The organism is Nocardia sp. CY15, from assembly GCF_009829295.1.
In the GTDB taxonomy this organism is placed as follows: Bacteria; Actinomycetota; Actinomycetes; order Mycobacteriales; family Mycobacteriaceae; genus Nocardia; species Nocardia sputi.
This window is the reverse complement of the sequence record NZ_VUOT01000001.1, coordinates 285,251-340,691: the sequence shown is the minus strand read 5'-3', so window position 1 is coordinate 340,691 and position 55,441 is coordinate 285,251. Positions and strand designations below refer to the sequence as shown.

Annotated in this window: 59 protein-coding genes and 2 tRNA genes (2 of these 61 cut by a window edge); 45 read left to right on the top strand and 16 right to left on the bottom strand. The window is 68.9% G+C overall.

The features are described 5' to 3' along the window. Positions 1-1,539: the 3' portion of a ribonuclease J gene (locus GVY39_RS01665; RefSeq protein WP_159919684.1), read on the top strand. The gene continues 462 nt to the left of window position 1, outside the view; the window shows 1,539 of its 2,001 coding nt (coding positions 463-2,001); the start codon falls outside the window, past its left edge; it ends in the stop codon at positions 1,537-1,539. A gap of 61 nt (positions 1,540-1,600) precedes the next feature. Here the strand turns inward: GVY39_RS01665 and GVY39_RS01660 are convergent, their stop codons facing one another. Together GVY39_RS01660 and GVY39_RS01655 are read right to left on the bottom strand one after the other, a co-directional pair. Beyond that, positions 1,601-2,158 (bottom strand): hypothetical protein, encoded by a 558-nt coding sequence (locus GVY39_RS01660; protein ID WP_159919682.1) that lies wholly within the window; start codon positions 2,156-2,158, stop codon positions 1,601-1,603. A gap of 29 nt (positions 2,159-2,187) precedes the next feature. Further along, positions 2,188-2,568, bottom strand: coding sequence for a DUF4189 domain-containing protein (locus tag GVY39_RS01655; RefSeq protein ID WP_159919680.1), 381 nt, complete (start codon positions 2,566-2,568; stop codon positions 2,188-2,190). A gap of 424 nt (positions 2,569-2,992) precedes the next feature. On the opposite strand from GVY39_RS01655, the gene GVY39_RS01650 reads away from it, so the two are divergent. After that, positions 2,993-3,616, top strand: coding sequence for a TIGR03085 family metal-binding protein (locus tag GVY39_RS01650; RefSeq protein ID WP_159919678.1), 624 nt, complete (start codon positions 2,993-2,995; stop codon positions 3,614-3,616). A gap of 248 nt (positions 3,617-3,864) precedes the next feature. Then, a complete protein-coding gene (locus GVY39_RS01645; protein WP_159919676.1) occupies positions 3,865-6,456 on the top strand; it encodes a DNA translocase FtsK in 2,592 nt (863 codons plus the stop codon). Between the two features lie 6 nt (positions 6,457-6,462). Here GVY39_RS01645 and GVY39_RS01640 read toward each other — a convergent pair. Next, positions 6,463-6,539 (bottom strand) — tRNA-Leu (locus GVY39_RS01640). Between the two features lie 28 nt (positions 6,540-6,567). Next, a tRNA-OTHER gene (locus GVY39_RS01635) sits at positions 6,568-6,640 on the bottom strand. A 528-nt stretch (positions 6,641-7,168) separates the two neighbouring features. On the opposite strand from GVY39_RS01635, the gene GVY39_RS01630 reads away from it, so the two are divergent. Then, positions 7,169-8,149 (top strand): TerC family protein, encoded by a 981-nt coding sequence (locus GVY39_RS01630; protein ID WP_159919674.1) that lies wholly within the window; start codon positions 7,169-7,171, stop codon positions 8,147-8,149. On the opposite strand, the gene GVY39_RS01625 is transcribed toward GVY39_RS01630, so the two are convergent. Together GVY39_RS01625 and GVY39_RS01620 are read right to left on the bottom strand one after the other, a co-directional pair. Next, positions 8,146-8,442, bottom strand: a complete 297-nt coding sequence (locus GVY39_RS01625) for a YciI family protein (protein WP_159919672.1) — start codon at positions 8,440-8,442, stop codon at positions 8,146-8,148. The genes GVY39_RS01630 and GVY39_RS01625 overlap by 4 nt on opposite strands. A gap of 26 nt (positions 8,443-8,468) precedes the next feature. Then, a complete protein-coding gene (locus GVY39_RS01620) occupies positions 8,469-9,035 on the bottom strand; it encodes an amino-acid N-acetyltransferase (RefSeq protein ID WP_223512957.1) in 567 nt (188 codons plus the stop codon). Between the two features lie 142 nt (positions 9,036-9,177). Here GVY39_RS01620 and pgsA point away from each other — a divergent pair, with 142 nt between their 5' ends. From pgsA to GVY39_RS01595, 5 genes are all read left to right on the top strand, one after another. Continuing rightward, positions 9,178-9,831 carry a CDP-diacylglycerol--glycerol-3-phosphate 3-phosphatidyltransferase gene (gene pgsA, locus GVY39_RS01615; RefSeq protein WP_159919670.1) on the top strand — a complete coding sequence of 218 codons (654 nt, stop codon included), beginning with the start codon at positions 9,178-9,180 and terminating at the stop codon, positions 9,829-9,831. Further along, positions 9,828-10,355: a CinA family protein gene (locus GVY39_RS01610; protein WP_159919668.1), complete on the top strand. Its 528-nt coding sequence runs from the start codon at positions 9,828-9,830 to the stop codon at positions 10,353-10,355. Before pgsA ends, GVY39_RS01610 begins: the two co-directional genes overlap by 4 nt. Before the next feature lie 110 nt (positions 10,356-10,465). Then, the gene (locus GVY39_RS01605) at positions 10,466-10,930 is read left to right on the top strand and encodes a helix-turn-helix domain-containing protein (protein WP_159919666.1); all 465 of its coding nucleotides are present in this window, start codon (positions 10,466-10,468) and stop codon (positions 10,928-10,930) included. 199 nt (positions 10,931-11,129) lie between these two features. Then, complete coding sequence (gene pspA, locus GVY39_RS01600) at positions 11,130-11,951, top strand: phage shock protein PspA (protein WP_159919664.1); 822 nt, start codon at positions 11,130-11,132, stop codon at positions 11,949-11,951. Between the two features lie 149 nt (positions 11,952-12,100). Next, positions 12,101-12,991: a hypothetical protein gene (locus tag GVY39_RS01595; RefSeq protein ID WP_236565241.1), complete on the top strand. Its 891-nt coding sequence runs from the start codon at positions 12,101-12,103 to the stop codon at positions 12,989-12,991. 11 nt (positions 12,992-13,002) lie between these two features. On the opposite strand, the gene GVY39_RS01590 is transcribed toward GVY39_RS01595, so the two are convergent. Next, entirely contained in the window at positions 13,003-13,203 is a 201-nt protein-coding gene (locus GVY39_RS01590; protein WP_159919662.1) for a hypothetical protein, read from the bottom strand. A 249-nt stretch (positions 13,204-13,452) separates the two neighbouring features. Here GVY39_RS01590 and GVY39_RS01585 point away from each other — a divergent pair, with 249 nt between their 5' ends. The 8 genes from GVY39_RS01585 (at position 13,453) to GVY39_RS01555 (ending at position 20,036) form a co-directional block, all read left to right on the top strand. Further along, a complete protein-coding gene (locus GVY39_RS01585) occupies positions 13,453-14,970 on the top strand; it encodes a bifunctional phosphatase PAP2/diacylglycerol kinase family protein (protein WP_159919660.1) in 1,518 nt (505 codons plus the stop codon). Positions 14,971-15,130: 160 nt separating this feature from the next. Then, entirely contained in the window at positions 15,131-15,298 is a 168-nt protein-coding gene (locus GVY39_RS01580; protein ID WP_159919658.1) for a hypothetical protein, read from the top strand. An 81-nt stretch (positions 15,299-15,379) separates the two neighbouring features. After that, positions 15,380-16,009 (top strand): PRC-barrel domain-containing protein, encoded by a 630-nt coding sequence (locus GVY39_RS01575; RefSeq protein WP_159919656.1) that lies wholly within the window; start codon positions 15,380-15,382, stop codon positions 16,007-16,009. A 359-nt stretch (positions 16,010-16,368) separates the two neighbouring features. Beyond that, the gene (locus GVY39_RS33820) at positions 16,369-16,542 is read left to right on the top strand and encodes a hypothetical protein (protein WP_195070507.1); all 174 of its coding nucleotides are present in this window, start codon (positions 16,369-16,371) and stop codon (positions 16,540-16,542) included. A 61-nt stretch (positions 16,543-16,603) separates the two neighbouring features. Continuing rightward, a complete protein-coding gene (locus tag GVY39_RS01570; RefSeq protein ID WP_159919654.1) occupies positions 16,604-17,314 on the top strand; it encodes a PIG-L deacetylase family protein in 711 nt (236 codons plus the stop codon). 67 nt (positions 17,315-17,381) lie between these two features. After that, positions 17,382-18,539, top strand: a complete 1,158-nt coding sequence (locus GVY39_RS01565; RefSeq protein WP_159919652.1) for a glycosyltransferase — start codon at positions 17,382-17,384, stop codon at positions 18,537-18,539. Between the two features lie 61 nt (positions 18,540-18,600). Further along, complete coding sequence (locus GVY39_RS01560) at positions 18,601-18,795, top strand: DUF3046 domain-containing protein (RefSeq protein WP_159919650.1); 195 nt, start codon at positions 18,601-18,603, stop codon at positions 18,793-18,795. Next, on the top strand, positions 18,792-20,036 hold the full coding sequence (locus GVY39_RS01555; RefSeq protein ID WP_236565240.1) for an APH(3') family aminoglycoside O-phosphotransferase: 1,245 nt from the start codon (positions 18,792-18,794) through the stop codon (positions 20,034-20,036). The genes GVY39_RS01560 and GVY39_RS01555 overlap by 4 nt, the downstream gene beginning before the upstream one ends. A 2-nt stretch (positions 20,037-20,038) precedes the next feature. Here the strand turns inward: GVY39_RS01555 and GVY39_RS01550 are convergent, their stop codons facing one another. Next, positions 20,039-20,554 (bottom strand): CGNR zinc finger domain-containing protein, encoded by a 516-nt coding sequence (locus GVY39_RS01550; protein WP_159919649.1) that lies wholly within the window; start codon positions 20,552-20,554, stop codon positions 20,039-20,041. Between the two features lie 155 nt (positions 20,555-20,709). Here GVY39_RS01550 and GVY39_RS01545 point away from each other — a divergent pair, with 155 nt between their 5' ends. The 5 genes from GVY39_RS01545 to recX all read left to right on the top strand — a co-directional run bounded on the left by GVY39_RS01545 (position 20,710) and on the right by recX (position 24,799). Next, a complete protein-coding gene (locus tag GVY39_RS01545; protein WP_159919647.1) occupies positions 20,710-21,171 on the top strand; it encodes a VOC family protein in 462 nt (153 codons plus the stop codon). 33 nt (positions 21,172-21,204) lie between these two features. Continuing rightward, positions 21,205-22,089: a pyridoxamine 5'-phosphate oxidase family protein gene (locus tag GVY39_RS01540; RefSeq protein ID WP_159919645.1), complete on the top strand. Its 885-nt coding sequence runs from the start codon at positions 21,205-21,207 to the stop codon at positions 22,087-22,089. 27 nt (positions 22,090-22,116) lie between these two features. Next, complete coding sequence (locus tag GVY39_RS01535; RefSeq protein WP_159919643.1) at positions 22,117-22,566, top strand: nuclear transport factor 2 family protein; 450 nt, start codon at positions 22,117-22,119, stop codon at positions 22,564-22,566. 333 nt (positions 22,567-22,899) lie between these two features. Next, positions 22,900-23,943, top strand: coding sequence for a recombinase RecA (recA, locus tag GVY39_RS01530; RefSeq protein ID WP_159919641.1), 1,044 nt, complete (start codon positions 22,900-22,902; stop codon positions 23,941-23,943). A 340-nt stretch (positions 23,944-24,283) separates the two neighbouring features. Beyond that, positions 24,284-24,799 (top strand): recombination regulator RecX, encoded by a 516-nt coding sequence (gene recX / locus GVY39_RS01525; RefSeq protein WP_223512981.1) that lies wholly within the window; start codon positions 24,284-24,286, stop codon positions 24,797-24,799. 804 nt (positions 24,800-25,603) lie between these two features. On the opposite strand, the gene GVY39_RS01520 is transcribed toward recX, so the two are convergent. The 4 genes from GVY39_RS01520 to GVY39_RS01505 form a co-directional block, all read right to left on the bottom strand. Next, positions 25,604-26,506 (bottom strand): amino acid ABC transporter permease, encoded by a 903-nt coding sequence (locus GVY39_RS01520; RefSeq protein ID WP_159919637.1) that lies wholly within the window; start codon positions 26,504-26,506, stop codon positions 25,604-25,606. Between the two features lie 19 nt (positions 26,507-26,525). After that, positions 26,526-27,206 (bottom strand): amino acid ABC transporter permease, encoded by a 681-nt coding sequence (locus GVY39_RS01515; protein WP_159919635.1) that lies wholly within the window; start codon positions 27,204-27,206, stop codon positions 26,526-26,528. Positions 27,207-27,307: 101 nt separating this feature from the next. Beyond that, the gene (locus GVY39_RS01510) at positions 27,308-28,144 is read right to left on the bottom strand and encodes a glutamate ABC transporter substrate-binding protein (RefSeq protein WP_159919633.1); all 837 of its coding nucleotides are present in this window, start codon (positions 28,142-28,144) and stop codon (positions 27,308-27,310) included. A gap of 49 nt (positions 28,145-28,193) precedes the next feature. Next, positions 28,194-28,922 (bottom strand): amino acid ABC transporter ATP-binding protein, encoded by a 729-nt coding sequence (locus tag GVY39_RS01505; RefSeq protein ID WP_159920267.1) that lies wholly within the window; start codon positions 28,920-28,922, stop codon positions 28,194-28,196. A 259-nt stretch (positions 28,923-29,181) separates the two neighbouring features. Here GVY39_RS01505 and miaB point away from each other — a divergent pair, with 259 nt between their 5' ends. Both miaB and GVY39_RS01495 read left to right on the top strand, forming a co-directional pair. Then, positions 29,182-30,729: a tRNA (N6-isopentenyl adenosine(37)-C2)-methylthiotransferase MiaB gene (gene miaB, locus GVY39_RS01500; protein ID WP_223512984.1), complete on the top strand. Its 1,548-nt coding sequence runs from the start codon at positions 29,182-29,184 to the stop codon at positions 30,727-30,729. Then, entirely contained in the window at positions 30,726-31,457 is a 732-nt protein-coding gene (locus tag GVY39_RS01495) for a hypothetical protein (protein WP_370523749.1), read from the top strand. Before miaB ends, GVY39_RS01495 begins: the two co-directional genes overlap by 4 nt. A gap of 78 nt (positions 31,458-31,535) precedes the next feature. On the opposite strand, the gene GVY39_RS01490 is transcribed toward GVY39_RS01495, so the two are convergent. Continuing rightward, the gene (locus tag GVY39_RS01490) at positions 31,536-32,912 is read right to left on the bottom strand and encodes a DUF349 domain-containing protein (RefSeq protein WP_159919631.1); all 1,377 of its coding nucleotides are present in this window, start codon (positions 32,910-32,912) and stop codon (positions 31,536-31,538) included. Positions 32,913-33,085: 173 nt separating this feature from the next. Here GVY39_RS01490 and GVY39_RS01485 point away from each other — a divergent pair, with 173 nt between their 5' ends. From GVY39_RS01485 to GVY39_RS01460, 6 genes are all read left to right on the top strand, one after another. Beyond that, positions 33,086-33,916: a hypothetical protein gene (locus GVY39_RS01485; RefSeq protein WP_223512994.1), complete on the top strand. Its 831-nt coding sequence runs from the start codon at positions 33,086-33,088 to the stop codon at positions 33,914-33,916. Continuing rightward, positions 33,913-34,845, top strand: a complete 933-nt coding sequence (gene miaA / locus GVY39_RS01480; RefSeq protein ID WP_159919628.1) for a tRNA (adenosine(37)-N6)-dimethylallyltransferase MiaA — start codon at positions 33,913-33,915, stop codon at positions 34,843-34,845. Before GVY39_RS01485 ends, miaA begins: the two co-directional genes overlap by 4 nt. After that, positions 34,842-35,678 carry an RNA methyltransferase gene (locus GVY39_RS01475; protein ID WP_159919626.1) on the top strand — a complete coding sequence of 279 codons (837 nt, stop codon included), beginning with the start codon at positions 34,842-34,844 and terminating at the stop codon, positions 35,676-35,678. The genes miaA and GVY39_RS01475 overlap by 4 nt, the downstream gene beginning before the upstream one ends. A gap of 33 nt (positions 35,679-35,711) precedes the next feature. Next, the gene (gene dapF / locus GVY39_RS01470) at positions 35,712-36,593 is read left to right on the top strand and encodes a diaminopimelate epimerase (RefSeq protein WP_159920263.1); all 882 of its coding nucleotides are present in this window, start codon (positions 35,712-35,714) and stop codon (positions 36,591-36,593) included. 191 nt (positions 36,594-36,784) lie between these two features. Further along, entirely contained in the window at positions 36,785-38,221 is a 1,437-nt protein-coding gene (hflX, locus tag GVY39_RS01465; protein ID WP_159920262.1) for a GTPase HflX, read from the top strand. A gap of 422 nt (positions 38,222-38,643) precedes the next feature. After that, positions 38,644-39,540, top strand: coding sequence for a lysophospholipid acyltransferase family protein (locus tag GVY39_RS01460; protein WP_159919624.1), 897 nt, complete (start codon positions 38,644-38,646; stop codon positions 39,538-39,540). Positions 39,541-39,882: 342 nt separating this feature from the next. Here the strand turns inward: GVY39_RS01460 and GVY39_RS01455 are convergent, their stop codons facing one another. After that, a complete protein-coding gene (locus tag GVY39_RS01455) occupies positions 39,883-40,104 on the bottom strand; it encodes a hypothetical protein (RefSeq protein WP_159989272.1) in 222 nt (73 codons plus the stop codon). Positions 40,105-40,181: 77 nt separating this feature from the next. Between GVY39_RS01455 and GVY39_RS01450 the strand changes: the two genes are divergently transcribed. Together GVY39_RS01450 and GVY39_RS01445 are read left to right on the top strand one after the other, a co-directional pair. After that, a complete protein-coding gene (locus GVY39_RS01450) occupies positions 40,182-41,327 on the top strand; it encodes an acyl-CoA dehydrogenase family protein (protein ID WP_159919622.1) in 1,146 nt (381 codons plus the stop codon). Between the two features lie 76 nt (positions 41,328-41,403). Continuing rightward, a complete protein-coding gene (locus GVY39_RS01445) occupies positions 41,404-42,306 on the top strand; it encodes an alpha/beta hydrolase fold domain-containing protein (protein ID WP_159919620.1) in 903 nt (300 codons plus the stop codon). Positions 42,307-42,316: 10 nt separating this feature from the next. On the opposite strand, the gene GVY39_RS01440 is transcribed toward GVY39_RS01445, so the two are convergent. Beyond that, positions 42,317-43,807 carry a cell wall metabolism sensor histidine kinase WalK gene (locus tag GVY39_RS01440; protein WP_236565239.1) on the bottom strand — a complete coding sequence of 497 codons (1,491 nt, stop codon included), beginning with the start codon at positions 43,805-43,807 and terminating at the stop codon, positions 42,317-42,319. Beyond that, the gene (locus tag GVY39_RS01435) at positions 43,800-44,477 is read right to left on the bottom strand and encodes a response regulator transcription factor (RefSeq protein ID WP_159919618.1); all 678 of its coding nucleotides are present in this window, start codon (positions 44,475-44,477) and stop codon (positions 43,800-43,802) included. Before GVY39_RS01435 ends, GVY39_RS01440 begins: the two co-directional genes overlap by 8 nt. 116 nt (positions 44,478-44,593) lie before the next feature. Between GVY39_RS01435 and GVY39_RS01430 the strand changes: the two genes are divergently transcribed. From GVY39_RS01430 to GVY39_RS01370, 13 genes are all read left to right on the top strand, one after another. Continuing rightward, positions 44,594-44,968: a PepSY domain-containing protein gene (locus GVY39_RS01430; protein WP_159919616.1), complete on the top strand. Its 375-nt coding sequence runs from the start codon at positions 44,594-44,596 to the stop codon at positions 44,966-44,968. Positions 44,969-45,204: 236 nt separating this feature from the next. Continuing rightward, entirely contained in the window at positions 45,205-45,579 is a 375-nt protein-coding gene (locus GVY39_RS01425; protein ID WP_159919614.1) for a hydrogenase maturation nickel metallochaperone HypA, read from the top strand. Further along, entirely contained in the window at positions 45,537-46,403 is an 867-nt protein-coding gene (gene hypB, locus GVY39_RS01420; protein ID WP_159919612.1) for a hydrogenase nickel incorporation protein HypB, read from the top strand. Before GVY39_RS01425 ends, hypB begins: the two co-directional genes overlap by 43 nt. A gap of 95 nt (positions 46,404-46,498) precedes the next feature. Continuing rightward, a complete protein-coding gene (locus GVY39_RS01415; RefSeq protein WP_159919610.1) occupies positions 46,499-47,554 on the top strand; it encodes a hydrogenase expression protein HypE in 1,056 nt (351 codons plus the stop codon). A 10-nt stretch (positions 47,555-47,564) separates the two neighbouring features. After that, positions 47,565-49,361, top strand: coding sequence for a nickel-dependent hydrogenase large subunit (locus tag GVY39_RS01410; RefSeq protein WP_159919608.1), 1,797 nt, complete (start codon positions 47,565-47,567; stop codon positions 49,359-49,361). A 32-nt stretch (positions 49,362-49,393) separates the two neighbouring features. Further along, a complete protein-coding gene (locus GVY39_RS01405) occupies positions 49,394-50,308 on the top strand; it encodes a NifU family protein (RefSeq protein ID WP_159920260.1) in 915 nt (304 codons plus the stop codon). Then, positions 50,305-50,940 (top strand): DUF5947 family protein, encoded by a 636-nt coding sequence (locus GVY39_RS01400; RefSeq protein WP_159919606.1) that lies wholly within the window; start codon positions 50,305-50,307, stop codon positions 50,938-50,940. Before GVY39_RS01405 ends, GVY39_RS01400 begins: the two co-directional genes overlap by 4 nt. 5 nt (positions 50,941-50,945) lie before the next feature. Further along, complete coding sequence (locus GVY39_RS01395) at positions 50,946-51,578, top strand: DUF6084 family protein (RefSeq protein ID WP_195070581.1); 633 nt, start codon at positions 50,946-50,948, stop codon at positions 51,576-51,578. Next, positions 51,575-52,891 (top strand): hypothetical protein, encoded by a 1,317-nt coding sequence (locus GVY39_RS01390; RefSeq protein WP_159919604.1) that lies wholly within the window; start codon positions 51,575-51,577, stop codon positions 52,889-52,891. Before GVY39_RS01395 ends, GVY39_RS01390 begins: the two co-directional genes overlap by 4 nt. A 155-nt stretch (positions 52,892-53,046) precedes the next feature. Continuing rightward, positions 53,047-53,364, top strand: a complete 318-nt coding sequence (locus tag GVY39_RS01385; RefSeq protein WP_159919602.1) for a hypothetical protein — start codon at positions 53,047-53,049, stop codon at positions 53,362-53,364. Positions 53,365-53,377: 13 nt separating this feature from the next. Beyond that, positions 53,378-53,863, top strand: coding sequence for a hydrogenase maturation protease (locus GVY39_RS01380; RefSeq protein WP_159919600.1), 486 nt, complete (start codon positions 53,378-53,380; stop codon positions 53,861-53,863). A gap of 3 nt (positions 53,864-53,866) precedes the next feature. Further along, positions 53,867-54,109: a HypC/HybG/HupF family hydrogenase formation chaperone gene (locus GVY39_RS01375; RefSeq protein ID WP_159919598.1), complete on the top strand. Its 243-nt coding sequence runs from the start codon at positions 53,867-53,869 to the stop codon at positions 54,107-54,109. Next, a protein-coding gene (locus GVY39_RS01370) for a carbamoyltransferase HypF (protein ID WP_159919596.1) crosses the window boundary here: on the top strand, positions 54,106-55,441 show its 5' portion. Its footprint extends 1,046 nt past the window's final position; only the first 1,336 of its 2,382 coding nucleotides appear in the window; its start codon is at positions 54,106-54,108; its stop codon lies beyond the right edge, outside the window. Before GVY39_RS01375 ends, GVY39_RS01370 begins: the two co-directional genes overlap by 4 nt.

The following is a 55,441-nucleotide window of genomic DNA, read 5'->3' as shown; positions in this document are numbered from 1 at the left end:
CTGTTCCCGGAGGACCAGCAGCCCGGTGTCGACCTGATCCTGCCGGACTTCCGTCCCATCGAGGACCGGATGGACGACGTCGTCGCCGTCGTGCTGACCCACGGCCACGAGGACCACATCGGCGCGGTGCCCTTCCTGCTGCGGCTGCGGCCCGACATCCCGGTCGTCGGCTCGAAGTTCACCCTCGCGCTGGTGGCCGCGAAGTGCCGGGAACACCGCCTGCACCCGAAGCTGGTCGAGGTGATCGAGGGGCAGCACACCACGCACGGCCCGTTCGGCTGCGAGTACTTCGCGGTCAACCACTCCATCCCCGACGCGCTCGCCGTCGCCATCCGCACGCCCGCGGGCGTCGCCTTGCACACCGGTGACATCAAGCTCGACCAGCTTCCGCTGGACGGGCGGCTCACCGACCTGGCCGGATTCTCGCGGCTCGGCGACGAGGGCGTCGACCTGTTCCTGGTGGATTCCACCAACGCCGAGGTTCCCGGCTTCGTCACGCCGGAGCGCGAGATCGGCGGGGTGCTGGACTCGGTCATCGGCAAGGCGAGCGGACGGGTCATCGTCGCGTCCTTCGCCAGTCACGTGCACCGCATCCAGCAGGTCGTCGACGTGGCCCAGAAGTACGGGCGGCGGATCTGTTTCGTCGGCCGCTCGATGGTCCGTAATATGCAGATCGCCCAGGATCTGGGCTATCTCACCGTGCCGGAGGGCGTGGTCGTCGACCTCGATGTCGCCGCGACCCTGCCCAGCCACCGCCTGGTGCTGATCTCCACGGGTTCGCAGGGCGAGCCGCTGTCCGCGCTGTCGCGGATGGCGCGCGGCGACCACCGGCAGATCAACATCCGCCCGGACGACCTGGTGGTGCTGGCTTCCTCGCTCATCCCCGGCAACGAGAACTCGGTGTACGCGGTCGTCAACGGCCTGGCTCGGCTCGGCGCCACGGTGATCACCCAGCAGAACGCCAAGGTGCACGTCTCCGGGCACGCCTCGGCGGGCGAGCTGCTGTACCTGTACAACGCGGTGCGGCCGACCAACGCGATGCCGGTGCACGGCGAGTGGCGCCATCTGCGCGCGAACGCCGCACTGGCGGTGGCGACGGGCGTGCCGCAGGAGCGGGTGGTGCTCGCCGAGGACGGAGTGGTGGTCGACTTGGTCGACGGCATCGCCTCGGTCGTCGGCCGGGTGCCGGTCGGCCATGTGTACGTCGACGGGCTGTCGGTGGGCGACGTCGGGGAGTCCACACTGTCGGACCGGCTGGTTCTCGGCGAGGGCGGTTTCATCGCGATCACCGTCGCCATCGACGAGACCACCGGCAAGGCGGTGAGCACCCCTGAGCTCAGCGGACGCGGCTTCTCCGACGATCCGACCGCACTGCTCGACGCGTCGGAGCTGGTGGAAGCCGAACTGCTGCGGCTGGCGGGCGAAGGTGTCACCGACACCCACCGGATCGCGCAGGGCGTGCGCCGCGTGGTCGGTCGATGGGTGGCCGAGAAGTATCGCCGTCGCCCGATGATCGTGCCGACCGTCATCGGCGTCTGACCTCCGGAACGACGAAAGCGCCGGACAGCTCAGCTGTCCGGCGCTTTTCACGCGGGCGCGGTCACTCCTGGCAGGCCGCGGACTCGATCTTCGCGCTCTTGACGATGTTGCAGGCGAAGGTGTGGTCGACCTTCCACTGGCCGCCCTCGGAGACGAACTGGATGAACGCGTCGTCCACCGGGGTGCCGTCGATGGTGACCTTGGCGTCGGCCTTGAGCTTGCCGTCCTTCGGGTCGCCCACGTTGGTGACCTCGACGGCGACCTTCTGCTTCTTCGCGGCGTCGACGAGGTTGGCGACGAGGTAGGGATCCTGCTCGGCGGCCTGGATCCAGCTGATCTTCTCCTCGTTGGGCACGTTCGGGTCGAAAGCCTTCTGCAACCGCTCGTTCAGCTGCTGCACGGAGGGCTTGGCCAGTGCGGGCGAGGACGGGGTGGTCGGTGCGGAACCGGCCTCCTTGTCACCCTTGTCCGAGCCGCCCTCCAACTCACCAGCGGCGTGGGTGGGATTGGCGCTGGTGCTCTGGGACGAGGAGTCGTCGCCCGAGGCGCAGGCGCTCAGCGAGCAGGCCACTGCGGTGAGGACGACGGCCACGGTGGTCCGGAAAGTGCGGTGCTTCACGATGTTTCCTTCGTCTGTAATTCCGGGCATCAGCCGTGGTTGGACGTGCAGTTCCAGTGCACGATGTAGGCGTCGGAATCGTTGCGCCGCAGCGCTTGGCTCTGCGCGGCGCGCCGCGACGACGCGTACCCCCAGCTCCAGGTGCCGGTGCCACTGGAGTACGCCACGGCGCCGCAGCCGTTGCGGAACCAGACCACCGACTGGCAGTCGGCGGCGCTGCAGGAGCTCACGGCGCGCTGCTGCGCGGCGGCCGAGGTCGGGTAGTCGTAGGAGTACCCGATCAGACCGGTGGAGGTGGACAGCGCGATCGCGCCGTAATTGTTGGTGTAGGCGTGCGCGGTGGGCGCGCTGACAGCCAGCGCGGAACCGACCGCCGCGAGCGCGGCTACACCGGTAGCAAACTTCTTCACGGAGGATTTGCCCCTTCTTGTCATGAGGTCCACGACCCGATGGACCGAGTGACAAGGTACAGAGCCCACCCTCATTGCGCTAGCCGGAGATTTCCCGGTGTGAGGAGTCCCGACCGCCGTGGTATGGATACGCGCCTGCCGGGGGCATCGGCGTAGAGCCCAGTGTGGTGCACGGTCACACCGCCCGCAACTCGGATACCGGACTTTCTCCGCTCGTGTGCGCGGTTGGTGTGCGCGGTGAAACTTGGTGTGCGGCAACGTCATCGCACTCCAGGCGCGGCGAAATCGCGGTGCGGCGCAACGGCGGCATCGAAAACGACGTCGCGCTGTCGTGAACGGTTCTCCGGGTGGCGTCGTGGTCGCGGTGGCCGCGGGCAGTCGCGTCATCCGGCAGTGCGGCCGGGTGGTCGGTATTTTCGGGGGTGTGACTATGGCACAGCGAGAACGCAGGGGACTCGTCGAGGCGATGGAGGCCGTGGGGCCGGACGCGCGGACGCTCTGCGGCGCGTGGACGGTGCGGGATCTGGCCGCGCATGTGGTGGTTCGCGAACGGCGGCTCGATGCCGCGCCGGGCATCATGTTGAAGCCGTTCGCCGGGTATCTCGACCGGGTGCAGGCGAAGGCGGCGAGCAAGCCGTTTCCCGAGTTGCTGGACCAGATCCGCACCGGTCCGCCGTGGTGGTCGCCGTTGCGGCCGGTCGATGCGGTAGTCAACCTGTCCGAGATGTTCGTCCACCACGAGGACGTGCGCCGCGCCGAACCGGGTTGGCAGCCGCGCGATCTGCCCGCCGCCGATGAGGATCGACTGTGGTCGATGCTGCGCAAGACGGCCAAGATGGCCTACCGCAAGGCGCCGGTCACGGTCGAGCTCGTGACGCCCGACGGCAGGCGCACGGTGGCGCGATCCGCCTCCGGCGACGTCGTCACGCTGACCGGCAAGCCCTCGGAACTGGTGCTGCATGCCTTCGGTCGGGATGAAGTCCGGTTGGAGACCACCGGATCGCCCGAAGCCGTACGGGCGGTGCTCGAGACGGACCGATCGGTCTGATTCGTGCGACGTGTCGCGGGTTCGTCCGGATCCTCGGCCGTGAGTTCCCCGCCGGACCGGAGACGAGCCCGGGACTTCGGCCGTGGATCCGCCACGGAGCCGTGCTGTCCGCGACCGCTCATCCGGCGAACCGCCAGGGCTTTTCACGGTGCTGAACGTCCCCGCGACGGCGCCCGAGGCGCACGGAGGCGGAACGCAACCAGTGTTGCGGATGGTCCGGATGGGGCGATTGCGGCTAGCCTGGGGCCATGGCAGGTAAGTCCCGCAGCACCACGACGAGTCGGGCGCGGGCGGGATCGGCGCGGGGGAGGACCACCACGGCACGCTCTCGCGCGGCCACGCCCCGCGCGGCGACCCCTCGAACGACCGCGGCGCCCCGCAGGCGCCCCGCCCCGGCCCGGCGTCCGGTGCGCCGCACCTCGAACACGGCGCCACTGGCCGTCATCGGACGCGGCATCAGCAGCGGCTGGACCATGCTGGCCCGGGGGCTGGGTGCGACCACACGCACGCTGAGCCGGGCCGGGGAGATCGAACACGGCCATCGGCGCGACGGTGCCGCGCTGGCCCTGATCGCGGTGAGCGCCGTGATCGCGGCGGCGGTGTGGTTGTCGGCCGGCGGGCCGGTGGGCCACTGGGTCGAGGACGTGATCCGCGCGATCTCCGGATCGGCCTCGGCCGGATTGCCGTTCGTCGCCTCGGGCATCGCCGTCGTCCTGATGCGCACGGAACCGCGCCCCGAGATCCGGCCGCGACTGGTGCTCGGCGGCCTGCTGATCGGTCTGCCGATTCTCGGTCTGTGGCACATCGCGGCCGGCGCTCCCACCGACGCGCACGGACGTTCCCGCGCGGCGGGTTTCGTCGGCTTCGTGACCGGCGGGCCGCTGACCAACGGCCTCACCGCCTGGCTGTCTGTCCCGATCCTGTTGTTGGCCATCGTCTTCGGCGGGTTGCTGGTGACCGGAACCACCGTGCGCGAGGTGCCCGCCAAGCTGCGTCGATACTTCGGCACCGAGAACGGTGGCGACGAATACGGCGAATTCGACGGCGACTACCGGGACTACGATCCGGCCGGTTTCGACGCCGACGGCTTCCCGGTGCGCCGCGGCGCCAAGCGGCGCGGTCGCACGCCCGCGGAGAACTACCCGCCCGACGAGTTCGGCGACCCCGACGCCGTCACCGAGGCGATCGGCGAACCCCCGCTGCGGGACGCCAAGCCGATCGCGGTGGAGGAGCCCGCGCCGAAACCGAAACCGAAGAAGCAGCGTCCCGCCGCGGTCGTGGAGGATCAGACGCCACCGCCGCCGAAGCAACTGGAGTTCGTCACCGACCGCGAAGTCGAAGGCGACTACACCCTGCCACCGCTGTCGTTGCTGACCGACGGGGATCCGCCCAAGAAACGCAGTGCCGCCAACGAATCGATGATCGAGGCGATCACCGAGGTGCTGGTGCAGTTCAAGATCGACGCCGCGGTGACCGGTTTCGTCCGCGGCCCGACGGTCACGCGCTACGAGGTCGAACTCGGGCCGGGGGTGAAAGTCGAGAAGATCACCGCACTGGCGCGCAACATCGCCTACGCCGTGGCGACGGAGAACGTCCGGCTGCTCGCGCCGATCCCCGGCAAGTCCGCCGTCGGCATCGAGGTGCCGAACGCCGACCGCGAGCTGGTCCGGCTGGCCGACGTGCTCAAGGCGCCCAGCACCCGCAACGACCACCATCCGCTGGTGATCGGCCTGGGCAAGAACATCGAGGGCGAGTTCGTCTCGGCGAATCTGGCCAAGATGCCGCACCTGCTGGTGGCGGGCTCGACCGGTTCGGGTAAGTCGAGCTTCGTCAACTCGATGCTGGTGTCGCTGTTGCAGCGGGCGACGCCGGACGAGGTCCGGATGATCCTGATCGACCCGAAAATGGTGGAATTGACCCCCTACGAGGGCATTCCGCACCTGATCACACCCATCATCACCCAACCGAAGAAGGCGGCGGCCGCGCTGGCCTGGCTGGTCGAGGAGATGGAGCAGCGCTATCAGGACATGCAGGCCAACAAGGTGCGCCACATCGACGACTTCAACAAGAAGGTGAAGTCGGGAGCGATCACCGCCCCGCTGGGCAGCGAACGGGTGTACCGGCCCTACCCGTACATCCTGGCCATCGTCGACGAGTTGGCCGATCTCATGATGACCGCTCCGCGGGACGTGGAAGACGCCATCGTCCGCATCACCCAGAAGGCCCGCGCGGCAGGCATCCATCTGGTGCTGGCCACCCAGCGGCCGTCGGTGGACGTGGTGACCGGTTTGATCAAGACGAATGTCCCCTCCCGGCTGGCCTTCGCCACCTCGTCGCTGACCGATTCCCGGGTCATCCTCGACCAGCCCGGCGCGGAGAAGCTGATCGGCATGGGCGACGGGTTGTTCCTGCCGATGGGCGCGGGCAAGCCGACTCGGCTGCAAGGCGCGTTCATCAGCGACGAGGAGATCCACGGCGTCGTCGATTTCGCCAAGAACCAGGCCGAGCCGGAATACCAAGAGGGCGTCACCGCCGCGAAGGCCGGGGAGAAGAAGGACGTCGACCCCGATATCGGCGATGATCTCGACGTTTTCCTGCAAGCGGTGGAACTGGTGGTCACCTCGCAGTTCGGGTCCACCTCCATGCTGCAGCGCAAGCTGCGCGTCGGCTTCGCCAAAGCGGGACGGCTGATGGATCTCATGGAGACCCGCGGCGTCGTCGGCCCGAGTGAGGGCTCCAAGGCGCGCGACGTGCTCGTGAAACCCGATGAGCTGGAAGGGCTGCTGTGGTCGATCCGCGGCGGCGGCGATGAGGGTGACTCGGCCGGGCCGCAGGAGTGATCGGGCTGGTTCCCTCGGCGAGATTCGAACTCGCATCTCCCGGAATCTAGGTCCGGCGCCTCTACCTGTTGGGCTACGAGGGAGCGGTCGCGGTGCGACCTGGAGACTCGGCACGGACGGAGGGAGTCGAACCCCGGCCAACGGTTTTGCCAGACCGCCGCTCTACCGACTGAGCTACGTCCGTCTGCACGACAAAAGGGTCACCCCTCGGCGATTCGCCGCGGAGTGACCCTTGGTGCACGGGTCTGCGAAAGACACGTTCAGGGGCGGCTCCGCGCGCTCATCCGCCAATGGGAGACGGACGAGACCGATAGCACAACGCGGGCTCGCGAGGGCCGGGCATCACTCGGCGACATCAGCCGCCGTGTCGTCCCGGTCATCGGTGTCGCCTTCCTGTGGTCCGATCTTCGCCGGTTCAAAAACTAACACCGGACTCCGGCGTTGGGAACCGCTTTTCGGTCGACGACGACCCTACCTCCTTCAGTACTTCCGCGCCCGCAAGGCGTCGCTCGGGAGCCGGTGGGTCAGGCGAACTCGCCGCGCATCCGTCCCGTTTCGCGCCGCTTGGCGCTCACGGTGGGCGACTGTGGCCCGAAACGTCGACTGAACGGATGTGGAATTATGGGCGGCAATCACCCCGCTACTGAAGAGCAACGGACATTTCCGGCATTATGGACATCATGATGATCTTCGCTTCCGATCGGCACGCCGCATGCACGTAACCGCACTCGAATGGACGATCACCATCGTCGTGATCCTCGGACTGTTCGTCTTCGACTTCTTCGCACACGTCCGCACCCCGCACGAGCCGACGTTCCGGGAGTCCGGCTTCTGGTCCGCGGTCTACATCGGGCTGGCGCTGCTCTTCGGCGGCGTCGTCGCCTGGCAGTGGGGCTCGACCTACGCGGGGGAGTACTACGCGGGCTTCGTCACCGAGAAGGCGCTCTCGGTGGACAACCTGTTCGTCTTCCTGATCATCATGTCCACCTTCGCGGTGCCGCGGATCTACCAGCAGAAGGTGCTGCTGATCGGCATCGTGCTCGCTTTGGTGATGCGGGGTGCGTTCATCGCCGTCGGCGCGGCCGCGATCAGTGCCTTCAGCTGGGTGTTCTACCTGTTCGGGCTCTTTCTCATCTACACAGCGGTCAAGCTGATGCGCGAGAGCGGCCACGAAGTCGAAGTCGAGGAGAAACGCGACAGCCGGATCGTCGCGCTGGCCAAGCGCGTGCTGCCGACCACCGACGAATACGACGGCGACAAGCTGGTGACCAAGATCGACGGGCGCCGTGCGGTGACGCCGCTGTTGCTGGCCTTGCTGGCGATCGGGTTCGCCGACCTGCTCTTCGCGCTGGACTCCATCCCGGCCATCTACGGCCTCACCGAGCAGCCGTACCTGGTCTTCACTGCCAACGCCTTCGCGCTCATGGGCCTGCGCCAGCTGTACTTCCTGATCGGCGGGCTGCTCGACCGGCTGGTCTACCTGTCCTACGGGCTGGCGGCGATTCTCGCGTTCATCGGCGTGAAGCTGGTGCTGCACGCCTTGCACGAGAACACGCTGCCGTTCGTCAACGGCGGCGAGCACGTCGCGGTCCCGGAGATCTCCACGCCGGTGTCGCTGGGCGTCATCCTGGCGATTCTGGTCGTCGCGACGGTCGCCAGCCTGCTGCGCACGCGCGCCCGAGCGGACCGTTAGCCGCTGGAGGAGGACGCGAAGGCGCCGAAAACCGGGGCCCATTCGACGGCGCGCACGTCGTCGATGAGACTCTCCCGGGCGAACGGATCCCGCGCGAGCAGGTCCTTCAGGCGGCCCGCGTCCTCCGCGCAGAAGATCAGCAGCGCTCCGGAGCCGTCCGGGTACGGACCGCTGCTGAGCAGGACGCCGGACTCGAGCAGACCGGCCAGCCAGGCCCGGTGCTCAGGACGGTAGACGTCCCGGTCTGCGGCCGTGGCTTCGGAGTAGACGTAGTGGACGGCGAAGATCGGCACGGGTATCGCTTCCTGTGGGGACGGACTCAAAGCGTCAGCAGCATCCGAGTATTGCCGAGGGTGTTGGGCTTCACATAGCTCAGATCGAGGAACTCGGCCACGCCGGTGTCGTAGGAGCGGCACATCTCGGCGTACACCTCCGCGGTGACCGGCGTGCCGTCGATCTCGACGAACCCGTGCCTGCCGAAGAACTCCACCTCGAAGGTCAGCACGAACAGCCGCTGCAACTCGAGTTCACGGGCCACCGTGATCAGCCGCTGCACGATGAGCTTGCCCACACCGGTGCCCTTGACGTCGGGGTGCACCGCGACCGTGCGCACCTCGCCGAGGTCGGCCCACAGCACGTGCAGCGCGCCGCAGCCGACGACGCGCCCGTCCAGTTCGGCGACCCAGAACTCCTGCACCGCCTCGTAGAGGGTGACCAGGTTCTTTTCCAGCAGGATCCGGCCTGCGTAGACGTCGATGAGGTGCTTGATCTCGGGCACGTCGGAGGTGCGCGCGCGTCGGACCACCGGGACGGAGTTCCGCGCGGCCGAAGCCGCGCCCGGGTACGCGTCGCTTGTCGAACCACCTAGTGGTCCCCGAGAGGTCATGGGGTGCACAGTAGTCGGCCCGGCTACCGATAGTCTGAACGTGTGCCGCAGATCCGCTCGTTCAGCTCACCGCGTCGCGCCGGTCGGCGCGGCGGGATGACGAGGCGGTCGTGACGCAGCCGGCCGCAGGTGAGGCGGAGGCATGAGCGTGCAACCCGACGAGACGGACCGCCCCTGGAGCGCGCCCGCCCCGGTCCGGCCGGGTTTCGCCCAGGCCGAGACTGAAGCGCCGCTGCTGAACATCGCGAATGTGCTCACCATGCTGCGCATCGCGATCGTGCCGCTGTTCGTCGTCGCCTTGTTCGTCGGCGACGGTCACGAGACCGGCTGGCGGATCACCGCCGCCGCGCTGTTCGGTGTGGCCGCGATCACCGACCGATTCGACGGGCAACTGGCTCGCAAATACGGCCTGGTGACCGATTTCGGCAAACTGGCCGACCCCATCGCGGACAAGGCGCTGATCGGGTCGGCGGTGATCGGGCTGTCGGTGCTCGGTGATCTGGCCTGGTGGATCACGGTGGTGATCTGCGGCCGCGAGATCGGCGTGACGCTGCTGCGGCTGCTGGTGGTGCGGCGCGGCGTGATTCCCGCCGGGCGCGGCGGCAAGCTCAAGACGCTGGTCCAATCGCTGGCGATCGCCATGCTGCTGCTGCCGCTGTCGGGTTGGGTCGGCGAGATCGGTATGGCCCTGATGTACCTGGCGGTGCTGCTGACCGTGGTGACCGGGCTGGACTACGTCGGCCAGGCGGCCAGGGTGTGGTTCGCGGGCGGACCGGGGCGGGCGCGCGGCCTATGAGTGATCCACTGGTCGCCGCCGTACCCGCCACCGATCTCGTCCGTGCGCTGGTGACCGTGCGGCAGACCGTGGCCACCGCTGAATCGCTGACCGCCGGACTCCTCGCCGCGACCATCGCCGGGGTTCCCGGCGCCAGCGCCGTGCTGCGCGGCGGTCTGGTGGTGTACGCCACCGATCTCAAGCACAGCCTCGCCGGCGTCGACGCGGCGGTGCTCGCCGCCGAAGGCCCGGTGGCCGCCGGCACCGCCGAACAACTGGCCGTCGGCGCCCGCACACGATGCGGCGCGGACTGGGGTGTGGGGCTGACCGGCGTGGCAGGCCCCGATTCGCAGGACGGTCATCCGGTCGGCACGGTCTTCCTCGGGCTGGCCGGCCCCGGGCATTCCGAGGTGATGCGGTTGAAACTCCCCGGCGACCGGTGGACGATCAGAATTGGTGCGACGCACACGGCGGTGTCGGAATTGCTGCGGTGTGTGCGGGAGGCGGGCACGGGCCCGGCCGACCGCGTCGGGCGCAGCGGCTGAGGAGTCCAGGGCGGGAACCACTGCCCCGGCTCCGACGTTGTGCCAGAAAGAACGGCATGCGTGGGGTCGAGAATCGCGTCGGCCCGGCGACCGGAGCGAAGGAGAACGAGATGACGCTGCTGCGAGAGGCGATCGGGGACAGTTTGCGGCGTGCGCGTCTCGCCCAGAACCGGACCTTGCGCGAGGTGTCGACGTCGGCGCGGGTGAGCTTGGGCTATCTCTCCGAAGTCGAGCGCGGTCGCAAGGAGGCCTCCAGCGAATTGCTGGCCGCCATCTGCGAAGCGCTGGACGTGCCCCTGTCGCGGGTTCTGTGGGATGTGAGCACGATCATGGCGGGGGCCGACGGACCGGCGGCAGCCGCGCCGGTGGACGAGGCGGCGCCGGCGCCCGCCGCTGCCGAGTCCGAGCAGACGGCCGCCGAGCCCGCGGCGCAGGCCGAACCCGCGCTGGCTCCGACGTCGGCGAGTATGTCGGCCGCCGACCCGGCCACCCGGCCGCTGCCGCTGGCGGAGGACACCCGGATCGTCATCCCCGCTCCGCGATCGGACATGTTGGTCCTGGTGAAGGGCGTGTGACGCACGACGGAACATGGCCACGGCGGCAACGCTGCGGCCCGGCGCGAAAAGCGGATAGATTCTCTGTAGGCGTCGGTTGGGTCGGGTTCGCCCGGCCCAGGTGCCACATGGTGGAGGATAGGCACATATCGAGTGCGTGACGGTCGCGCACTGGAGTCGCGCCGAAGCGCGGCATGTCAGATGGAGGCGGGATCAATCGATGGCTAATCCGTTCGTCAAGGCCTGGAAATACCTGATGGCCCTCTTCGACGCGAAGATCGAGGAGCACGCGGATCCGAAGGTCCAGATTCAGCAGGCTATCGAGGAAGCCCAGCGGCAACACCAGGCCCTTTCACAGCAGGCCGCGTCGGTCATCGGCAACCAGCGTCAACTGGAGATGAAGCTGAACCGGCAGCTGGACGAGGTCGAGAAGCTCAACGCCAATACACGCCAAGCCGTCCTACTGGCCGATCAGGCCACCGCGGCGGGCGACACGGAGAAGGCGATCCAGTACACCAATGCCGCCGAGGCGTTCGCCGCGCAGTTGGTCACCGCCGAGCAATCCATCGAGGACCTGAAGGTCTTGCACGACCAGTCGCTGCAGGCGGCCGCCCAGGCGAAGAAGGCCGTGGAGCAGAACGCGATGCTGTTGCAGCAGAAGGTCGCCGAGCGCACCAAGCTGCTCAGCCAGCTGGAGCAGGCCAAGATGCAGGAGCAGGTCTCCGCCTCGCTGCAGCAGATGGATTCGACGCTGTCGGCGCCGGGCAGCACACCGAGCCTGGACGCGGTACGCGAGAAGATCGAGCGCCGCTACGCCAACGCGCTCGGCTCCGCCGAACTCGCACAGAACTCGGTGCAGGGCCGGATGCTCGAGGTGCAGCAGGCCAGCATTCAGATGGCCGGACACAGCAAGTTGGAGCAGATCCGCGCGTCCATGCGGGGAGACCAGTTGCCCGCCGGTGGCGCCCAGCCCGCCATCAACCCGGCTCAGGCCAATGCGGCCCAGCCGCAGATGGACAAGGGACAGGCCGCACAGCAGTAGTCTCGAGCACAGTTCGGCGGCACGTGTCGGTGGGGGCTGGTTCACTGGAACACAAGGCGTGAGGACCCGACCGGCCGGCCGTCGGCCGAGTCGGGCAATCGAGTTCCGGGCCTCCGCCTGTCCGATGTGCAACCGGTGGGAGAGAAGGTATGAGCGGCAGTGCATTTCGCGAGCGACAGCTCGACACGCGGCGCCTGCGCGGATCCGCGATGATCCGGGCACAGGCCGCGCTCGCGCCCCAGCCGGGCAGCCTGCCGGACAGCATTCGCGAAGTCGGTGAGAACGCACTCGTCGCCGTGCGACGCTGGGCCGATCCACGGGAGCGCGAGCTGCGTCGTCGCCGCAGGGTCCGCCGCCGCAGCTTTCAGCTGGGCACCGTGTCCGGCCTGACCACGGCGGGAACCGTTGGCCTTGTCGTGCTTTCGGCGCCGGTGTGGGCGGTGGTCATGGTCGGCGGCGGCGCGGTCGCGCTGGTGACCGGTGCGGCACTGAGCACCCGCCGTTATCTGCGTCTGCGGGGCGCGCCGCTGCCGCAAGCGGCGTTCATTCCGCGGAAACAGCCACCGCTGTGGTCGAACGCCCGGCCGCCGATCGCACGCCTGGTTCGTGCGGAAAAGGCATTGCACGGGATGGGCGTTCAGATCGCGCGTTCGCACCGGCTGCCGCCGGAGGAGTTGGCCGACCTGCTCGAAACGGCCGCCTCGGGAGCGGCGGCGCTGCACGCCCTCGCCACCGACATCACGGCGATGGAACAGGGCCTCGGCGCGATCGGGAGCGCGGATTCGCCGGCGGCGGTGGCGCTCACCGAGAATCTGCGACTGACCCTGGCCAGGCTCGATGCGGGCGTGGTGGAGTACGAGCAGGTCGTGGCCGCGGCGGGCCGGATTCTCGCGGTGGCGGAGAACACCGTGGTGCGGCACAACTTCGACACCATCGTGGCGGATCTGCGTGACGCCTCCGACCGGCTGGACGGCTGGGCCCAAGCTCTCACCGAGGTGGCCGACAAATCGGTGCCCGCGTTCCCGCGGCCACCGATCTGATCTGATCCTCTTCAGCTCGGCCGGTCCCGACGACGAAGTTCTTCGGCTCTGGCGCGCAACGCCGCGCCGACCAATTCGCGGCTCTCGGCCATGAGGTCGAGCACCTCCCATGACGCTTTGCGGGCGGCGGAGCCGACGATCCCCGCGATCGCCGATCCGTGCCGTCGTGCCGCGGCCGCGAGTTCCTGTGCCAACTCGTTCGTGCTTTCCATCGAATCCCGGCCGTTATGTGACATTCAGTGCATGACTGTGTGCTGATTGGGGTGTCTGCATCGTTCGGTCATCCCTTCCCTGTTGCCGCTCAACGACACTGTGCGTTGGAGATCAGAGTACATCCGTGCACTGAAAACGCGGGTGATCCGGTGGCGGTGACGCCGATGCGCCCGCCGACGCCTCGGCGCGCGCGGGCACAGCCGTCGGTCGCCCTGACTCGACGCCCGAGCTGTCGGTAGGCTGCGGCGATGCGGTTTCTGACGACGCGCAGGCGCAAGGGTGGGTCGGTCGGCGGCACGAACAGCCTGGATCGCTGGCTGGTCGACCGCAGCGCGCGTGTTCGGGCGACCCCGGCCGACCGGGTGCTGAAGGCGTTGAGCACCGCGGCCGACAAGAACCGCTTGTGGATCGCGCTCGGTGCGCTGCTGTTCGTCGCCGGAGACCGCTCGACCCGCCGCGGCGCGGTGCGGGGGCTGCTGGCGCTGAGCATTGCCAGCAGTGTGGCCAACGGCGTGGCCAAGCCGTTGTTTCCCCGCCGCCGTCCGCCGGACGAATCCGTCCCCTTCGTGCGCAGGCTGGTCGCTCCGCCGGTCTCCTCGTCGTTCCCCTCCGGACATTCGGCCTCCGCGGCCGCGTTCGCGGCGGGCTTGGCGCTGGAATCTCCCGCGGCGGCCGCCGCGGTGGCCCCGGTCGCCGCCGCGGTGGGGTACTCGCGTGTGCACATCGGCGTGCACTGGCCATCCGACGTGATCGCGGGCGCGCTGTTCGGCGGCGCGGTCGCGCTGGTCACCCGGCGGTGGTGGGCGGTGCGCGACGACGCACCGGCAGCCCTCGGCCCGGTAGACCACATCGATCCACTGCCGGATGGCGCCGGACTGCTGCTGATCGGCAATCCGCACGCCGGGTCCGGTGACGGCGACAATGCCCTCGCCACCCTGCGTGATCGGCTGCCTGCCGCCGAGGTGCTCGAGCTCGGCGGCGGCGACGACGTCGAGGCGCGGATCGACCAACTCCTGCGGCGCGACGACATCGTCGCCCTCGGCGTCGTCGGCGGCGACGGAACCGTGTCGACCGTTGCCGAGTACGCGGTACGACACCGGCTGCCGCTGGCCGTCTTCGCGGGCGGCACCCTGAACCACTTCGCCAGAGACGCCGGGGTGGAAGACCCCGGCGTGACCTTCGCCGGGCTGGAAGCGGGCGAAGCGGTCCGCGTCGACGTGGCGGAGGTGTGTTTCGACGACGCCGAGCAGCGAATCTTCGTCAACACCGCCAGTCTCGGCGGTTACCCCGATTTCGTGCGCGTTCGCGAGCGCTGGGAGCGCCGGATCGGTAAATGGCCCGCGGCGGGAATCGCCATGGTGCGTGTGCTGTTCCGCGCTCAGCCCCTGCACGTCACCATCGACGACACGCGTTGCGCGCTGTGGATGCTGTTCGTCGGCAACGGCAGCTATCACCCCGCCGACCAGCTCCCGATGTCGCGCCCGCAGTTGCGCGGCGGTGCTCTCGACGTCCGCTATCTGCGCGCGGATGTCCGGTTCTCCCGGCTGCGGCTGGTCTTCGCGACGTTCACCGGCACGCTGGCGTATTCACCCACCTATCGGCATCGCCGCGTCTCCCGGGTGGAGGTGCGGGTGGACGGGCGGCCGGTCTCGTTGGCCACCGACGGTGAGGTCGACCATCGTGGCAAGGATTTCCGGTTCATCAGCAGGCCATCGGCACTGGTGCTGCTCAGGCGCGGTCGGCACGAAGGCTCAGCCGAGAGGTAGCTATTCGGTAGCTGTATGACTAGTTATAGATCGGCGAGTGGGTGAAATACCGGCTGATGCTCGTTTGACAGCGGAGTACGTGGGTAGTTGCCAATCTGTAGCTGATTACTTCCGACCTCGGATGGGGCCGGGAACATGCACTACAGGGCAGGAGCACGTCATGCTTGATGTTTCCTACCGTCGATCGCTGCTCGACCAGGACACGCAGCGGCTGGATGTCAGCCGGTACCTGACGTGTGAAACCGCCGAGGACCCGGTGCGGCTTGCGCGCAGGACGCAGCGCGTCGCCGCAGGTCCCGACGCCACCGATCCACTCACAAGCGATTGAAACCCCTTTTTCTCAGCACGCGCGGTGGACAGCCGTGTTCCGTCGGCCTGCGCATCGCACGGACGAACTGCGGAGGAACCCATGACTGAAATGCTGGAAACGCTCATCGGCAGCTCGGTGTACGGCCCCGAAGGCGAGAAGATCGGCAAGGTCAAACGGGTCTACGTCGACAACAGTTCCGGATCGCCGACCTGGATCGCGGTGTCCACCGGTCTGTTCAGCGCCGACGCCTTGGTCCCGCTGGCCGGCGCCGAGCATCGCCCGGAGTCGGCCACGCTGCAGGTGCGGGTCGGGAAGGACGCGGTGAAGTCCTCGCCGCAGCTGGACCACAACGGGCAGATCAGTCCGCAAGCCGAGCAGGAACTGTTCGATCACTATCAGATCGACCCGGAGCATGCCGCGTGGGACGTCTACGGCAGGCAGCCGGTGCCCCAGCCGCGGCAAGCCCGTCCGGCGATGACCCGCCCGCCGGAGGAGCGAACCAGGGAGCAGGGTGATGCCGCTACCGCGCGGAGGCAGTCGTATCTGGGCAGCGAGGAAGAGACGCTGCGGATGCCGCCCGCAGGCGACCGGTCGGGCGTGGGAAGGGAGCCGGTGGTCGACTCCTATGCCGTCGACACGGCCGATCTCGGTATGCGGGATCCGGACGGCATGCCGCAGGAGGATCCCCTGACCGAAGAGCTATCGGACCCCGAGCGCCGAAGGGGCTGATCGGGCTGACCCGGCCGTGGGACCGGCTCGTCATCGACAATGGTGTGCGCGGCCGTCGACGCGCACACCATTGTCGTACGTCCGGGTCGGCCGACCGACGTGCCGGACGTCCCTGCCGTCCGGCATCCGTGACCGCAGCCGTCCGAGAAGCGAGAACCCCGGTTCTCGGGTACGCGTAGGCCGATTGCCGCGACGTCGGCGGACGAGGGATCGGGGAAACCCCGATCACCGCCCGGCGGATGGGCGGCGGAGGTCGGGGTGAACCCTGATTTCCGCCCCGATTTCCCTTCTCACCTGCTGATTCATGCTCGTCCGAATGTCATGCTCGATGCGGAAACGTACTCGTGGGAGGCATCGGAATGTTGTGGAAGATCATCGGCATCGTCGCAGTCGTCTGGATCGCGCTGGCCGTCATCGGCGCGTTGCTCGAGGGGTTGTTCCCCATCTTGGTCATCAGTGCCATCGTGTTCGGGTTGTACTTGCTGTACAAGGCGGTGTCGGGCTCCGACGACTCGACGGTGAGCAAGCTGTAGCGACGCCGGGCCTCGGCCGTCGCACCGTCGTCGCGCGCGGGCGATGTTTGAATGATCTCTTGTGGAGCGAATTCCCGAAGATTGGCAGCGCGGCTTGGTGATCGTCGCGCACCCCGACGACATCGAATACGGCGCCGCCGCGGCTGTCGCCCGTTGGACCCGGCAGGGCAAGGACATCCGCTACGTGCTGGTCACCAGCGGTGAAGCCGGTATCGCCGGATTGCGGCCCGCCCTCGCCGGCCCACTGCGTGAGGCAGAGGAAATCGCGGCGGCCGAGGTGGTGGGCGTGCGGGAGGTGGAGTTCCTGGGTTATCCGGACGGTCGCGTCGAGGAGAGCCTGGCGCTGCGCCGCGACTTGGCTGCCGCGATCCGCAGGCATCAACCGGAGATGGTGGTGCTGTTCAACTTCGGCGACGTCTGGGCTCCCGGCTACGCCAACAGCGCCGACCATCGTGCGGTCGGCCGGGCTGCCCTGGATGCCGTCTCGGACGCGGGCAATGAGTGGATCTTCCCGGAGATCGCCGAATGGAAGCCGTGGTCGGCGCGGTGGGCGGCGGTCGTGGGGCCGGTCGCCACCCATGCCGTGGACGTCACCGACACCGTCGAGCAGGCCGTCGCCTCGCTGGCCGAACACCGCCGCTACCTCGAGGCACTCGGCCCAGAGCCGGTCGTCGACCAGGCGCGCGCCGTCGTAGACCAGGCGACCGCCCCCAAGGACGGATTCCCCGCCGAGCGCGCCGTCGGATTCGAGCTGTTCTTCTTCTCCGATTGACCCGCGGGCCGAACCCGCGTCGATGCGGGTGCGGCTTGCGCCCCCCGGTGTGTGGCAGGCTAGGCGGATGCGAATAGCCGTAGTCGCAGGGCCCGATCCCGGCCACGCGTTTCCCGCTATCGCGTTGTGCTTGCGATTCCTGGCGGCCGGTGACGAGCCGGTCCTGTTCACCGGCCCGCGCTGGTTCGACGCCGCGCTGGCCGCCGGAATCGGGGTGCGCAGACTTAAGGGCCTGGCGCCGCGACCGGTGGACGACGACGCCGACGCCGGGCAGCGCATCCACGAGCGGGCCGCGCACATCTCCACCGAGATCCTGCCCGAACTGAGCGCCATGCTGCCCGAACTGGTGATCTCCGACGTGCTGACCGCGGGCGGCGGGATGGCCGCGGAGCGGCTCGGCGTGCCGTGGGTGGAGCTGTCCCCGCATCCGCTGTACCTGCCGTCGAAGGGATTGCCGCCCATCGGGAGCGGACTCGCTCCGGGTGTTGGCCTGCGCGGACGGATGCGCGATGAGATTTTGCGCGGTATGACCGCGCGAGCCCTCCGGAACGGGCGTCGCCAGCGCGAGCGGGCCCGCGAGAGTGTCGGTTTACCGCCTGCCGACCCAGGCCCCGCCGCGCGCTTGATCGCCACCCTGCCCGCGCTCGAGGTACCGCGTCCGGACTGGCCGGAATCCACCCACGTGATCGGTCCGCTGCTGTGGGAGCCGACCGAGGCGATCCTGGACCTTCCGCCCGGAGACGGACCGCTGGTCATGGTCGCCCCCTCCACCGCGCACACCGGCGTGGCGGGCATGGCCGAGACGGTCCTCGAGGCTTTGGAGGGCACCGGTGTCCGCGTGGCGATTTCGATGCTGGACGCGCCGCCCGCCGATCTTCCCCCATGGGCGACGGCGGGGCTGGGGCGCCAAGACGAGCTGCTGACCCATGCCCGCGTGGTCGTGGGCGGCGGCGGCCACGGCCTGCTCGCCAAGACGCTGTCCGCGGGCGTCCCGATCGTGACGGTTCCCGGCGGCGGCGACCAGTGGGAACTGGCCAATCGCGCGGCCCGCCAGGGCAGTTCGCTCGTCGTCCGGCCACTGTCGCCCGCCGCTGTGCGCGCCGCGGTCCAAGAGATCCTCACCGACCCCGCCTACACCGCGGCTGCCCGGGAGGCCGCCGCCGCGACGGACTTCCCCGACCCCGTGGCCCTGTGCCACCAGGTCCGCCATGCCGTTCACCCCTGACCGGCGGGCCCGGGTGTGCCACTGACCTGGGAACGCGCGTCATGGGAGTAAGTTCGGGACGGTGCGGTTGACCGAGTTTCAGGAACTGTTGCACACCGAGTTCGGTGTGGCCCGGGGCGACGCCCTGCTGACCGACCATGTGATCCTCGCGCTGGGCGGGCGCACCGGCGCCGACGCCATCGAGGCCGGGATCGATCCGCGCGACGTCTGGCGCGCGTTGTGCGCCGAATTCGACGTGCCCAGGGTGCGCTGGTGAGCGCCCCCGGGCAGGTGGAGCGGGACGAGCCGCTGTACCGGTTCGACGAGCGGCAGCGGATGATCCCGCACGATCCGCAACGCCTGGCCGCCCGGGTGGCGCAGGCCCGGCCCGACGACTTCGCGAGCTTCCGGCAGACCGGTATCGAACTGATGCTGCTCGGTCGCTACGACGACGCGTTGGATCATCTCGATCGCGCGCTGGAATTGGTGGACACCGAGCCGCGCCGGATCAGCGTGTGGATCAACCTGGGCGATGTGTACCGCTACCGCGGCGATGCGGACACGGCCGAGACGTTGTACCGGCGCGCCGTGGAACACGCGCGGGTGGCCGCTCCTGAGGTGCTCTCGTCCGCGGTGCAGCACCTGGGCAAGGCGCTCGCCGAGCGGAATCAACTGGCCGAGGCGCACGCGCTGCTGGCCGAGGCGATGCGATTGCGCGTCGCCGAAGGCGATCCCGAGGAGATCGAAGCCACCCGCGCCGCTCTGGACACGCTCGGCGAGCTGCCGATCCCGTTGCCGCCCACTGTCACCGCGCTGCTCGGTGAGTCACCGAGCTGGTCGGACGACCACGAGGGCATGAGTGGTGGGGTGGTTTTCGTCTCCGGCGCCTACTGGCTCAAACGCGGCCCCAAGGCGGTCGCCGAGTACGAGCGACTGACCTGGTTGCGCGGCAGGGGAATCGATCTGCCCGAGGTCGCGGCATTCGAGGACGACGTGCTGGTGCTCGCGGACGCGGGCGCTCCCAGCCTGGCCGCGCGAGCCCGCTCAGAGGGCGCGTACGCGGCCTCGATCGGCACCGTCATGGGTGCGATACTGCGTCGGCTGCACAGCATTCCGGTGACCGAGTGCCCGTTCGACGGAGGCCTCGACGTCGTGCTGGCGCAGGCTCGCCGCAACGTCGTGGAAGGTCTCGTCGACGCGGACGATTTCGACGACGACAACGCCGGATCCACCCCGGCGGATGTCCTCGCGCGGTTGCGGGCTCAGCGCCCCGAGCAAGGGGATCCGGTGGTTGCGCACGGTGATTTCACTCCGCCGAACGTGCTGGAGAACGGGATCCTCCTCGATGTCGGCGCGCTCGGCGTCGCCGACCGCTACCGCGATCTGGCGCTGGCGGTCCGCGATCTGCGCGCGGACTTCGGCGAAGCGGAGGTTTCCGCCTTCTTCACGGCCTACGGCCTGGCCGACCCGGACGAAAGTCGCCTGGAGTACTACCGGCTGCTCGACGAATTGTTCTGAACTCAGGTCTTCCGCGCGTAGTGGCGGGCCGCTTTGGTGCGGTTGCCGCAGGTGGCCATCGAGTGCCAGCGGCGCGTCCCGTTCTTCGAAGTGTCGTAGAAGAACAGCACGCACTCCGGGTGCGCGCACTGACGGATCCGATCGGGCGCGGTGCGCAGCAGTTCCAGCAGGTTGTCGGCTGCCAGCCAGGCGGGCAGCCATGCCCGCTGTGGGACGTCCGCCAGATCGGCGGGCCCGGACTCGGTGAGCGCGCGGCGGATCCGGCCGTGTTCCAGCACCTCGTTGAGCCCCTCGTGCGCGGCGTGCACGACCACGTCGTAGATGGCCGAGCGCGCGACCAGCACCGCGTTCAAGGTGGCCGAGTCGGCGCTCGCGCGATCGGTGAGGCCCGCCGACGCCAGCCAGACGCGCAGGCCGGACACATCGGTGAGCAGGTCTTGCGGGCCGTGCTCCATCCATCTCGTGTTCAGCAGATCGAGCGCCAGGGGTTCACCGAGGTGGGGGCGTGGATCGGGCATGCCCGAGGGTATCGAGTGCGCATCCTCGCCCACGGCGGCCACCTCCCGTTTAACTAGTCAAATCAAGTTTAGTGGTTGACACGGTCGCTTCGGCGTCGATATGTTATAACCAGTGAAACCGTATTAGACGGTTGAAAATTCCGAGGAGGAACATTATGACCGCGGTCGCCGCACCTCAGCTCGCCACCGGGCACATCGGCCTGAACGTCTCGGATCTGGATCGTTCGGTGGACTTCTACCGCCGGGCTCTCGGCTTCGAACAGCTCGCCGCGAGCACCGGTGACCGGCGTCGTTGGGCCTTCCTCGGTGCCGACGGCAAGCTGGTCGTCACGCTGTGGGAGCAGAGCGGCGGTACCTTCTCCACCGGAACACCCGGGCTGCATCACCTTTCGTTCCAGGTCGACAGCATCGATCAGGTGCGCGCGGTGGAGCGCGTGCTGCGTGAGCTCTCGGTCACCTTCGCCTACGACGGGGTGGTGGCCCACGGTGAAGGCGTGGCCTCCGGCGGGATCTTCTTCACCGATCCCGACGGCATTCGCCTCGAGGTCTACGCGCCCAGTGGCGCCGAATCCGCTCCCGCCCCCAGCGGCGCGGCCCCGACCTGCGGGTTCTTCTGATCCTGTCGGTCGCGTAGCGAAGGGAGAATCGCGATGGAGCCGTTTCACAGCGGCGAGGTCGCCGTCCAGCGCCGGATGGGCCAAGCCGACATCGCCGCACGGGTCGGCCGGATGATCCGTCGTGATATCCCCGCGGTCGCGGCCGACTTCCTGGCCGAACAGCGGATGGTGGTGCTCGCCGCCGCCGACGAGGCGGGCAGACTGTGGGCGAGCGAGCTGGCCGGGCAGCCGGGATTCGTCCGGGCGCTCGACGATCGGACGATTTCGGTCCGAACCCGTCCAGCCGCCGCCGATCCGCTGCGGGAAGCGCTGACCCACCGTGTTCGCGTCGGCATGATCGCACTGCAACCGCAGCGGCGCAGGCGCATGCGGGTCAACGGCCGATCGACGCCGGAGGGCGATGGCCTGCGCATCGTCACCGATCAGGTGTACTCGAACTGCCCCAAGTACATCTCCCGGCGAGAACTCGAGAGCTACACGCCCGACCCCGAGCCGCCGGTGGTGCGACACGGTGTAGAACTCGACGCGGCTCAGCAGGCCGCCGTCGCCGCGGCCGACACGTTCTTCGTCGCGACCGCCGACGCAGACGGCAACGCCGACGCCTCGCATCGCGGCGGGAACCCGGGTTTCCTCCGAGTGCTGTCGCCCACTCGGCTGCGCTGGCCGGACTACCGGGGCAATTCGATGTTCATGACGCTCGGCAACATCGAGGTCAACCCCCGCTGCGGGATTCTGATCCCGGACTGGGCCGGCGCGGCCGCGCTGCAGCTCACCGGCACCGCCGAACTGGTCTGGGCGCCCGAGACGTTCGCCGCGGGCGCGCAGTGCTCCCTCGAGTTCACCATCGAGGAGGTGCGCCAGCGGCGCGGGGGAGCGCTGCGGTGGGGACCAGCCGAGCTTTCACCCGTCAATCCCTGAAACCACCTTCGAGGAAGGAGCCGTCCCATGCGACCTCCGTTACCCCCGTTCGACGCCGAATCCGCCGCTATCAAAGTGCGGGCCGCCGAAAACGCCTGGAACACGCGCGATCCGGAGCGGGTCGCCGCCGCCTACACCGAGGACTCGGTATGGCGCAATCGTGACGAATTCTTCACCGGTCGCGCCGCCATCGTCGAGTTCCTCACCAGGAAGTGGTCCATCGAGAACGGATACGCGCTGCGCAAGGACCTGTGGGCCTTCGCGGACAACCGCATCGCCGTGCGCTTCCAGTACGAATGGCACGACGAGGCGGGCCGGTGGTGGCGCAGTTACGGCAACGAGCAGTGGGAGTTCGCGCCGGACGGGCTGATGTCCCGGCGGGAGGCCAGCATCAACGACGTCCGGATCGAGGAATCCGATCGGCGCATCTTCGGGCCGCGCGATCCGGCGGACGAGTCGGTGCAGCCCCAACGCTAGGTGTGCGGGCACGGCCGAGCCGAGGCGGCGGCGTCAAGCCGGGACGGGTTCCAGGTCGGCGTCGTCGAAGGGTGGGTCAGCGCGCGCTGACCATTCGATTCGGCCGCGTCGATGTAGCCGGCAAGAGCGTCGCGGGACCGGGCGAGTCTGTCCGTCTGATCCGTCCGGTCGCCGCCGCCGCGACCGCATCGCGGCCATGCGCGCAGACCCGGGCGGGTCGCTTGACTCGAACACGTGTTCGTCTAGTGTTGTCGCCAGAACTTGTCGGTGCCGGGCTCTACTGTAGGCGCCAACCACAGAACGAGACTCACCCGTCGAAAAGGGGATCAGGACATGGCACCACAGGCGTACGACCGGGACAAGGCGCTCGAACTCGCGCTGGCCCAGGTGGAGAAAAGCTTCGGCAAGGGCGCCGTCATGCGTCTCGGCGAGGAGGCGCGCCAGCCCATCTCGGTGATCCCCACCGGCTCGATCGCGCTCGACGTGGCGTTGGGCATCGGCGGTCTGCCGCGCGGCCGCATCGTCGAGATCTACGGGCCGGAATCCTCGGGTAAGACCACCGTCGCGCTGCACGCGGTGGCCAACGCCCAAGCCGCGGGCGGGGTCGCGGCGTTCATCGACGCCGAGCACGCGCTCGATCCGGACTACGCCCGCAAGCTCGGCGTCGACACCGACGCGCTGCTGGTCTCCCAGCCCGACACGGGTGAGCAGGCGCTGGAGATCGCCGACATGCTGGTGCGCTCCGGCGCCATCGACATCATCGTCATCGACTCGGTGGCCGCGCTGGTGCCGCGCGCCGAGATCGAGGGCGAGATGGGCGACAGCCACGTCGGTTTGCAGGCCCGCCTCATGAGTCAGGCGCTGCGCAAGATGACCAGCGCGTTGAACAACTCCGGGACCACCGCGATCTTCATCAACCAGTTGCGCGAGAAGATCGGCGTCATGTTCGGCTCGCCGGAGACCACCACCGGTGGTAAGGCGTTGAAGTTCTACGCGTCGGTGCGCCTGGACGTGCGCCGCATCGAGACGCTCAAGGACGGCAGCGACGTGGTGGGCAACCGCACCCGTGTGAAGGTCGTGAAGAACAAGGTCTCCCCGCCGTTCAAGCAGGCAGAGTTCGACATCCTCTACGGGCACGGCATCTCCAAGGAGGGCTCGCTCATCGACATGGGCGTCGAGCACGGCTTCATCCGCAAGTCCGGCTCCTGGTACACCTACGAGGGCGATCAGCTCGGCCAGGGCAAGGAGAACGCTCGCAAGTTCCTGCTGGAGAACATCGACGTCCGCGACGAGGTCGAGAAGAAGATCAAGGAGAAGCTGGGCATCGGCGCCGACGTGACAGCCGATGCGGCGGCGGAGGTGCCCGCCGATTTCTGAGCCGACGAACGGCAGGCCCTCACCCGGGGCGGGTCCGACCGATCCCGGGCGACCACGGGCCGACGCGGTGCAGGATCTGCGGCGTCGGCTGGAAGAACTCCTGTCCGCCTCCAGCCGGCCGGCCGGAGGCGGACAGGACTCCGAGCTCGTTCGGAGCGCCGAAAATAGTTCGGCCGAGCCGGACACCATGGGAACTCGGCCGGACGCGTCCGATCCGCAGCGGGCGCGTCCGGCTGGGTACCGTCGCGGTCGCCACGGCGCGCAGGGACGTACCAGCTCCTCCCGGACCGGCTCCTCCCCGAGCGACTCTGACCGGCCCGAGGGCCGATCGGCGGGTCCGGTGGCGGCCGGATCCGAAGGCGGGACGGTCGAGCAGGCGAAGGAGGCGTGTCTGCGCTTGCTCGCCGTCCGCGCCCGCAGCCGTGCCGAGCTGGCCCAGCGTCTGGCCGCCAAGGGGTACTCGGCCGAGGTGAGCGAGCGGGCGCTCGACCGCCTCACCGAAGTGGGTCTCATCGATGATGCCGCCTTCGCCGAGCAATGGGTCCACGCCCGCCACACCTTCTCCGGTAAAGGCAAACAGGCGCTGGCGCAGGAGCTCCGCCGCAAGGGCGTCGCGCAGTCGGACGCCGCGTCCGCTCTCGACGCCATCACCTCCGACGAGGAGGAAGCCCGCGCCACCGAGCTGGTCCGCCGCAAATTACGCTCGCTGCCGCGAGAGCTCGACCGGGACAAGACGATTCGCCGACTCGTCGGGATGCTCGCCCGGCGGGGTTACAGCCAGGCCACGGCCTATCGCGTGGTCAAAGCCGAACTGGCCGATCGGGGGCTCGAAGGCGATCTCGACCCCCTCGACTGAACTTCGCGGCTCGGCTGCGCCAGGGTGCGAGGGCGGCATCCCGCTCACAACTGCGTAAAACGCTGGTCGGATGTGCGGGATACGGATGGCAGGTACGGCCGCCTGCCCTGGCGCGGCTCGGCGCAGCCTGCGAGGCTAGCGAAACCTAGGCCGACTGCGGCGTTTTCGGTCGGTGTGTTGATCGTCGCCGCTCGGACAGCCGATCAGAGCCCGGCCCGCGGCGGTGGAAAGTCGTGCCCTTCGTGCCGCCGCTGCGGAAGTGCAACGCTGCGCGGGTTTCGGGTGGAACATCTTCGGTCTACACCTCTCCTGTGTCGGAGACCGGACCCGAGGTCGTGATTGTCGTCATTCCTACTCCTGTGTCGAGGGCTTTCTCGGGAATCGCGTAGCCGCTCGGCACCAGGGGGAGACGGTCCGCCTGGCCTCGCGTAGCTGGAGGCGAGCCGTACCTCGTCCACCGACTCGCTGCCCCGGCTCGATGAAAGACACTGTGGCCGAGCCGAACTCGCCCAGGAAGCGGTCGGGTACGGCTGAGCATCGATCATCGACTCCCGCAGGCACGAAGCACTGACGACCGCCCCACCGGTCGGCTACCGGGGATCGGCATACGCCTACGAGATTGGCGGGGCGCCACCGAGGGCACGAGTGTTGCGCTCAGCTCGAGCGCAACACATGCTGTCGGATCAGGATGGTTCGCCGTAGAGCTTCGCCCCGGCGAGCTTGCGGCGCTCCAATTTCACGGCCGCCGAGTTCAGATCGTCCAACCGCTTGCCGGGTAGTCCTCGAACTCGCGCTCTCTGATGCTCACGGTTTCGTGCCGATGTCGACACCGGGGGCCGCGTCGGTGATGATCGAGTCCGCGGCGACGACGGCGCCGCCGCCTTTCCCGCGCTTACGTGCCCGCAGCCGTTGCTCCAGCTTCGTCGCTACCAGCGTCAACGCGCTGTTGAGGGCGATCATGATGATCGCGATGACGATCAGCGACGGAATCGTGTTCTGTTCGGCCGCACCGAGCTGTTGACCCGAGCGCACGATTTCGACGTAGGTGATCTGGTAGCCCAGCGCGGAGTCCTTCAACGCGACCACCATCTGCGAGATCAGCGCGGGCAGCATCGCCGTGATCGCCTGCGGCAGCAGGATCAACCGCATCAGCTGGTTCTTGCGCATGCCGAGCGCGACGGCCGCCTCGGTCTGCCCTTTGGGCAGCGACCGGATGCCCGCCCGCACGATCTCCGCGATGACCGAGCCGTTGTAGACGGTCAGCGCGGTGACCACCGCGGCGAGTGCGAGATCCTCCGACTCGAACAGGTCGTAGTCGGAGTACACCGCGAACAGGAAGATCATCAGGATCAGCACCGGGATGGCCCGCGCCACCTCCACGACCGCCCCGGCGACCCAACGCACGACGCGATGATCCGACAGCCGCAGGATGCCGAAGATCATGCCGAGGACCAGCGCCAACACGATGGACAGCAACGCGGCCACGATCGTGCCGCGCAGACCGGGCAGCAGATAGGTCGACCAGACCTCCGCCTCCAGGAACGGCTTCCACTTCTCCGCGGTGAACTGGCCCTTCTCGGCGAAGCCGCGGTAGAGCACCCAGCCCACCGCGACCACGGCGGCGATGACCAGCGCCGAGTAGATGTTGTTGCGCAGTCTCGCCTTCGGGCCCGGCGCGTCGAACAGGACCGAAGGGCCCGCGCTCATATCCGCGCCTCACTGACGCTCATCGAGCCACCTCGTACTTCTTGGCCAGCCAGCCGAAGAACAGGCCGGTCGGCAGGGTCAGGATCACGAAGCCGAGCGCGAAGATCGCGCCGATCGCCAGGACCGCGGCTTCGGTCTCGGTCATCTCCGCCATCAAGGTCGCCGCCTCGGCGACGCCGATGGCCGAGGCGATGGTGGAGTTCTTGGTCAGCGCGATCAGCACGCTGCCCAGGGGAGCGATGACCGAGCGGAAAGCCTGCGGCAGCACGACCAGCCGCAGGTTCTGCAGGAAGCCGAAACCGAGCGAGCGCCCCGCCTCGGACTGCCCCATCGGCACGGTGTTGATGCCCGCGCGCAGCGACTCGCACACGAACGCGGCGGTGTAGATGCTCAGGCCGATGACGGCGAAACGGAAATTGTTCTGTGCGAGGGAGTCCGGCCCTTCACCCGCGAGACGCCAGCCCATCGTGGTGTAGAGCCCCAACGACATGAACACGATGATCAGCGTGAGCGGGGTGTTGCGGAAGATGGTGACGTATGCGGTGCCGACCCAGCGGGCGACCGGCACGGGAGACACCCGCAGCCCGGCGACGACGGTGCCCAGGATCAGCGCGCCGACCGCGGACAGCACGGCCAGCTGAATGGTCACCCAGAATGCTTCGAGGATTTGGCTGTCATACCTCGAGATCAGGTCGAACACGGCGGACGCGTCCCTCCGATCGGGTCTCGATGGTCAGGGGAAGTGCGACGGGTGACCCGGCCCGGTCGTGGAGCCGGGTCACCCGTGCTGGTCTGCGGGCGTCAGTACCGGTTCACGGTGGGCGGCTGCGGGGCCTGGTAGCCGGACGCGCCGACGGTCGAGTCGAACGCCTTCTTCCAGGAGCCGTCGGCGATCATCGCCTCGATCGCGTCGTTGATCTTGTCCCGCAGCTCCTGGTCGCCCTTCTTCGACCCGATGCCGTAGTTCTCGGTGGTGAACGGCTTGCCGACCACCTTGAACGCGCCGCTGCTCTGCGCGGCGTAACCGGCGAGGATGATGTCGTCGGTAGTCACCGCGTCCCAGGACCCGGCGCGCAGGCCCTCCAGGCACAGCGAGTAGGTGTCGTTGGTCTGCAGTTGGGTGTCGGGGAAGTTCTTCTCGATGTTCTGCGCCGGGGTGGAGCCCTTCACCGAGCAGACCTTCTTGCCCTTCAGGTTGTCCGGGCCGTTGATGTCGGTGTTGTCGGCGCGCACCAGCAGCGACTGTCCGGCGACGTAGTACGGCCCGGCGAAGTCGATCTTCTCCTTGCGCTTGTCGTTGATCGAGTAGGTGGCGACGATGTAGTCGACCTGACCGTTCTCGATCAGCGTCTCGCGCTGGCCGGACGGGGCTTCCTTCCAGGTGATGCTCTCGGGCGCCACGCCCAACTTGCCCGCGACGTACTTGGCCACCTCGACATCGAAGCCGCTGTAGGACCCGTCCTTGTTCCGCAGGCCCAGACCGGGCTGGTCGAACTTGATGCCGACGGTGAGCTTGCCGTCCTTGGCGTGATCCAGGGCGGACTTGTCGTCGCCGCCGCCGCACGCGGTGGCGGTCGCGGCGGCGAGTGTCAGGGCGATCGCCCCGATACCCATGCGCAGAGCGCGATTGATCCTCATCGAGTTCCTTCTCCCTATCCGTGGGTGTGGCGGCCGCTGTTCCGGCAGGTCAGTGGCTCAAAATCTTGCCCAGGAAGTCTTTGGCGCGCTCGGACTTCGGGGCGGTGAAGAAGGCGTCCGGCGCCGCGTCCTCCACCACCTGGCCGTCGGCCATGAACAGCACCCGGTTCCCGGCGCGGCGCGCGAAGCCCATCTCGTGGGTGACGACCAGCATCGTCATCCCTTCCTTGGCCAGCGACACCATCACTTCGAGCACCTCGTTGACCATCTCCGGGTCCAGCGCTGAGGTCGGCTCGTCGAACAGCATCACCTTCGGGCTCATCGCCAGCGCCCTGGCGATGGCGACGCGCTGCTGCTGCCCGCCGGATAGTTGCGCCGGGTACTTGTCGGCCTGATCGGCGATGCCGACCCGGTCGAGCAATTCCATGGCGCGGGCGCGAGCTCGGTCCTTCTTCATCTTGCGGACCTTGACCGGCGCGAGCGCGACGTTCTCCACGATCGTCTTGTGCGCGAAGAGGTTGAAGGACTGGAAGACCATGCCGACGTCGGCGCGCAGCGCGGCCAGTGCGCGACCCTCGGCGGGCAGCGGCACTCCGTCGATGGCGATGTCGCCGGAATCGATCGGCTCGAGCCGGTTGACTGTGCGGCACAGCGTCGACTTACCGGAGCCCGAGGGGCCCAGCACGATGACGACCTGCCCCTTGGGGACCTCCAGGTTGATGTCCTTGAGTACGTGCAGGTCGCCGAAGTGCTTGTCCACATTGCGCATCGAGATCATCGGCGGCGCGCTGGCGGCGGCGCTGACGTCCCCGGCAGAAGCGTCCCCGGTCGTGGCGGGTGCGGCGGCGTCGTCGGTCATGGTCAAGACCTTAAGCAAAAATCGGGGATTTGCCCGGGTTTCGGCGACACGCCGTCTCGCCGCGCCGATTCGTCACGTGGGTGTAACCTCCCGGCCGTTCGCCCGTCGGCCGGAGACCGCCCGAAGCCTGCGCCGATGCCCGCGAAAGGCGCCACGGACCGCCCCGTACCCTGGACGGGTGGATTCGATCGGTCAGGCAGTGTCGGCTCCCGCCGAGGGCACAGCACGCAGTTACGAGGTCCGCACCTTCGGTTGCCAGATGAACGTGCACGATTCCGAACGGTTGTCGGGGTTGCTGGAGGACGCGGGATACGTGAAGGCCGCGCCCGGCGCGACGGCCGACCTCGTCGTCTTCAACACCTGCGCGGTGCGCGAGAACGCGGACAACAAGCTCTACGGCACGCTCGGCCACCTGGCGCCGATCAAGGCGGGGCATCCCGGCATGCAGATCGCCGTCGGCGGCTGCCTGGCGCAGAAGGACCGCGACGTCGTGGTGCGCAAGGCGCCCTGGGTGGACGTGGTCTTCGGCACGCACAACATCGGTTCGCTGCCGGTGCTGCTGGAGCGGGCGCGGCACAACCGGGAAGCCCAGGTGGAGATCCTGGAGTCGCTGGAGGCGTTCCCGTCCGCACTGCCCGCCAAGCGCGAATCCGCCTACGCGGGGTGGGTTTCCATTTCGGTCGGCTGCAACAACACCTGCACCTTCTGCATCGTGCCCGCCCTGCGCGGCAAGGAGGTCGACCGCCGCCCCGGCGATGTGCTCGCCGAGGTGCAGGCGCTGGTCGACCAAGGCGTGCTCGAGGTGACGCTGCTCGGCCAGAACGTGAACTCCTACGGCGCGTCGTTCGCCGACCCGAGCGAGCCGCGCGACCGCGGGGCGTTCGCCAAGCTGCTGCGCGCGTGCGGGCACATCGACGGCTTGGAGCGGGTCCGTTTCACCTCCCCGCACCCGGCCGAGTTCACCGACGACGTGATCGAGGCGATGGCCGAGACCCCGAACATCTGCCCGCAACTGCACATGCCGCTGCAGTCGGGTTCGGACCGGGTGCTCAAGGCCATGCGCCGCTCCTACCGCAAAGCCCGCTACCTCGGCATCATCGACAAGGTGCGGGGCGCGATGCCGCACGCCGCGATAACCACCGACATCATCGTGGGCTTCCCCGGCGAGACCGAGGAGGACTTCCAGGAAACCCTCGACGTGGTCCGCCGGGCGCGTTTCACCAGCGCGTACACCTTCCAGTACTCCAAGCGGCCCGGTACGCCCGCCGCCGACATGCCCGACCAGCTGCCCAAGGCCGTCGTCCAGGAGCGCTACGACCGGCTCATCGCGCTACAGGAGGAGATCTCTCTGGAGGCCAACCGGGAGCTGGTCGGCACCGAGGTGGAGCTGCTGGTGGCCGAGGGCGCGGGCAAGAAGAACGCGGCGACCGCCAGGATGAGCGGTCGCGCCCGCGACGGCAGGCTGGTGCATTTCCGCCCGGGCGGCACCACCGAGCCGATCCGCCCCGGCGACCTGATCACGGTCGACATCACCGCCGCGGCACCGCACCACCTGGTCGCCGACTCCGCGATCAAGAGCCACCGCCGCACCCGTGCCGGCGACGCGCACGAACGCGGCGTCACGCCGAAGACCGCGCCGATCGGCGTGGGCCTCGGACTGCCCCGCATCGGCGCTCCCGTCCCGGAACCCGCGGTCGCCGGCTGCTCGACCGGCTGCGGCGCATGACCACGAGCCCGGACGACGACGGCGACGCGACCCGCGGCGCCGACGGGGCTGTTCCCGCGTCCGGCGACGGCGAGCGCGGCGCGTCCGCGGCGACCCCCCGGAGCCAGCCCGCGCGCCCCGACGGAGACGAACGAAACGAGGACTCAGTGAGCTCGGTCGAGAGCACCAGCGATTTCGAACAATTCCGCGACGATCTCGACGCCGTCGAGCGCAGGATCGCCGGTGAGATCGATCCCGGCGTCCGCGCCATGGTCGTGGCGGGCGCGGTGTTCCTGCTGCTGGCGTCGCTGGTGCTGCCACACGCGGGCGCGGCGCGCGGCTTCGACGTCCTGCTGGACACCGACGTCGCGCTGGCCGAGCACATCGGTCTGCCCTCGCGGGTTTTCGTCTGGTTCCTCGTGATCTTCGGCATCGGCTTCTCGATGTTGGCGCTGATGACCCGCCGCTGGGTGCTGGCCTGGATCGCCGTCGCGGGCAGCGCGGTGGCCAGTGTGTTCGGCGTACTCTCCATCTGGCACCGCCAGACCCCCGGGCTGGGCAACTACATCGGAGCGGGCCCCGGCATCGGGCTGATCCTCGGCGCCATCGTGACCATCGTGCTCACCTTCCACTGGATCCGCGTGGTGTGGAGCCGAACCGCGCTGCAGTTGGCCGCCGAAGAACAGCGCCGTAACGCCGCCGCGGCCGCGGAGGAACGCGAGCGCCGTCGCCTCACCGGCGAATCCTGACCCTTTCCGTCGAACGACAGCGGCCCCTCCCGCCTGGGAGGGGCCGCGCTGTCATCGACGGAGCCGATACCGCCGAGCTCAGCGGTTGCTGACGGCGCCTTCGGCGGCCTCGGCCCACTCACGCCACTGCTTGGCCTGCTCCAATGCCTTCTCCGCGTCGCGGGCGTTCCCGGCGGCTCGAGCTTTCGCGGCCTGCTCCTCGAACTGAGCCACCCGCTCCCGGAACTGCGCGGCGCGGGCCATCGCCTCGGGGTCGGTGCGTCGCCATTGCGCGTCGACGGCGTCGCGCACGCGCTTCTCGATCGCGCGCAGTTTGCCTTCCAGCTCCTGCATGCGCTCGCGCGGCACCTTGCCGATCGCGTCCCACTTGTCCTGGAGTTCGCGCAGCGCGCTGCGCGCCCCTTCCAGATCGGTGGACGGATCGATGAAGGCGTAGGCGCCCAGCAGTTCCTCCTTGGCGGCCGCGTTCTGTTCGAACTCTGCGTCGCGCTCGGAGACGGCGGCGTTGCGGGCGGCGAAGAAGACGTCCTGCGCGCTCTTGAAGCGCCGCCACAGCGCCTCGTCGGCCTCGCGCGGTGCGCGCCCGGCGGCCTTCCACTCGGCGAGCAGGTCACGGAAGATGCCGGCGGTGGCCACCCACTCGGTGGAGCCGGACAGCTCCTCGGCCTGTACGCACAGCTCTTCCTTGCGCGCTTTCGCGGCGGCGCGCTCGCGATCCAGTTCGGCGAAGTGCGCGCCGCGGCGGCGATTGAACGCCTCGCGCGCCTTGGAGTAGCGCTTCCACAGCGCGTCGTCGACCTTGCGGTCCACACCGCGGATGGACTTCCACTCGTCGAGAATCTCGCGCAACCGATCGCCGGCGGCCTTCCACTGGGTGGACTCGGCGGCGATCTTCTCCGCCTCGGCGGCCAGCGCCTCCTTGCGTTCGGTGTGCTCGTGCCGGGCGCGTTCCTTCTCTTCCTTGGCGTGCGCGGCGGCCTCTTCGGAGTGCTCGGCGATGGCCTGCAGGCGATGGGCCAGGCCCTCGATGTCACCGATGACGGCGGCGGTCGGCAGGGACTCGGCCAGCGCGACGGCGGCGGCCTTGGTCTTGCGCGCGTCCGCGCCCGCAGCCAGTCTCGCTTCCAGCAGGGCGACCTCGGTAGCGAGGTCGTCGAAGCGGCGGCCGAAATGGGCCAGACCCTCGGCGGCGTCACCGGCCTGCCACGAGCCGACCTGGCGTTCGCCCTCGGCGGTCTTGACCCACGCGGTGCCGTCCTCGTCGACCCGGCCCCACAGGCTCGGATCGGAAACGGTGGGCACGACGACGGGATGGGGATGCTGCTGGGCCGGGCCCGGGGCGGGTTTGACCGCGTGCGGTTTGGGCGGTTGAATCGAGCTGCCCGGTTTCGGGGCACCGGAGGAACGCGGCATCTTGCCGGGGCTGGCTTTCGCGGTTCCGTTGCTATCGGTCATTTTTCCTCGTCCCTGCCGCGCGTCACGGCTGCCTGATTACGCCCTGGCTCATCCCATTCAACCCGGTCCGAGCCCTTGTGACCATCGATCCATGCCTTCCCGCGGAGGAATCCCGGGGATTCCAACCCCTGATGACCTGGGTTGTAGCTCTTCGAACACTATCAATCCCGGCGGTGTTTCCGGCAGAGACACTCGAAGCGGGCGGTACCGGTGGTCCCGGCAACGACTACGGTTACGACGTGTTCTCCGTCGCCGCCCTCGTTCCCTCGCCGCCGGTCCTGGTACCCGAACTGTGCGGCGGCGTGGCGGACGCGGCGGGAACGGGCGAGGCGGACCCGCGCGCGGTGCTGCGGTCCGCCGTGCTCGACACCGTGCGCGTCTTCGCGGACGTGACCGACCGGTGGACCGTGATCGGCGTCGGGGCCGGTGACAGCACGCTCGGCCCGGAGACCGTCGGCACGTTCCGTGGCTTCGGCGCGGACGTGCGAGTCGGTTTGTCCGACACGGCGCTCGCCGCGGCGGAGCAGTCCGATGCCGGCCTGCCGTTGGCCGTACTGATCGGCGGTTGGCTACGCGGGCAGGTCGCGCCGGGCGCGGTAGCCGAGGCGCGGGTCGTGCCCGCGGACGCGACACCGGAGCACTGCCTGGAGGTGGGGGCGAAGCTGCGCGCCGATCTGGACGGCGACGTCGCGGCGCGCGGTGTGCTGGTCGTCGCCGACGGCGCCGCGACCCTGTCCACCAAGGCGCCCGGTTACCTCGACGAACGGGCCCGGCCGGTGCAGGACGGGCTGGACCGTGCTCTGAGCACGGGTGATCGCGCCGCACTGCGGGCGCTCGATCCCGGGCTGTGCGCCGACCTGGTTCTCGCGGGCCGCGCCGCCTACCAGATGCTGGCCGGACTCTTCCGCGCCGATCCGGTGGTCGAGACACGCTATTGTGACGCTCCGTTCGGGGTCGGCTACCACGTGAGCCTGTGGCGGCCCGCAGGAGACGATGCTTCGTGACGGATGCGGGTATCACTCCGATCGCCGTGGTCGGTCCCACCGCCACCGGCAAATCCGATCTCGCCCTGGACCTGGCCGAGCGGCTCGGCGGCGAGATCGTGAACATCGACGCCATGCAGCTCTATCGCGGCATGGACATCGGCACCGCGAAGCTGCCCGTGGCGCAACGCCGCGGCATTCCGCACCACCAGCTCGACGTGCTCGAGGTGACCGACACCGCGTCGGTGGCCGCCTATCAGGCGGCGGCGAGCGCCGACGTCGTCGCGATCATGGAGCGCGGGCGGGTGCCTGTCATCGTGGGCGGCTCGATGATGTACGTCCAAGCGCTGCTGGACGACTGGGAGTTCCCCGCCACCGATCCGGCCGTTCGGGCGCGCTGGGAGGCGGTGCTCGCCGAAGGCGGCGTCGCCGCCGTGCACGCGGCGTTGCGCGAGGCCGATCCGGTGGCCGCGGCCACCATCCTGCCCACCGACGGTCGCCGCATGGTACGCGCGCTGGAAGTCGTGGAACTCACCGGACGGCCGTTCGCCGCCTCGGCGCCGACCATCGGGCAGCCGCGCTGGGGCACCGTGATCATCGGCGTCGAACGGGACACCGCGGCCCTGGACGCCCGGATCGAGCGGCGCACCGCCGCGATGTTCGAGGGCGGGCTGGTCGAGGAGGTACGCGGCTTGATCGACTGCGGCCTGCGCGAGGGTGTCACCGCGCGCCGCGCCATCGGCTACGCACAAGTCCTGGCCTATCTGGACAACGAATACGACCTGAACCACGCTCAGGAACGCACTCTGATCGGCACCCGGCGCTACGTGCGCAGGCAACGCTCCTGGTTCCGGCGCGATCCCCGGGTGCGGTGGGTGGACGGCGCCGCCGCGGATCCGGCCGTGACGGCGCTGGCCCTGCTCGAAGAGAAAGAACGGACCCCGCAGTGACCCGACGTGTGACCACGCGCAACGCCTCCGTCCAGGTGTGGCAGGCCTACCTCAACAACCGCACCAAACGTCATCGCGACGGCCGTTTCCTGGTGCAAGGTGTCCGTCCGATCACTCAGGCCGTGGCCAACGACTGGCCGCTGGAGACGCTGCTGTACCGCCTCGGCGGCCCGGAGCTGTCGAGCTGGGCGCGCGAACTGCTGGACACCAGTGCTGTGCCGCAGGTCGGCTTGGTGCCCGAGCTGATGGCCGAACTCGGCGAGAAGTCCGGTGGCATACCGGAATTGGTGGCGGTCGCGGAGTCGCGCCAACCCGGGCTGGAGACCTTCCAGCCGGGGGAGCCGGGGGAGGACGCACCGGTGGTCGTGGTGTTCGACCGGCCCAACTCACCGGGCAACCTCGGCACGCTGATCCGCTCGGCAGACGCCTTCGGCGCCAGTGGAGTCATCGTCACCGGGCACGGCGCCGACCAGTACGACCCGCAGGCCGTTCGCGCTTCGACCGGTTCGCTGTTCGCCGTGCCGGTGTTCCGCGTCGCCGGGCCCGCGCAGGTACTGGAGTTCCGCAATCGGCAGGTCCGCCGCGGCATTCCGACCCGCATCGTGGGGACCGACGAGCACGGCAGGGACGCCGCCTACGACTACGACTTCACCGACGCGACCATCCTCGTCATCGGCAACGAGACCAGCGGCATGAGCGCCGCCTGGCAGACGGCCTGCGACGACATGGTGCACATCCCGATGGGCGGCACTGCCAGCTCGCTGGGGGCGCCCTCGGCGGCGGCGGTGACGCTCTACGAAATTTCCCGGCAGCGCAGGACGTTTGCCAAGTGACCACGAGATAGGGAGACATCGCCTGTGCCGGACATCGAGTTCACCAAGGGCCACGGCACCCAGAACGATTTCATCGTGCTGCCGGACCCGCAGGCCGACCTGGCGCTGACAGCCGCGCAGGTCGCCGCGCTGTGCGATCGCAGACGCGGTCTCGGCGCCGACGGCGTGCTCCGGGTCGCGCGGGCGGGTGCGCTGCGGGACGCCGGAGTGCTCGCGCGGCTTCCGGAGGAGGTCGGCGCCGACGACTGGTTCATGGACTACCGCAACGCCGACGGCTCGATCGCCGAGATGTGCGGCAACGGCGTGCGTGTGTTCGCCCACTATTTGACCGCCTCGGGACTGGAGACCCGCGACAGTTTCGTCGTCGGCAGCCGTGCCGGGGCGCGCCCGGTCACGGTGCATGCCGGGAACGAGGTCACCGGCGACGTCACCGTCGGTATGGGCCGGGTGCGCGAACTCGGCGCGTCCACGGCGACCATCGCGGGCTGGGCGCTGTCCGGGATCGGCATCGATGTCGGCAATCCGCATCTGGCCTGTGTCGATCCGGGGATGTCCGCCGACGCGCTCGGCAAGCTCGACCTGAGCGTGCCGCCCGGCTTCGATCCGGACCTGTTCCCGCACGGGGTGAACGTCGAGATCGTCACCGCGCTGGACGACGCGGGGGCGGTCGACATGCGGGTCTACGAGCGTGGTGTGGGCGAAACACGTTCCTGCGGAACGGGAACCGTCGCCGCGGCGGCCGCGGCGCTGGCCGCCGACGGCTTCCGGATCGCCGAGGACACCGGCCGGGTGACCGTCCGGGTGCCCGGCGGTGAACTGACCGTCGGGCTCGAGCGCGGCTCGGCGTGGCTGCGCGGACCGTCGGTCCTGGTGGCCACCGGACGCGTCGCCGGATCGTGGTGGGACGGTCCGTGAGCGGGTCGCCTCCGATTAACCGGGTGCGTACTGCGGTGATGTCGTGGCAGCATGGATAGTGTATGAGAAAGTCAGAGACGTATGAATTCACTCCGGCGGACGCGAACGACAGCGCCGCCGAGTCGGCCGACGACGCTGTGACCGGCGAAGACGCGGCAACCGGCGACGTGGTCGCCGAGCACGCCGCCCGGATGAACCGGTCGGGCTGGTCGGCCGATCCGACCGTGGGTGAGCTGCAGCTGGACGAGCGCAGTTCGCTCCGGCGAGTGGCGGGCCTTTCCACCGAGCTCACCGACATCACCGAGGTCGAGTACCGGCAGCTGCGCCTGGAGCGTGTCGTGCTGGTCGGTGTCTGGACCGCGGGCACGGCGGCGCAGGCAGAGGCGAGCATGGCCGAGCTGGCGGCGCTGGCCGAGACCGCGGGCTCCGAGGTGCTCGAGGCGCTGATCCAGCGCCGCGACCGGCCGGACCCGGCTACCTACATCGGCTCCGGAAAGGCCGAGGAACTGCGTTCGGTCGTGCTGGAGACCGGCGCGGACACCGTCATCTGCGACGGTGAGCTGACTCCGGCGCAGCTGACCGCGCTGGAGAAGGTCGTCAAGGTGAAGGTGGTCGACCGGACCGCGTTGATCCTGGACATCTTCGCCCAGCACGCCACTTCCCGAGAGGGCAAGGCGCAGGTCTCCCTGGCCCAGATGGAGTACATGCTGCCCCGGCTGCGCGGTTGGGGTGAGTCGATGTCCCGGCAGGCCGGTGGTCGCGCGGGCAGCAACGGCGGCGTGGGTCTGCGCGGCCCCGGTGAGACGAAGATCGAAACCGATCGTCGTCGCATCCGCGAGCGCATGGCCAAGCTGCGCCGGGAGATCCGGGAGATGAAGACCGCGCGCGACACCATGCGGGCGCGCCGCAACTCCAGCGGCATCCCGTCCGTCGCGATCGTCGGCTACACCAACGCGGGCAAGTCGAGCCTCATGAACACCCTCACCGGCGCCGGCTTGCTGGTGCAGGACGCACTGTTCGCCACGCTCGATCCGACCACGCGCCGGGCCGAGCTGGACGACGGACGCGAAGTCGTCTTCACCGACACCGTGGGCTTCGTGCGCCACCTGCCGACCCAGTTGGTCGAGGCCTTCCGCTCCACCTTGGAGGAGGTGACCGGCGCCGACCTGCTGCTGCACGTGGTGGACGGCTCCGACGCGCTGCCCGCCGAGCAGATCAAAGCCGTCCGCGAGGTGATCACCGACGTGATCAAGGAATCCGGCACGCCCGCGCCGCCGGAATTGCTCGTGGTGAACAAGACCGACGCGATGGGGCCGACGGAACTCACCAACCTGCGCGCGCTGCTGCCGGACGCGTCGTTTGTCTCCGCGCACGACGGGCAGGGCATCGACGCGCTGCGCGCGCGGCTCGCCGAAATGCTCGGCGGCTTGGACGTGGAGATCAGCGTGCTGCTGCCGTACACGCGCGGTGACCTGCTCGCCCGCATCCACGCCGACGGCCGCATCCTGAGTTCGCACCACGAGGAGGGTGGAACCCGCGTTCGCGCGCGCGTCCCCCATGCCCTGGCCGCCGCCCTGTCGGAGTACGCGCACGCGGGCACGGCAGGCACCGAGGAAACCGGCGAGTAAGGCGCCGGGGTAGACGTAGGCGGCGGCGCGCGCGAAAGGCGGGCGCGGCGGGCGCCTGAAGGTTGGTGAGTAAGGCCTCGGGTGGAGGTACGTGTCGGCGCGCGGGAAAGGCGGGCGCGGCAGGCGCCCGGAGTCCGGCGAGCAAGGCCTCGGGTAGACCCAACCGTCGGCGTGCAGGAAGCAAGCCTCGGTAACACCGCCGGTCCGGTGCGATGTGGGCGTATTCACAGCGCAGCCGCGCGTCGTGGCGGTGTGGCTGCCCCAGCAGGGCGATGACGTGCTGGTTCGCGGCAGGCTTGCCGCAGTGCCGGGCACGCCTACCGAGGGACCGAATCGGGCGTGTCGCGATACCACTCGCACATCCGGTGCGACGCAGTCGATTTCGTTGCGCTATCGTCATCGAATCGACACCAGGAGGGTTCATGTCGGACGCCCGCTCCGATTCCCGCACCCGGCGCTCCGGCGCCGCGAACAGCGCCGATCCGGTGCTCACCGACGGTGCGCCGCTGTCGGTCTCGCTGACCGGCATCGATCTGCGGCTGATCGAGACCCTCCTCGCGCCGCTGCGCGCGTGGACCAGCCCGCGCTTCTACGGTTTGGAGAACATCCCGGCCGACGGGCCGGTGCTGCTGGTCGGTAACCACAACCTGCTCGGCGGCATCGACGCGCCGATGCTGTTGCCCGAGGTGTTGCGCCGCCGCGGCCGCCTGATCCGCGGTCTCGCCGAGAACGTGCTGATGAATCTCCCCGGTCTGCGTCACCTGTTGCACCACTACGGCACGGTGCGCGGGACCCGGTCCAATTGCCTGGCCCTGCTCCGGCGCGGCGAGGCGGTGATGGTCTTCCCCGGCGGCGGTCGTGAGGCGGTCCGTCGCAAGAACGAGAAGTACCTGCTGAAATGGGAGGGTCGCAGTGGGTTCGCGCGCATGGCCATCGAGGCGGGCGCGCCCATCGTCCCGGTCGCGATGATCGGCGTCGACGACGCCTACGACATCGTGGTCGACGGCGACCACCCGATTCTGCGTCCCTTGCGGTGGACCGTGGAGGCCCTCGGGCTCAGTCGCGACCTCACCCCGCCGCTCATTCGCGGCATCGGCCCCACCGTCATCCCGCGTCCGGAGCGTTTCTACTTCTCCGCGGGCGCGCCCATCGATCCGGCGCCCTGGCGCACCGCCGACGACATGCACGCCGCCGCGACGGAATTCCGCGACGTGGTGCGCAAGGCGCTGGAGGAGGAGATGAACTTCCTCTTCACCGAACGGGCGCGCGACGAAGGCCGTACCTTGGTGGGCCGTTTACGCGGCTGGCTGAAACGCTGACGGGCGCGCACTCCCAAGTTGGTGACGCCCTCTCTTCAGTGACCGATTTCGGCAGCCATCGGCTGTAAATGGCGTTCGACCAGCGGCTCTGGTCGGTGGATCCTCGATTGGTGATCGCGCGGGATGCTCCCGGCCCTACCAGGCCGCCGTGCCGCGTCAATGCCGAATTCGGCGACCGAGTGGCGGGCGGCCTCGATGCGCTGGAGTGCGCCCGGACGAGGCCGAGGTACAAAGCCGTCTCAGGCGGCGTCGGCAGGACTGGCCGCTGTCCGCAGCGATCGTGCGCGGTCGGGCGCAGACCCTCCGCTGGTTGCCCGACCGTGTTCTGTGTATCTCGAAGAATCAGCGCGCCCGAATACTCGACGGTGCCGTGTGCGCGCAGACGACCGTCCGGGAGACCGTCGACAGCGGCCCGGCCAGGCCCACGACCGCCGAATCGGCGTACCGGACTCGTTGGCCGGTCGCGCCGGAGCTCTCGACCGTTTGCCGGGAATCTCGCCTGCGGATCTCGCCCCCTGCCGCCGGTCCAGGTGAGACCATGATTCCGGCCCCAGAAGTGAACACAGATTCTCCTTCCGGGTACGGTATGAGGCAACGACTGGTCGGTGTGGACCGGCCGGTGTGGTCACTAGGAGGTTGGCGTGGAACGCACACTGTTCGAACCCGAACACGATCTGTTCCGGGAGTCGTTCCGCAAGTTTCTCGATCAGCACGTCGCGCCGAACCACGCGAAGTGGGAGGAGCAGGGCATCGTCGACCGGGAGGTCTGGCTCGAGGCGGGCAAACAGGGCTTCCTCGGCATGGCCATGCCGGAGGAGTACGGCGGCGGCGGGGTGAAGGACTTCCGTTACAACGCCATCGTCTCCGAGGAGTCCGTCCGCGGCCAGTACTCCGGTCTCGGCTTCACGCTGCACAACGATGTGATCGCCCCTTACCTGCTCGAGCTGGCCGACGACGAGCAGAAGCAGCGCTGGTTGCCCGGCTTCTGCTCCGGCGAGATCATCACCGCGATCGCCATGACCGAACCGGGCACCGGGTCGGACCTGCAGGGCATCAAGACCCGCGCGGTACGCGACGGGGACGATTGGATCCTCAACGGCGCCAAGACCTTCATCACCAACGGCATCAACTCCGACATCGTGATCGTGGTGGCGCAGACCGACCCGGAGAAGGGGGCGATGGGCTTCAGCCTGCTTGTGGTCGAGCGCGGCATGCCCGGCTTCGAGCGCGGCCGCAACCTGGACAAGCTCGGCCTCAAAGCCCAGGACACCGCCGAGCTGAGCTTCAACGACGTGCGCGTGCCAGGAAAGAACCTGCTCGGCGCCGAGGGGATGGGCTTCATCCACCTCATGCACAACCTGCCGCAGGAACGGCTGTCGATCGCCGTCATGGCCGCGGCGGCGATGGAGTCCTGCCTGGACATGACCGTCCAGTACGTCCGCGACCGCAAGGCGTTCGGCAAGCCGCTCGGCGCACTGCAGAACACCCGTTTCGTGCTCGCCGAACTGGCCACCAAGACCACCGCGGTGCGCCTGATGGTCGACAAGTTCATCGAACTGCTCAACGAGGGCAAGCTGACCGCCGAGGACGCGGCCATGGCCAAATGGTGGAGCACCGAGGAGCAGCTCGACCTGATCAACCGCTGCCTGCAATTGCACGGCGGATACGGCTATATGAAGGAATATCCGATCGCGAAGGCCTACATGGACGCGCGTATCCAGACCATCTACGGCGGCACCACCGAGATCATGAAGGAGATCATCGGGCGCAGCCTGAAACTCTCCTGACCGCAGCGGTTCACTGCGGCACAATCGCCTCCCGAGGACTCGACGGCCGTCGATCGTCCGGAGTGGAGGTGCTGCGATGCCGAGCTTGGCCAACCAGGTCGTGCGGGGATATCTGAAGGCGACACGCGCCAATCGCGTATTCGTCGATGCCGACGCGGCGCACGAGCGAATCCTCGAGCTGAGCGTCCGGCCCCGCAACTACGGTCCGCCGCGCCGGCTGCGTGCGGATGTGGCGATCGAGGTGGACCGTCGCGGCGGCTGGCCGGTTTACACCCTGACTCCGCCTGGTCGCCGGGTCCGGGGAAACGTCGTGTACGCGCACGGTGGCGGCTGGGTGCACGAGATCGCACCGCAGCACTGGGCACTGTGCGCGGCCGTCGCCGCGGAAGCCGGCGCGGCCGTGACGGTCGCGATATACCCGCTGATTCCGTTCGGGACGGCCGCGCAAGTCGTCCAGGGCTTCGTAGAACTGGTGCTGGCCAACCGGGAAACATACGGGAACGTCTGCCTGGCGGGCGATTCGGCCGGTGGGCAGATCGCCCTTTCGTCCGCGCTGGTGCTGCGCGACGACCATGGGGTGCGTCTGCCCGGCACCCTGTTGATCGCACCCGCCCTCGATCTCTCGCTGACCAATCCCGAGATCGAGGTCGTGCAGCCGCGCGACCCGTGGCTGGGCGTCCCGGGAACGCGGGTGCTCATCGAGCACTGGCGCGGAGATCTCGAGATCGCCGACCCTCGGGTCAGCCCGCTCGTCGCCGACCTGCGCGGCCTGGGGCCGCTGACGGTGTTCTGCGGCACCGACGACATCCTGCACCCGGACAGTTGTCTGCTGGTCGACGCCGCGCGCGGCGCCGGAGTCGCGGTCGACTACCACGAGGGTCGGGGGCTGCCGCATGTCTATCCGCTGACTCCGACGCCCGAGGGCCGGGCCGCGCGTGGGGTCATCATCGAAAGGATACGAAGCGCGCTCGCCGAGTAAACGAGGACGATCACCCACCGCCTGCGGGCAGCGTCACCACGAAGTGGGCGCCGCCGGACGCGCCATCGGTGACGCGGATGGTGCCCGCGTGGCGTTCGACGACGTCGCGGACGATGGCCAAGCCTAGACCCGCGCCACCTTCGTCACGGGTGCGCGCGTCGTCCAAGCGGACGAATCGCTGGAATATTCGGTCGCGGTCGGCGTGCGGCACCCCCGGGCCGTCGTCGGTGACCGACAGCACGACTCGCCCTTCGTCGTCGCGGTCCACCGCGACGCGCACGATGCTCGCGGCATGCCGCTGGGCGTTGTCGACGAGGTTGCCCAAGACGCGGGCGAGCTGCGTCCGGCTCCCGGTCACCGCCACGGCCTGCTCCGGTACCGCGATCTCCACCGAGACCCGGTCGCCGACACGGTGCTCGAGTTCCTCGCGTACCAGGGCGGTCACGTCCACGCGATCCGAACGCGGCTGCTCGCCCGCGTCGAGCCGGGCCAAGAGCAGCAAGTCGGCCGCGAGATGTTCCAGCCGGATGGTGTCGCCGATCAATCCGTCCAGTTCCAGCAGGCTGGGGTGGGCCTGGGCGACTTCGAGCTGAGTGCGCAAGCTCGCGATGGGGCTGCGCAATTCGTGTGCGGCGTCGGCGATGAACCGGCGCTGGCGCTCCGCGGATTCCTCCAGCGCGGCCAGCGTGGCGTTGGTGGTGCTCGCCAGCCTGGCGATCTCGTCGCGGGAGCCCGGTTCGGGCACACGCCGGGAGAGATCGCCGTCCATGATCTCGGCGAGCTGGCTGCGGATCGCCTCCACCGGGCGCAGGGCGCGCCGGGTCACCAGCCAGGTCACCAGGGCCACCACGGCCAGCAGCGGCGTGACGCCGATCAGCATCGCCAGGCGTGCGTCCGCCACCGCGCTGTCGGCGGTCTCGAGGGACGAGCCCGCGTAGACGGTGGCGGGCTGTCCGCCCGGGAGGGTCACCGGGAGCGCGGCCACCCGGAACGGGTGCGGCCCGTCTTCCGGGTCCACCGTCAGCCGTACGTCGCCGAATTCGGCCTCGGCGGCCGCGGGTGTGGCGGGGCCGGCGGACGGAGGGGCGCTTTCGTCGTCGTCTTCTTCCTCCTCCTCTTCCTCTTCGTCGTCGTCCTCGTCCTCGTCACCTTCGTCGTCGGGAGCTTTCGCGTACGGACCGAAATCGGCCATCGGTGGTTTCCCCGCGAGGTCGTCGGGCGCGGCCAGAACGCGGCGGTCGATCGAAACGATCTGCACCGGTTGGTTCTCGGCGTCGGGAAACGTCAACCGGCCGAGATCGGCGCCCGCCGCGAGCTCGGTCACCATGTCGCGCGCGGTGGTCTCCGCCTGTAATTCGGCGCTCTCGATCAGGTTGTGGCGCAACACCGCGAGCACCGCGAGACCGGCCACCGTGAGCGCCACCGCGACCACCGCCGTCGCCGCCACCGTGGTGCGCGCGCGGACCGAACGCCACCAGGCGCGCCCCTTCCGCTCAGTCACGATCGGCTGCCAGCCGGTAGCCCGCGCCGCGGACGGTGGTGATCGATCGGCGCCCGAACGGCGCGTCGATCTTGCGGCGCAACGTGCTGATATAGACCTCGACGATGTTCGGATCACCGTCGTAGGCGAAATCCCAGACATGTTGCAGGATATCGGATTTCGACACCACCTCCCCGGCCCGGACGGCCAAGTGCTCGAGCACGGCGAACTCTTTGGCGGTCAGCGTCACCTCCTGCACGCCCCGGCGGCAGGTGCGGGTGGCGGGGTCCACGATCAGGTCGCCGACGCGCAGAACCCGTGCGCCGCCACGTGTTCGGCGGCGCAGCAGGGCCCGAATCCGGGCCAGCAGCACCAGGTAGGAGAACGGCTTGCTGAGATAGTCGTCGGCTCCGGTATCCAGGCCCTCGGCCTCGTCGTACTCGCCGTCCTTCGCAGTCAGCATGAGCACCGGTGTCTCGTGGCCCGCGGCGCGCAGCGCGGCGCAGACTCGGTAGCCGTTCATGCCGGGCAGCATGATGTCCAGAATGATCAGGTCGTAGTCGGTGGTGGTCGCCAGGTGCAGGCCCTCGGCGCCGTCGTGCACCACATCCACGGCAAATCCCTCGGCCGACAACCCTTTTGCCAGCGTGAGAGCCAAACGTTTCTCGTCCTCAACGATCAGCAGACGCATCCGACAAGAGTGGCAGACGAATGCTGAAACGATCTTCAGGTGGCTTCAGCTCGCCTTCAGCTCCGGTTCGTCACAGTGGGAGCCATCGAGATCAACACTCCCGCAGGAGGTTCCAGATGACAACCGTACTCCGCCGTGCTTACGCCGGTCTTCGCTGGCTGATGGTCGGCACGGCCGTCGCGGCCGCCGTCGTAGGTCTGAGTGCCGTCCTGGCCGCGGTCGCCACGGGTGGTCCGGACGATCACACCGTCTCCTTCCAGTCCTCCGCGGCTGACTGGTCGCTGGTGGCCGACACCGGGATCAGCAGGCAGCAGGCGATCGACAAGGCGGTGCAAGCCGTGCCCGGCGGGCGGGTCGTATCCGCCGAACTCGACACCGACCGCGGCAAGCCGGTCTGGGAGGTGGAGCTCACCACGCCGCAGGGGGTCGAGCACGATGTGACGATCGACGCCGGCAGCGGCGAGGTGCTCGCCGACGTCGACCACGACTGACCTGCTCGCGCGGTCTATCGGCTGCCGACGTGTCGGGTCGGTGCGCGGGTGTTTGCTATCGGGCGGCCGGGATCCGGAGGGAGATCCCGGCCGCAGCTGTGCTTGCGTCACAACTCGGGTCGGCGCACCGGGTAGGAGCCCCACGAACGCGTTCGCCGAGCATCGGAGATTTCCACCTCCCGAAGGTTTGCCCGGGAGTAGCCTCAAGGTTGTCCGCTCGAGGAATCGAGGTCGCGATGCACGAGATGGCCATCACCCAGGGCGTCATCGACGCCGTCTGTGAGCACGCGGCGGGGCGGCGGGTCCACTCCGTCACCGTCGAGGTCGGAGCGCTGTGCGCCGTCGTCCCCGATGCCATGCGGTTCTGTTTCGAAATCGCGGCCGAGTCGACGGTCGCCGAGGGCGCGGAACTGGTCCTGGTGGAGATTCCGGGCGTCGCGGCGTGCCGGACCTGTGGAGCCGAGTTCCGGTTGCCGGACCCGATCCTGCTGTGTACCTGCGGCAGCGCCGATGTCGAGATCCGCTCCGGGCGCGAGCTGCGTATCCGATCCATGGAGGTGAGTGAGGCATGTGCGCAACCTGCGGGTGTGGCGACGACGCCGCCGCGCTGATTCGCGTCCCACACGACCACCAGCACGCCGACGGGCGCGACCATGCCCACGCGGCGGAACATCAGCACGCGCACGAACATCAGCACCCCCACGACCATTCCCACGGCCAGGGCGCCGACCACGTCCACGTGCCCGCCACCGAGACGGTCACGCTGGAACTGAAGGTCCTCGCCAAGAACGACGAACTGGCGCAGCGCAACCGGTCCTGGCTGGCCGAGCGTGACATCGTCGCGCTCAATATGACCAGCTCGCCGGGGGCGGGGAAGACCAGCTTGCTCGAACGCACCATCCTGGAGTCCGGACAGACCCCGATCGCGGTGATCGAGGGCGACCAGGCGACATTGCTCGACGCCGAACGGATCGAGGCCACCGGGTGCCGTGTCGTACAGGTCAACACCGGCGCGGGCTGTCACTTGGACGCCGAGATGATCTACCGCGCGCTGGACACGCTCGATCCCGCGCCGGGCACGCTGCTGTTCGTCGAGAACGTCGGCAACCTGGTCTGCCCGGCGCTGTTCGACCTGGGCGAGGGGGAGAAGGTCGTCGTCATCTCGGTGACCGAGGGGACCGACAAACCGTTGAAGTATCCGCACATGTTCCAGGCGGCGGGGCTGGTGCTGGTGAACAAGACCGACCTGCTGCCGTACGTCGATTTCGATTTGGACCGATGCCGGGAATACATCCACTCGATACACCCCGGCGTCGAGGTCCTACCGCTGTCTGTGACCAGCGGTGCAGGCCTGTCGCGTTGGTACGACTGGCTGGCCGCGCGGCGTCGCCCGGCCGGTTCGGCGGCTGCGGAGAAAGCCGCTGGACGAGCTTGATATATTGGAGTGATCAGGATCACATTCGCGGGTGACCCCTTCTTCGAGAAAGGTGAGATTCGGCCCCCGGTGGTCCGCTGCGGAAGGTGGCACACATGCCCACGCAGGAAGCAATACGAGCCGAAGAGACGCTGATCCACGTTCTCTGGATCAACGCGGGACTCAGCTGTGACGGTGACTCGGTCGCCTTGACGGCGGCCACGCAGCCGAGCATCGAAGAGATCGCCCTCGGCTCACTCCCGGGTCTGCCGAAGATCGCCGTGCACTGGCCGCTCATCGACTTCGAGTGCGGCCCCAACGGCGGCGCCGACGATTTCCTGGAGTGGTTCTTCAAGGCCGACCGCGGGGAACTCGAACCGTTCGTGCTGGTGGTCGAGGGCTCGATTCCGAACGAGCAACTCAAGGAAGAGGGCTACTGGTGCGGGTTCGGCAACAATCCCGCCACCGGCCAGCCCATGACGACCAGCGAGTGGCTGGACCGCCTCGCGCCGAAGGCCACGGCCATCGTGGCGGCGGGCACCTGCGCGACCTACGGCGGCATCCACGCCATGGCAGGCAATCCGACAGGTGCGATGGGCGTGCCGGACTATCTCGGCTGGACCTGGAAGAGCAAGGCGGGCATTCCGATCGTCTGCGTTCCCGGCTGCCCGATTCAGCCGGACAACCTCTCCGAGACGCTCACCTACCTGCTCTACATGGCGACCGGACAGGCGCCGATGATCCCGCTCGACGACGCGCTGCGGCCCAAGTGGCTGTTCGGGGCGACCGTGCATGAGGGTTGCGACCGCGCGGGCTACTACGAGCAGGGTGAGTTCGCCACCGAGTACGGCTCGCCGAAATGCATCGTGAAACTGGGCTGCTGGGGGCCGGTGGTCAAGTGCAACGTCCCCAAGCGTGGCTGGATCAACGGCTTGGGCGGGTGCCCGAACGTCGGCGGCATCTGCATCGGCTGCACCATGCCGGGCTTCCCGGACAAGTTCATGCCGTTCATGGACGAACCGCCCGGCGGAAAGCTCTCGTCCAGCGCATCGGGGCTCTACGGATCGGTGATCCGCAGCCTCCGTCACATCACCGGACGCACGGTCGACAAGGAGCCGCACTGGCGGCACCGGGGGCGGAAGCTGGAGACCGGCGCGACCCGCACTTGGTAGGAGATCTCTGATGACCCAGATCATCCCGGAGCCGTCGCACCGAACGATCGAGCCGAACCGTCTCGTGGAGATGGCGTGGGACCCGATCACTCGCATCGTCGGCAGCCTCGGCATCTACACGAAGATCGACTTCGACAATCGGGAAGTGGTCGAGTGCCACAGCACCTCGTCCATCTTCCGCGGTTACTCGATCTTCATGAAGGGCAAGGATCCGCGCGACGCGCACTTCATCACCAGCCGCATCTGCGGCATCTGCGGCGACAACCACGCCACCTGTTCCTGCTACTGCCAGAACATGGCCTACGGCGTGCGCCCGCCGCACCTCGGCGAATGGATCGTCAACCTCGGCGAGGCCGCCGAGTACATGTTCGACCACAACATCTTCCAGGAGAACCTGGTCGGCGTGGACTACTGCGAGAAGATGGTCTCCGAGACCAACCCGGGCGTGCTGGCCAGGGCCGAGAACACCGAAGCGCCGCACGCGGGCGACCACGGGTATCGCACGATCGCCGACATCATGCGGGCGCTCAACCCGTTCACCGGTGAGTTCTACCGGGAGGCACTGCAGGTCAGCCGCATCACCCGCGAGATGTTCTGCCTGATGGAAGGCAGGCACGTCCATCCCTCCACGCTGTATCCCGGCGGGCCGGGCACGGTCGCGACGATCCAGTTGATGACCGATTACCTGTCGCGGCTGATGCGCTACGTGGAGTTCATGAAGAAGGTCGTGCCGATGCACGACGACTTGTTCGACTTCTTCTACGAAGCGATGCCCGGCTACGAGAAGGTCGGTCTGCGGCGCACGCTGCTGGGTTGCTGGGGCTCGTTCCAGGACCCGGAGGTCTGCAACTTCGAGTACAAGGACATGGAGGACTGGGGCCGCAAGATGTTCGTCACTCCGGGCGTCGTGGTCGACGGCAAACTGCTGACCACCTCCTTGGTCGACATCAACCTGGGCCTGCGGATCCTGCTGGGCAGTTCGTACTACGAGGACTGGACCGATCAGGAGATGTTCGTTCCGACCGATCCGCTGGGCAATCCGGTGGACCGGCGCCATCCCTGGAACCAGCACACCAACCCCCGGCCGCAGAAGCGCGACCTGGACGAGAAGTACAGCTGGGTGATGTCGCCGCGGTGGTTCGACGGCACCGACCACCTCGCTCTGGACACCGGCGGCGGCCCGCTGGCCCGGCTGTGGGCGACGGCGCTGGCCAACCTGATCGACATCGGGTACGTGAAGTCGACCGGCAACAGCGTGCAGATCAACCTGCCCAAGACCGCGCTCAAAGGCCCGGTCACGCTGGAGTGGAAGATCCCCGTGCACGGCAGCAACACCCTCGAGCGCAACCGCGCGCGCACCTATTTCCAGGCGTACGCGGCGGCCTGCGCGCTGCACTTCGCGGAGAAGGCGATGGCCGAGATCCGCGCAGGCCACACGAAGACCTGGGAGAAGTTCGAGGTCCCCGACGAGGGCATCGGTTGCGGCTTCACCGAGGCGGTACGCGGCGTGCTGTCGCATCACATGGTGATCCGGGACGGCAAGATCGCCAACTACCACCCGTATCCGCCGACGCCGTGGAACGCCAGCCCGCGCGACAGCTTCGGTACGCCGGGACCCTACGAGGACGCGGTGCAGGGGCAGCCGATCTTCGAGGAGAACGACCGCGAGCACTTCAAGGGCATCGACATCATGCGCACGGTGCGCAGTTTCGATCCGTGCCTGCCGTGCGGCGTTCACATGTATCTCGGCAAGGGCAAGACGCTGGAGAAACTGCATTCACCGACGCAGACGCTCACCCCCGAGTGAGTCCGCGTCGGGCGAAACGACCGGAGGTGACGGTGGAGGATCGCCCGGACGACCAGGACGACGTCACGCGCGGTGAATCCCGGTGGCGCGAAGCCGGTGATCGCATCGAGACCTTGCTGGAGGCGAGTTCGGCGGGCGGTGCGCTCGCCCGCGAGCGCGCCGAGCAATTGGTGCGCGAGCTCGTCGAACTCTACGGCGCGGGATTGACCCGCGTGGTCGGACTGCTCGACGCGGAAGCGGTCGAGCGGCTGGCTCGCGACGATCTGGTCGCGAGCCTGCTGCTCGTGCACGGCCTGCATCCGCACGACGTGGACACCCGCGTACGGGCCGCGCTGGACAGCGTGCGCCCCTACCTCGGTTCGCACGGCGGCGACGTCCACCTGGTCGACATCGTCGACGGCGTGGTCCGCTTGGAACTGGCGGGCAGTTGCAAGAGCTGTCCGTCCTCGTCGGTGACGCTCGAACTGGCCGTCGACGACGCCGTGCGGGCGGCGGCGCCGGAAATCGAGTCCATCGAAGTCGTCGCGGCGCAGCCGGAGTCGGCGGGGGTGATCTCCGCCGACTCGTTGTTCTCCCGTGTGCACGCCGACACCCGGCGGTCCGGCAGCTGGGTCGCGGTCCCCGAACTGGCCGAGCTGAGTGCGGGCGAGGTGGGTGGGTTCGCCGTCGCCGGGCTGACCGTGCTGGCCTGCCGGGTGGGCGAGGAGTTGTACGCCTACCGGGACCACTGCCCGAACTGTGACCGCTCCCTGGCGGGTGCGGTGCTGGAGCGCCGCGTGGGATTCCCGGTCGGTGACGCGGTGCTGCGGTGCCCGACCTGCCGGGCGCACTACGACATGGTGCACGCGGGCGCCCGGGTCGACGGCGACGGGCACCTCGAACCGTTGCCGGTGCTCGTGCGTTCGGGCGAACTCTCGGTGGCGGTACCGGTGGGGGTGGGCGGGTGAGCACACCGTTCCGTGCGCTACAGCGGATCGCCGCCGATCGCGGGCCCGCCGCCCGGCCCGGCGAGCGATGCGAGATGTGCGCGGAGCCGATCGCCGAGGAGCACCAGCACGTCGTGAACGTCGAAGGCAGGCAGCTGATGTGCGTGTGCCGCAGCTGCTATCTGCTGTTCGTCGACCAGAACGCCGCGCTGCGTTATCGTGCCGTGCCGGATCGGTATCTCGCGTTCCCCGACTTCACGATCAGCCAGGCCGAATGGGACGCGCTGGAGATTCCGGTGAGCCTGGCGTTCTTCTTCCGCAATTCCGCACTGGGCCGGACGGTGGCGTTCTATCCCGGGCCCGCGGGCGCGACGGAATCGGAATTGTCCCTGGAGCAATGGCAGTCCATCCTCCAACGGCATCCCGAGTTGGACGTGCTCGCGCCCGACGTGGAGGCGCTGCTCATCCGGGTGCCCGATCGCAGTACCGAGCGGGCGGCCTGCCTGCTGCTGCCCATCGACGCCTGTTACGAGTTCGTCGGCCGGATGCGGCTGCTGTGGCGCGGTTTCGACGGCGGCCAGGATGTGCGGCGGTACCTCGAGCAGTTCTTCGCCGAAGCGTCGGCCCGCGCGAAATCCGGTGGTGCGCCGTGAGTCCGGTGTACTCGACGACCTTCGCCGTGCTCGAGATGAAACCCGAGCCGTACGCGGTCGCGCCGATTCTGTCCGCACGCGTCGGCATCGCCGCGCTCGCTGAGGAACCCGTGCACGCCATCGCCCTGCGCGCGCAGGTGCGCATCGAGCCGTTCCGCCGCGGTTACTCCGACGAAGAGGGCGCGGGGTTGACCGATCTGTTCGGCCCGCGCGAGCGGTGGCACGAGACCCAGCGTTCGTTCCTCTGGATGCACTGCGCCACCATGGTTCCGAGTTTCAGCGGCGGCGCCGAAGTGGATCTGCCGATGCCGTGCACCTACGACTTCGAGGTGACCGGATCGAAGTACCTGCACGCGTTGCGCGACGGTGTGGTGCCGCTGCTGTTCCTCTTCAGCGGGACGGTCTTCATCCGGGGCAGCACGGGATTCGCCATTCAGCAGATCCCGTGGGACCGCGAGGACAAGTTCGACATGCCGGTGTCGGTGTGGCAGGACCTGATGGCCGCGCATTACCCCAATTCCGGGTGGGTGCGGCTGCACAAGGACACCCTGCAGGCGCTCGCCGCTTACAAATCCGGCCACGGCCTGGTCGGCTTCGACGACGCGGTGACCCGGCTGCTGACCGAGGTGACGCCGTGACGACCGCCGAAGCCCGCGCCCGCGCTCGTGCCGTCGCCGACGCGGTGCTGTACGAGGGCTACCTGCTCTACCCCTATCGGGCCGACGCGCGCAAGAACCAGTCGCGATGGCAGTTCGGTGTGCTGGGGCCGGAAGGAGCCGCCGCCGCGGGGCTCGGTGAGGAGTCGACGCTGTCGGCGCAATGCCTGCTCGACGCGGGCCCGAACCCGGAGATCACCCTCATCGTCCGGTTCCTCCAGCTCCAGCGCCGCCAAGTGGTGAACACGGACGGTGTGCCCGTCGCCGAACTGTCCGATGGCGAGCGGTCGTGGCTGTCCTGGGACGAGGCGGTCGAGCAGGAGGTCGTCGTCGGGCCGGTCCCGCCCGGCGCGCTCGTCCGGCCGCTGGACATTCCGGGCGGCACCGACACCGAGGAGATCGGCCCGGCGCAGGGTGTGCTCGTGCGGACCCGGCTGCCGTTGGCGGGCGAACTCACGCTCGCGGCCGATCGCGACGACGGCTACCTGCGGCTGACGGTCGGGCTGCGCAACGTGGGCGCACCCGCCACCGACAAGCGCGACGCCATCGCCCGGTCGCTGATCGGCGCGCACGTCATCGCGGAGGTCACCGGCGGTGAGTTCGTTTCGCTGCTGGAGCCGCCGCCCGGCGCGGCTGCCGCGGCCGCCCGCTGCGACCGGTATCGGTGCTTCCCGGTACTCGCGGGCCCGCCCGGCGAGTACAGCATGCTGCTGATCTCGCCGATCATTCTCTACGACCACCCGGAGATCGCCGAGCAGAGCGAAGGCGCGCTGTTCGACTCCACCGAGATCGATGAAATCCTCACGCTGCGCGTGCTCACGATGACCGACGCGGAGAAGGCGCAGGCGCGGGCCACCGACCCGCGCGCGGCCGAGATCATCGACCGTTGCGAAGCGATGTCACCGGAGTCCATGCGGCAGTTGCACGGGGTGCTGCGCGACCCGCACCCCGATCGCGCACGGTTGATCCCGGAGATCCCCGAGGGCGTCGATTGGTGGGACCCGCTGGCCGACGGAGCCGTTCGCCCGGACTTCGACGCGGTCCCGGTCGCGGGCGTGCTGGTAGGCAAGGGCAGCCGGGTCCGGCTGCATCCGTCGCGGCGCGCCGACGCCCAGGACCTGTTCTTCGACGGACAGTGCGCCCGCGTCGTCTCGGTCCACGAGGACGTGGACGGACAGGCGCACGTCGGGGTCGTGCTGGAGGACGACCCAGCGGCCGAGCTGCACGAATGGTACGGCCGCTACCTGTATTTCGCGCCCGACGAACTGGAGCCGCTCGACGGCCCCGAGAAGTGAAAGGAAGTCCGCTATGGAAACCGTGGGAGTGGTCTCGACGACTGTCGTCGCCGTGCTGGTCGCGGCGGGGTTGTATCTCGGCGTGCGGTCGATACCGGATCTGCGGCGCTACCTGAAGATCCGGCACATGTAGCGGTCGACCGGAAAGGAGCATCATGGGTGAGCATCGCGAAGAGCCGCAATCGGCACGTGGCGCGCCTGGTTCGCGCGACGCCGGCGCCGACGTCGCGGCCGGAGGACCGGCGCAACGGGAGCCGGGCGACATCGGTCACGAGGAGATGACCTCCGCGCACACCGAAGACGTCAAGAAGCAGACCGAGTTCACGTCGCAACCCCCGCCCGGCACCGAATCGGCGGCACCGCCCTACGACGAGCGCAAGCAGGCCGCCAACGCCCCGGACGAGACAGCGACCGGAAAGGTGGACGACGCGCGGGTGGGCGGCGCGACGACGCCGACCGAGGAGAAGGGGTGAATCGACGGCCGCGGTGCTGATCGCCGGGATCGGCAACATCTTCCTCGGCGACGACGGATTCGGTCCCGAGGTGGTGCGGCGGCTGCCGCACCACCCCGACCCGGGTGTGCGCGCGGTGGACTACGGCATCCGCGGCATGCACCTCGCCTACGACCTGCTCGACCCCTGGGACGCGCTGGTGCTGGTCGACGCCGTGCCCGACCGCGGCGCACCCGGCCGGGTCGAGGTGTTCCGCGCCGTGCCGGAGGACGCGGGCGCCGCGCATCTCGACGCACACGCGATGAGCCCGGACGCCGTCTTCGCCGGGGTACGCGCGCTGGGTGGGGCGCTGCCGCCCACCGTGGTGATCGGCTGCCAGGTCGCGTGCGTGGACGAAGGCATCGGCCTGTCCGCGCCGGTCGCCGCGGCGGTGGACGAAGCGGTCGCCGCCGTCGGCGCCGTGCTCGCCGAGCTGCTTTCCAGTAGTGCCCCGCCGGTTACCGCGCGACAGGAGGACTGACCGATGTGTCTGGGCATCCCGGGACGGGTGATGGCGATCCCCGACGGCTACCACGACCAGATCGCGCTGGTCGACGTGTCCGGTGAGCAGCGCAAGGTGAACATCGGCCTGCTCGACGACGATCCGGCGCGACCAGGGGACTGGGTGATCATCCACATGGGCTTCGCGGTGGAGAAGACCGACGAGGCGGGTGCGGCGGCCGCGCTGGACGGGCTGCGATTGCTGCAACGCGGGGACCAGCCATGACCACCGAGCGGCTGCGACGGCGGCTCTTGGTGCGCGGCGTGGTCCAAGGCGTCGGGTTCCGCCCGTTCGTCTACACCACCGCCGCCGAACTGGCGCTGTCCGGCAGCGTGAGCAACGACAGCAGCGGAGTCGTCATCGAAGTCGAGGGCGCGCAGGCGGATCTCGAAGAGTTCGCCGAGCGGCTGCGGCTGCGGCCGCCCCCGCTGGCGGTGGTCGAATCGGTCGAGCAGGCCGACATCCCGGTGCGTGGCGGCACCGGATTCCACATCGCGGGCACCACGCGCGACGGCGGCGGCCGCACGCTGGCCTCACCCGACGTCGCGATCTGCGCCGATTGCGAGCGCGAATTGCGCGACCCGGCGGATCGGCGCTATCGCCATCCGTTCGTCAACTGCACCAACTGCGGGCCGCGTTTCACCATCATCGCGAGCCTGCCCTACGACCGCGAGCGCACGTCGATGTCCGACTTCGCCATGTGCGACCGGTGCGCACGGGAGTACGCCGACCCCGCCGACCGGCGCTTCCACGCGCAGCCCATCGCCTGCCCCGACTGCGGTCCCACGCTCACGTATACGGGGCCGGGAGCCGGTGAGCCGCTGACGGCCGCGCGGCGACTGCTGCGCGAGGGCGGCATCCTGGCGGTCAAGGGCATCGGCGGATACCACCTCGCGTGCGACGCCACGAACGAGTCGGCCCTCGCGGAGTTGCGCAGGCGCAAACGCCGCGGCGACAAGCCTTTCGCCGTGATGGTGCCGGATCTCGCCACGGCACAGGCCGTAGTCGTCGTCGACAGCGCCGCCAAGACGCTGCTGACCAGCCCGGCTCGCCCGATAGTGTTGCTCGCGCGCCGGTCCGCGCCGGGAGAATCCCGTCCGGTCCTCGGTGCTGCGAGGACGACCGCTCGAGCGGGCGAAGAAGCGGCGATCGCCGTGCCCGGAGTCGGCGCTGCTCAGCCGCACCGTTACCCGATCCCGGCTCCGTCGGTGGCGCCCGGCAACCCGGATCTGGGCGTCATGCTCGCCTACACTCCGCTGCACCTGCTGCTGTTCGGCCTACCCGGCGACCCGCCCGGGCCGCAGGTGCTGGTGATGACTTCGGGCAATCTCGGTGGCGAGCCGATCTGCTATCAAGACGACGATGCCCGCGCCCGCCTCGCCGGGCTCGCCGACGGCTGGCTGTCGCACGACCGGCGCATCCTGGTGCCCTGCGACGACTCGGTGGTGCGTTCGCTGGACGGCCGGGAACTGCCCGTCCGGCGCTCGCGCGGTTACGCGCCCCTGCCCCTGCTGCTGCCCGTGCCACTGCCGCCGACCCTCGCGGTCGGCGCGGACC

What these genes read in the sequence shown, in the direction of transcription:
- GVY39_RS01645 (WP_159919676.1), top strand. Translation starts at nt 3,865, where the DNA reads ATGGCAGGTAAGTCCCGCAGCACCACGACGAGTCGGGCGCGGGCGGGA.
- GVY39_RS01630 (WP_159919674.1), top strand. Translation starts at nt 7,169, where the DNA reads ATGCACGTAACCGCACTCGAATGGACGATCACCATCGTCGTGATCCTC.
- GVY39_RS01620 (WP_223512957.1), bottom strand. Translation starts at nt 9,035, where the DNA reads ATGACCTCTCGGGGACCACTAGGTGGTTCGACAAGCGACGCGTACCCG.
- pgsA (WP_159919670.1), top strand. Translation starts at nt 9,178, where the DNA reads ATGAGCGTGCAACCCGACGAGACGGACCGCCCCTGGAGCGCGCCCGCC.
- GVY39_RS01610 (WP_159919668.1), top strand. Translation starts at nt 9,828, where the DNA reads ATGAGTGATCCACTGGTCGCCGCCGTACCCGCCACCGATCTCGTCCGT.
- GVY39_RS01605 (WP_159919666.1), top strand. Translation starts at nt 10,466, where the DNA reads ATGACGCTGCTGCGAGAGGCGATCGGGGACAGTTTGCGGCGTGCGCGT.
- pspA (WP_159919664.1), top strand. Translation starts at nt 11,130, where the DNA reads ATGGCTAATCCGTTCGTCAAGGCCTGGAAATACCTGATGGCCCTCTTC.
- GVY39_RS01595 (WP_236565241.1), top strand. Translation starts at nt 12,101, where the DNA reads ATGAGCGGCAGTGCATTTCGCGAGCGACAGCTCGACACGCGGCGCCTG.
- GVY39_RS01590 (WP_159919662.1), bottom strand. Translation starts at nt 13,203, where the DNA reads ATGGAAAGCACGAACGAGTTGGCACAGGAACTCGCGGCCGCGGCACGA.
- GVY39_RS01585 (WP_159919660.1), top strand. Translation starts at nt 13,453, where the DNA reads ATGCGGTTTCTGACGACGCGCAGGCGCAAGGGTGGGTCGGTCGGCGGC.
- GVY39_RS01580 (WP_159919658.1), top strand. Translation starts at nt 15,131, where the DNA reads ATGCTTGATGTTTCCTACCGTCGATCGCTGCTCGACCAGGACACGCAG.
- GVY39_RS01575 (WP_159919656.1), top strand. Translation starts at nt 15,380, where the DNA reads ATGACTGAAATGCTGGAAACGCTCATCGGCAGCTCGGTGTACGGCCCC.
- GVY39_RS33820 (WP_195070507.1), top strand. Translation starts at nt 16,369, where the DNA reads ATGTTGTGGAAGATCATCGGCATCGTCGCAGTCGTCTGGATCGCGCTG.
- GVY39_RS01565 (WP_159919652.1), top strand. Translation starts at nt 17,382, where the DNA reads ATGCGAATAGCCGTAGTCGCAGGGCCCGATCCCGGCCACGCGTTTCCC.
- GVY39_RS01550 (WP_159919649.1), bottom strand. Translation starts at nt 20,554, where the DNA reads ATGCCCGATCCACGCCCCCACCTCGGTGAACCCCTGGCGCTCGATCTG.
- GVY39_RS01545 (WP_159919647.1), top strand. Translation starts at nt 20,710, where the DNA reads ATGACCGCGGTCGCCGCACCTCAGCTCGCCACCGGGCACATCGGCCTG.
- GVY39_RS01540 (WP_159919645.1), top strand. Translation starts at nt 21,205, where the DNA reads ATGGAGCCGTTTCACAGCGGCGAGGTCGCCGTCCAGCGCCGGATGGGC.
- GVY39_RS01535 (WP_159919643.1), top strand. Translation starts at nt 22,117, where the DNA reads ATGCGACCTCCGTTACCCCCGTTCGACGCCGAATCCGCCGCTATCAAA.
- recA (WP_159919641.1), top strand. Translation starts at nt 22,900, where the DNA reads ATGGCACCACAGGCGTACGACCGGGACAAGGCGCTCGAACTCGCGCTG.
- GVY39_RS01520 (WP_159919637.1), bottom strand. Translation starts at nt 26,506, where the DNA reads ATGAGCGCGGGCCCTTCGGTCCTGTTCGACGCGCCGGGCCCGAAGGCG.
- GVY39_RS01510 (WP_159919633.1), bottom strand. Translation starts at nt 28,144, where the DNA reads ATGAGGATCAATCGCGCTCTGCGCATGGGTATCGGGGCGATCGCCCTG.
- GVY39_RS01505 (WP_159920267.1), bottom strand. Translation starts at nt 28,922, where the DNA reads ATGATCTCGATGCGCAATGTGGACAAGCACTTCGGCGACCTGCACGTA.
- GVY39_RS01495 (WP_370523749.1), top strand. Translation starts at nt 30,726, where the DNA reads ATGACCACGAGCCCGGACGACGACGGCGACGCGACCCGCGGCGCCGAC.
- GVY39_RS01490 (WP_159919631.1), bottom strand. Translation starts at nt 32,912, where the DNA reads ATGACCGATAGCAACGGAACCGCGAAAGCCAGCCCCGGCAAGATGCCG.
- hflX (WP_159920262.1), top strand. Translation starts at nt 36,785, where the DNA reads ATGAACCGGTCGGGCTGGTCGGCCGATCCGACCGTGGGTGAGCTGCAG.
- GVY39_RS01460 (WP_159919624.1), top strand. Translation starts at nt 38,644, where the DNA reads ATGTCGGACGCCCGCTCCGATTCCCGCACCCGGCGCTCCGGCGCCGCG.
- GVY39_RS01445 (WP_159919620.1), top strand. Translation starts at nt 41,404, where the DNA reads ATGCCGAGCTTGGCCAACCAGGTCGTGCGGGGATATCTGAAGGCGACA.
- GVY39_RS01435 (WP_159919618.1), bottom strand. Translation starts at nt 44,477, where the DNA reads ATGCGTCTGCTGATCGTTGAGGACGAGAAACGTTTGGCTCTCACGCTG.
- GVY39_RS01430 (WP_159919616.1), top strand. Translation starts at nt 44,594, where the DNA reads ATGACAACCGTACTCCGCCGTGCTTACGCCGGTCTTCGCTGGCTGATG.
- GVY39_RS01425 (WP_159919614.1), top strand. Translation starts at nt 45,205, where the DNA reads ATGCACGAGATGGCCATCACCCAGGGCGTCATCGACGCCGTCTGTGAG.
- hypB (WP_159919612.1), top strand. Translation starts at nt 45,537, where the DNA reads ATGTGCGCAACCTGCGGGTGTGGCGACGACGCCGCCGCGCTGATTCGC.
- GVY39_RS01415 (WP_159919610.1), top strand. Translation starts at nt 46,499, where the DNA reads ATGCCCACGCAGGAAGCAATACGAGCCGAAGAGACGCTGATCCACGTT.
- GVY39_RS01410 (WP_159919608.1), top strand. Translation starts at nt 47,565, where the DNA reads ATGACCCAGATCATCCCGGAGCCGTCGCACCGAACGATCGAGCCGAAC.
- GVY39_RS01385 (WP_159919602.1), top strand. Translation starts at nt 53,047, where the DNA reads ATGGGTGAGCATCGCGAAGAGCCGCAATCGGCACGTGGCGCGCCTGGT.
- GVY39_RS01375 (WP_159919598.1), top strand. Translation starts at nt 53,867, where the DNA reads ATGTGTCTGGGCATCCCGGGACGGGTGATGGCGATCCCCGACGGCTAC.